54 protein-coding genes and 1 riboswitch (1 of these 55 running past the window's edge) are annotated in these 57671 nt (G+C 35.9%); of the genes, 37 read left to right on the forward strand and 17 right to left on the reverse strand.

Going from position 1 to position 57671, the window contains the following annotated elements; genetic code table 11:
• Positions 1-903: 903 nt before the first annotated feature.
• From H8B04_RS10915 to H8B04_RS17110, 12 genes are all read left to right on the forward strand, one after another.
• Entirely contained in the window at positions 904-1362 is a 459-nt protein-coding gene (locus H8B04_RS10915; RefSeq protein WP_190302356.1) for a DoxX family protein, read from the forward strand.
• 246 nt (positions 1363-1608) lie between these two features.
• Entirely contained in the window at positions 1609-2634 is a 1026-nt protein-coding gene (locus tag H8B04_RS10920) for a FecR family protein (RefSeq protein ID WP_190302357.1), read from the forward strand.
• A 166-nt stretch (positions 2635-2800) separates the two neighbouring features.
• Entirely contained in the window at positions 2801-6016 is a 3216-nt protein-coding gene (locus H8B04_RS10925) for a SusC/RagA family TonB-linked outer membrane protein (protein WP_223815378.1), read from the forward strand.
• A 12-nt stretch (positions 6017-6028) separates the two neighbouring features.
• A complete protein-coding gene (locus H8B04_RS10930) occupies positions 6029-7627 on the forward strand; it encodes a RagB/SusD family nutrient uptake outer membrane protein (RefSeq protein WP_190302359.1) in 1599 nt (532 codons plus the stop codon).
• 4 nt (positions 7628-7631) lie between these two features.
• Positions 7632-8489: an endonuclease/exonuclease/phosphatase family protein gene (locus tag H8B04_RS10935; protein WP_223815379.1), complete on the forward strand. Its 858-nt coding sequence runs from the start codon at positions 7632-7634 to the stop codon at positions 8487-8489.
• Between the two features lie 12 nt (positions 8490-8501).
• Complete coding sequence (locus H8B04_RS10940; RefSeq protein WP_190302360.1) at positions 8502-9305, forward strand: endonuclease/exonuclease/phosphatase family protein; 804 nt, start codon at positions 8502-8504, stop codon at positions 9303-9305.
• A 192-nt stretch (positions 9306-9497) separates the two neighbouring features.
• On the forward strand, positions 9498-10058 hold the full coding sequence (locus H8B04_RS10945) for an RNA polymerase sigma factor (protein WP_190302361.1): 561 nt from the start codon (positions 9498-9500) through the stop codon (positions 10056-10058).
• Between the two features lie 123 nt (positions 10059-10181).
• Positions 10182-12482 carry a mechanosensitive ion channel family protein gene (locus tag H8B04_RS10950; RefSeq protein ID WP_190302362.1) on the forward strand — a complete coding sequence of 767 codons (2301 nt, stop codon included), beginning with the start codon at positions 10182-10184 and terminating at the stop codon, positions 12480-12482.
• 51 nt (positions 12483-12533) lie between these two features.
• A complete protein-coding gene (locus H8B04_RS10955) occupies positions 12534-12824 on the forward strand; it encodes a hypothetical protein (protein ID WP_190302363.1) in 291 nt (96 codons plus the stop codon).
• Positions 12824-13195, forward strand: a complete 372-nt coding sequence (locus H8B04_RS10960) for a hypothetical protein (protein WP_190302364.1) — start codon at positions 12824-12826, stop codon at positions 13193-13195. Before H8B04_RS10955 ends, H8B04_RS10960 begins: the two co-directional genes overlap by 1 nt.
• Positions 13195-14337 (forward strand): glutathionylspermidine synthase family protein, encoded by a 1143-nt coding sequence (locus tag H8B04_RS10965; RefSeq protein ID WP_190302365.1) that lies wholly within the window; start codon positions 13195-13197, stop codon positions 14335-14337. The genes H8B04_RS10960 and H8B04_RS10965 overlap by 1 nt, the downstream gene beginning before the upstream one ends.
• 66 nt (positions 14338-14403) lie before the next feature.
• Positions 14404-14583, forward strand: a complete 180-nt coding sequence (locus H8B04_RS17110) for a hypothetical protein (protein WP_223815380.1) — start codon at positions 14404-14406, stop codon at positions 14581-14583.
• Here H8B04_RS17110 and H8B04_RS10970 read toward each other — a convergent pair.
• Genes H8B04_RS10970 through H8B04_RS10980 form a run of 3 tightly spaced genes read right to left on the reverse strand, consistent with a single transcriptional unit; the run spans position 14569 to position 16164 of the window.
• A complete protein-coding gene (locus tag H8B04_RS10970; RefSeq protein ID WP_190302366.1) occupies positions 14569-14763 on the reverse strand; it encodes a hypothetical protein in 195 nt (64 codons plus the stop codon). The genes H8B04_RS17110 and H8B04_RS10970 overlap by 15 nt on opposite strands.
• Before the next feature lie 6 nt (positions 14764-14769).
• Positions 14770-15948 (reverse strand): BaiN/RdsA family NAD(P)/FAD-dependent oxidoreductase, encoded by a 1179-nt coding sequence (locus H8B04_RS10975; protein ID WP_190302367.1) that lies wholly within the window; start codon positions 15946-15948, stop codon positions 14770-14772.
• 36 nt (positions 15949-15984) lie between these two features.
• Complete coding sequence (locus tag H8B04_RS10980; protein ID WP_190302368.1) at positions 15985-16164, reverse strand: hypothetical protein; 180 nt, start codon at positions 16162-16164, stop codon at positions 15985-15987.
• A 135-nt stretch (positions 16165-16299) separates the two neighbouring features.
• On the opposite strand from H8B04_RS10980, the gene H8B04_RS10985 reads away from it, so the two are divergent.
• Positions 16300-18207 carry an AAA domain-containing protein gene (locus tag H8B04_RS10985; protein WP_190302369.1) on the forward strand — a complete coding sequence of 636 codons (1908 nt, stop codon included), beginning with the start codon at positions 16300-16302 and terminating at the stop codon, positions 18205-18207.
• Between the two features lie 96 nt (positions 18208-18303).
• Here the strand turns inward: H8B04_RS10985 and H8B04_RS10990 are convergent, their stop codons facing one another.
• From H8B04_RS10990 to H8B04_RS11005, 4 genes are all read right to left on the reverse strand, one after another.
• Complete coding sequence (locus tag H8B04_RS10990) at positions 18304-18597, reverse strand: hypothetical protein (RefSeq protein ID WP_223815381.1); 294 nt, start codon at positions 18595-18597, stop codon at positions 18304-18306.
• A 173-nt stretch (positions 18598-18770) separates the two neighbouring features.
• The gene (locus H8B04_RS10995) at positions 18771-19385 is read right to left on the reverse strand and encodes a 5'-methylthioadenosine/S-adenosylhomocysteine nucleosidase family protein (RefSeq protein ID WP_190302371.1); all 615 of its coding nucleotides are present in this window, start codon (positions 19383-19385) and stop codon (positions 18771-18773) included.
• A complete protein-coding gene (locus tag H8B04_RS11000; RefSeq protein ID WP_190302372.1) occupies positions 19386-19892 on the reverse strand; it encodes an S-ribosylhomocysteine lyase in 507 nt (168 codons plus the stop codon).
• A gap of 154 nt (positions 19893-20046) precedes the next feature.
• Positions 20047-20346 carry an antibiotic biosynthesis monooxygenase family protein gene (locus H8B04_RS11005; RefSeq protein WP_190302373.1) on the reverse strand — a complete coding sequence of 100 codons (300 nt, stop codon included), beginning with the start codon at positions 20344-20346 and terminating at the stop codon, positions 20047-20049.
• A 135-nt stretch (positions 20347-20481) separates the two neighbouring features.
• On the opposite strand from H8B04_RS11005, the gene H8B04_RS11010 reads away from it, so the two are divergent.
• A complete protein-coding gene (locus H8B04_RS11010; RefSeq protein WP_190302374.1) occupies positions 20482-21285 on the forward strand; it encodes a hypothetical protein in 804 nt (267 codons plus the stop codon).
• A 35-nt stretch (positions 21286-21320) separates the two neighbouring features.
• Here H8B04_RS11010 and purL read toward each other — a convergent pair whose 3' ends face one another.
• The gene (gene purL / locus H8B04_RS11015) at positions 21321-24989 is read right to left on the reverse strand and encodes a phosphoribosylformylglycinamidine synthase (protein ID WP_190302375.1); all 3669 of its coding nucleotides are present in this window, start codon (positions 24987-24989) and stop codon (positions 21321-21323) included.
• Between the two features lie 186 nt (positions 24990-25175).
• Positions 25176-25272: riboswitch (TPP riboswitch) on the forward strand.
• Positions 25273-25333: 61 nt separating this feature from the next.
• On the opposite strand from purL, the gene thiS reads away from it, so the two are divergent.
• The 14 genes from thiS to H8B04_RS11085 all read left to right on the forward strand — a co-directional run bounded on the left by thiS (position 25334) and on the right by H8B04_RS11085 (position 39524).
• Entirely contained in the window at positions 25334-25540 is a 207-nt protein-coding gene (thiS, locus tag H8B04_RS11020; RefSeq protein ID WP_190302376.1) for a sulfur carrier protein ThiS, read from the forward strand.
• Positions 25541-25564: 24 nt separating this feature from the next.
• Positions 25565-27379, forward strand: a complete 1815-nt coding sequence (gene thiC, locus H8B04_RS11025) for a phosphomethylpyrimidine synthase ThiC (RefSeq protein WP_190302377.1) — start codon at positions 25565-25567, stop codon at positions 27377-27379.
• Entirely contained in the window at positions 27376-27948 is a 573-nt protein-coding gene (locus H8B04_RS11030; protein ID WP_190302378.1) for a thiamine phosphate synthase, read from the forward strand. Before thiC ends, H8B04_RS11030 begins: the two co-directional genes overlap by 4 nt.
• Positions 27936-28667 carry a bifunctional hydroxymethylpyrimidine kinase/phosphomethylpyrimidine kinase gene (locus tag H8B04_RS11035; protein WP_190302379.1) on the forward strand — a complete coding sequence of 244 codons (732 nt, stop codon included), beginning with the start codon at positions 27936-27938 and terminating at the stop codon, positions 28665-28667. The genes H8B04_RS11030 and H8B04_RS11035 overlap by 13 nt, the downstream gene beginning before the upstream one ends.
• Entirely contained in the window at positions 28660-29277 is a 618-nt protein-coding gene (locus tag H8B04_RS11040; protein WP_190302380.1) for a thiamine phosphate synthase, read from the forward strand. The genes H8B04_RS11035 and H8B04_RS11040 overlap by 8 nt, the downstream gene beginning before the upstream one ends.
• The gene (locus tag H8B04_RS11045; protein WP_190302381.1) at positions 29274-30047 is read left to right on the forward strand and encodes a thiazole synthase; all 774 of its coding nucleotides are present in this window, start codon (positions 29274-29276) and stop codon (positions 30045-30047) included. The genes H8B04_RS11040 and H8B04_RS11045 overlap by 4 nt, the downstream gene beginning before the upstream one ends.
• A 6-nt stretch (positions 30048-30053) precedes the next feature.
• The gene (thiH, locus tag H8B04_RS11050; RefSeq protein ID WP_190302382.1) at positions 30054-31163 is read left to right on the forward strand and encodes a 2-iminoacetate synthase ThiH; all 1110 of its coding nucleotides are present in this window, start codon (positions 30054-30056) and stop codon (positions 31161-31163) included.
• Positions 31160-31873, forward strand: coding sequence for a HesA/MoeB/ThiF family protein (locus tag H8B04_RS11055; protein ID WP_223815382.1), 714 nt, complete (start codon positions 31160-31162; stop codon positions 31871-31873). Before thiH ends, H8B04_RS11055 begins: the two co-directional genes overlap by 4 nt.
• Before the next feature lie 73 nt (positions 31874-31946).
• A complete protein-coding gene (locus H8B04_RS11060) occupies positions 31947-33446 on the forward strand; it encodes a sulfatase (protein WP_190302383.1) in 1500 nt (499 codons plus the stop codon).
• Between the two features lie 165 nt (positions 33447-33611).
• Positions 33612-36002, forward strand: coding sequence for a phenylalanine--tRNA ligase subunit beta (gene pheT / locus H8B04_RS11065; protein ID WP_190302384.1), 2391 nt, complete (start codon positions 33612-33614; stop codon positions 36000-36002).
• Positions 36003-36037: 35 nt separating this feature from the next.
• Entirely contained in the window at positions 36038-36346 is a 309-nt protein-coding gene (locus tag H8B04_RS11070; RefSeq protein ID WP_165290112.1) for a hypothetical protein, read from the forward strand.
• 50 nt (positions 36347-36396) lie between these two features.
• Positions 36397-36687: a cell division protein ZapA gene (locus H8B04_RS11075; RefSeq protein ID WP_165290113.1), complete on the forward strand. Its 291-nt coding sequence runs from the start codon at positions 36397-36399 to the stop codon at positions 36685-36687.
• A 251-nt stretch (positions 36688-36938) separates the two neighbouring features.
• Positions 36939-38498, forward strand: coding sequence for a ribonuclease Y (gene rny, locus H8B04_RS11080; protein ID WP_165290114.1), 1560 nt, complete (start codon positions 36939-36941; stop codon positions 38496-38498).
• Between the two features lie 75 nt (positions 38499-38573).
• A complete protein-coding gene (locus tag H8B04_RS11085) occupies positions 38574-39524 on the forward strand; it encodes a helix-turn-helix transcriptional regulator (RefSeq protein ID WP_190302385.1) in 951 nt (316 codons plus the stop codon).
• A gap of 188 nt (positions 39525-39712) precedes the next feature.
• Here H8B04_RS11085 and H8B04_RS11090 read toward each other — a convergent pair whose 3' ends face one another.
• The 3 genes from H8B04_RS11090 to H8B04_RS11100 all read right to left on the reverse strand — a co-directional run bounded on the left by H8B04_RS11090 (position 39713) and on the right by H8B04_RS11100 (position 42289).
• Positions 39713-40186 carry a DinB family protein gene (locus H8B04_RS11090; protein ID WP_165290116.1) on the reverse strand — a complete coding sequence of 158 codons (474 nt, stop codon included), beginning with the start codon at positions 40184-40186 and terminating at the stop codon, positions 39713-39715.
• Positions 40187-40311: 125 nt separating this feature from the next.
• Positions 40312-41364: an agmatine deiminase family protein gene (locus H8B04_RS11095; RefSeq protein WP_165290117.1), complete on the reverse strand. Its 1053-nt coding sequence runs from the start codon at positions 41362-41364 to the stop codon at positions 40312-40314.
• Positions 41365-41413: 49 nt separating this feature from the next.
• Positions 41414-42289 (reverse strand): carbon-nitrogen hydrolase, encoded by an 876-nt coding sequence (locus tag H8B04_RS11100; RefSeq protein ID WP_165290118.1) that lies wholly within the window; start codon positions 42287-42289, stop codon positions 41414-41416.
• 196 nt (positions 42290-42485) lie between these two features.
• Between H8B04_RS11100 and H8B04_RS11105 the strand changes: the two genes are divergently transcribed.
• From H8B04_RS11105 to H8B04_RS11115, 3 genes are all read left to right on the forward strand, one after another.
• Positions 42486-43025: a hypothetical protein gene (locus tag H8B04_RS11105; protein ID WP_190302386.1), complete on the forward strand. Its 540-nt coding sequence runs from the start codon at positions 42486-42488 to the stop codon at positions 43023-43025.
• Positions 43026-43188: 163 nt separating this feature from the next.
• Complete coding sequence (locus H8B04_RS11110) at positions 43189-45402, forward strand: NADP-dependent isocitrate dehydrogenase (RefSeq protein WP_190302387.1); 2214 nt, start codon at positions 43189-43191, stop codon at positions 45400-45402.
• A 260-nt stretch (positions 45403-45662) separates the two neighbouring features.
• On the forward strand, positions 45663-45854 hold the full coding sequence (locus H8B04_RS11115) for a cold-shock protein (RefSeq protein ID WP_159638923.1): 192 nt from the start codon (positions 45663-45665) through the stop codon (positions 45852-45854).
• Positions 45855-45996: 142 nt separating this feature from the next.
• On the opposite strand, the gene H8B04_RS11120 is transcribed toward H8B04_RS11115, so the two are convergent.
• Positions 45997-46422, reverse strand: coding sequence for a cold-shock protein (locus H8B04_RS11120; RefSeq protein ID WP_165290121.1), 426 nt, complete (start codon positions 46420-46422; stop codon positions 45997-45999).
• 164 nt (positions 46423-46586) lie between these two features.
• On the opposite strand from H8B04_RS11120, the gene H8B04_RS11125 reads away from it, so the two are divergent.
• Both H8B04_RS11125 and H8B04_RS11130 read left to right on the forward strand, forming a co-directional pair.
• A complete protein-coding gene (locus H8B04_RS11125) occupies positions 46587-47570 on the forward strand; it encodes a lipoate--protein ligase (protein ID WP_190302388.1) in 984 nt (327 codons plus the stop codon).
• Positions 47571-47743: 173 nt separating this feature from the next.
• Complete coding sequence (locus H8B04_RS11130; protein WP_223815388.1) at positions 47744-48964, forward strand: thioredoxin family protein; 1221 nt, start codon at positions 47744-47746, stop codon at positions 48962-48964.
• 53 nt (positions 48965-49017) lie between these two features.
• Here H8B04_RS11130 and H8B04_RS11135 read toward each other — a convergent pair whose 3' ends face one another.
• Together H8B04_RS11135 and H8B04_RS11140 are read right to left on the reverse strand one after the other, a co-directional pair.
• On the reverse strand, positions 49018-49650 hold the full coding sequence (locus H8B04_RS11135; RefSeq protein WP_190302390.1) for a nitroreductase family protein: 633 nt from the start codon (positions 49648-49650) through the stop codon (positions 49018-49020).
• 1 nt (position 49651) lies between these two features.
• Positions 49652-50242, reverse strand: a complete 591-nt coding sequence (locus tag H8B04_RS11140) for a TetR/AcrR family transcriptional regulator (RefSeq protein WP_190302391.1) — start codon at positions 50240-50242, stop codon at positions 49652-49654.
• Positions 50243-50422: 180 nt separating this feature from the next.
• Here H8B04_RS11140 and H8B04_RS11145 point away from each other — a divergent pair, with 180 nt between their 5' ends.
• Positions 50423-51208: a patatin-like phospholipase family protein gene (locus H8B04_RS11145; protein WP_190302392.1), complete on the forward strand. Its 786-nt coding sequence runs from the start codon at positions 50423-50425 to the stop codon at positions 51206-51208.
• 130 nt (positions 51209-51338) lie between these two features.
• Here H8B04_RS11145 and hisD read toward each other — a convergent pair whose 3' ends face one another.
• Both hisD and hisG read right to left on the reverse strand, forming a co-directional pair.
• A complete protein-coding gene (hisD, locus tag H8B04_RS11150) occupies positions 51339-52625 on the reverse strand; it encodes a histidinol dehydrogenase (protein WP_190302393.1) in 1287 nt (428 codons plus the stop codon).
• The gene (gene hisG / locus H8B04_RS11155; protein WP_165290128.1) at positions 52625-53476 is read right to left on the reverse strand and encodes an ATP phosphoribosyltransferase; all 852 of its coding nucleotides are present in this window, start codon (positions 53474-53476) and stop codon (positions 52625-52627) included. Before hisG ends, hisD begins: the two co-directional genes overlap by 1 nt.
• 329 nt (positions 53477-53805) lie before the next feature.
• On the opposite strand from hisG, the gene H8B04_RS11160 reads away from it, so the two are divergent.
• Positions 53806-55398, forward strand: a complete 1593-nt coding sequence (locus H8B04_RS11160; RefSeq protein ID WP_190302394.1) for a M60 family metallopeptidase — start codon at positions 53806-53808, stop codon at positions 55396-55398.
• Between the two features lie 20 nt (positions 55399-55418).
• Here H8B04_RS11160 and H8B04_RS11165 read toward each other — a convergent pair whose 3' ends face one another.
• Complete coding sequence (locus tag H8B04_RS11165) at positions 55419-55685, reverse strand: hypothetical protein (RefSeq protein WP_190302395.1); 267 nt, start codon at positions 55683-55685, stop codon at positions 55419-55421.
• Positions 55686-55977: 292 nt separating this feature from the next.
• On the opposite strand from H8B04_RS11165, the gene H8B04_RS11170 reads away from it, so the two are divergent.
• On the forward strand, positions 55978-57000 hold the full coding sequence (locus H8B04_RS11170; protein ID WP_190302396.1) for a ligase-associated DNA damage response exonuclease: 1023 nt from the start codon (positions 55978-55980) through the stop codon (positions 56998-57000).
• Positions 56997-57671, forward strand: partial view of an ATP-dependent DNA ligase gene (locus H8B04_RS11175; RefSeq protein ID WP_190302397.1) — the beginning only. 906 nt of this gene lie beyond the right edge of the window; the window shows 675 of its 1581 coding nt (coding positions 1-675); the start codon lies at positions 56997-56999; its stop codon lies off the right edge, out of view. Before H8B04_RS11170 ends, H8B04_RS11175 begins: the two co-directional genes overlap by 4 nt.

Consider the following 57671-nt stretch of genomic DNA (forward strand, 5'->3'; position numbering starts at 1 on the left):
CAGTTCTTATCGTGACTTATCAATCGTAAAAACAGGCTCCTAACGCCTAATGAACTGTCCAAGTTGCAATAAGAATGAGAGAAGGGGACTAACATTTCGAAGAGTGTTTATTGACTAATGACGGACTAAAATCTTGCTCCTTCTCTCTGCTGGATCTTTTTAAACTGAACAAAATTATATTCTATTTAATATTATCCAAATATATTCCTACAAACTTACGATGACGGTGTAATTTTCCAATAAAATCAAAATCCTTACAATCACTTAAATATCAACTTAGCAGAACCTTATTAAATCATCGTCATATTGAACGCAGTGAAATATCTATGAACTATTTGTAGCCTATCTAAAACCATAAAAGTAATTTATTCTCGCTCAAGCCGCGAGGGGCTTTTCATTTTTGTCTTGACACAAAAACGAAACAAAAAGGTCAAGGCTTGGATATTTTGGCTAAAATCCACTTGTTTACGCTAAACAGATTTGAGCCGTTTCACTTCTTAAATCTGTTTTTAACGCTTTAACTTCGTGGATTTCTTAACACCAAAACATCCTAGGCCGTTTCTTTTGGCAGTTGCTAAATAAAATTTTTCAATAACAACACAATCCTTACAACCACTTAAATATCGCCTTAGCGGATCGGCAATAGCAGGAAGAATGACACGTTGTGCCGATACGGTACAGCGATGAGTTTTGCATACTTTTGCGGTCAAAAGTATGATGCCCGTCTGACATAGAAGACAACAACAGGTACTACTTCCTTCACAAAGGACAACAGAATACCTTACTTCTGTTATAAGTCACAATGACAAATGAGAATAATTATTTAAATAAAAAAAAATATCACAACTTTTTCTTTATTAATACGTTATACTAATATTAACCATTATAGAAAGGAGATTTGTTATGAATCTTGCACAAAAAAGAATACCTATACCTTCTCGCACCACTTCGTCATCAAGAGCTCATTGGATAGATTATCTACGCATTGCACTTGGCGTCATTATATTGGCCAAAGGTATAAGCTTTATCAATGATCGAGATGCGGTTCAGCATCTGATCGAACAGACTAATTTTCAATTGTCCATCTGGGGAGCAGTACATTATGTTGTATTCACGCACTTAGTAGGAGGGCTGTTTATTATTTTGGGCTTTCAGACTAGACTGGCTTGTATTCTTTTATTTCCGGTATTAGTCGGGGCGGTCTTTTTCGTTAACATTACGAATGGCTTTGGATTTTTAAATTCAGAGTTTTGGTTGTCCATCTTCGTAATGTTGCTGTTGATTATTTTTATAATTCAAGGCTCAGGACGATTTTCATTGGATAATATGATGAATAAGCCAGGGTATCAACGGGAAATTTAAAAAAATAAAAAGAGGCCGTCTCAAAATAATTGAGGCGGCTTTTTTTATATTTAACCTTCTTTCCTCAAAGAACCTATGTTTTCATTCTTTTATTCCTTAAATAAGCGCGGTGAATTGCAGAATTCACCTCTTTTAGGACACATTTCCCCGATGATGTTTTAAAGAATTTAGAAAAAGAAAAAATATTTTAAAAAAAATGTCTATAAAACTGAAACTTCTGCTCTATATAGATAAGTAACCTGAATTATGAACTATCAAAAGAAGAACTTAAAAAAGGTTTTCCATATTACGGATGAACATGTGCTTTCTGATATAGAAAAGAAATCCTTATATGGTAATATTTTAAAGAAAGCAAAACGTAGACGAATGGTTAAGCTTATTTGGCAAACCAGTAGTATTGCGGCTCTTCTTGTTATGGGGTTACTATTGTTCAAGCCAGAAGATCAAATCAAGGAGATAGACATCAGAGAATTTGCGGAACATAGTCAAAGTATTATTCCAAAGACGGATGATTCGATAAAGATTGTAGCCAGTGCTTTAAAGAACAATGTAGACCTTGATAAGGATATTCAAATATATACCGTTACCACACCTGAATCATTGCACGAGAATAATAAGGAGAAATATTTAACAATTTATGTTCCTTATGGCAAACGTCTGGACTTTAATCTTCCAGATGGTTCTACGGTATGGCTCAACTCAGGTTCGTATCTGACCTATAATAATGATATGGAAAATGAGGATAGGGAAGTTTATCTAAATGGTGAAGGTTTCTTTAATGTGACGCATACTGGTCGTAAATTCATTGTGCATACCGCATCCAGTGCTATCGAAGTATTGGGAACTTCTTTTAATGCCTCTTCCTATGAGGATGAACATATGTTTTCTGTAGAATTAGTAACCGGTAAAGTACAATTAACCAGCAATAAACAAAAATATGCTTCTTTCAATATGAATGCTGGTGAAAGTGTGTTGATAAATACAAAAACACATAAAGTAGAAAAATCATTAGGACTAAATGAAGATGATATTTTATGGACTAAGAAACAGTTATCACTAAAAAATGTGGCTATGCGGGATGTCTTAAAGAAAATGGAACGGATCTATAACGTTCAGATATATGCAGATAAGGTCGTAACGGATATGAATATTAATTATTCGGGAAGGTTGAATGTAGGGGTGGATATAGTCACCTCATTAAGCAGTATCTATGAATTAAATAATTATAAAATAGTATTAAAAGAGAAGGAGGTATATATTACTAAAAAATAAAAACTCATTACTAACCAAAAATATGAAGAGGAGCTGGCACTCCCCTTCAAGAGTTTAAAATTAAATCACTTACATAATTTAAAATTGCATCTAAAATATGAAATTAAGATACATCAGACAAAGTTTTTTGTTTGAAGAGAACGTATTGTCTCGAATCAGGTATGTTATGCAGATTACAACAGTTTTAATTATTGGACTTTTTATGTCAATCTCCACGATGGGATACACTCAACGTGTGAGTATTAATTTGAAAAACGTTCCATTAAAAACTCTATTAGAAGAATTACAAAAGCAAACAGATGTTGCTTTATTATTCTCAGAGAATTTAGTTGCTAACAAGCGCGTGTCAGTCCATATCAAAGATATTCGATTGACGGATTTATTAAACAAGGAGCTTCCTAAACATTCATTGGGATACAAATCGTTTAATGGACAAATAACTATTATACCTCTGAATGAAAAACCTGCTGAACTGGAAGGAGTAAAAGTAGAGAAAGTCACTGAACAGGAAACCATTACGGTGAAGGGTAGAGTTTTTAATATGGCTGAACCTCCTCTTGCGTTAGAAGGTGTAAACATCTCTGTCAAAGGAGGTGGTACGGTAGGAGTGACAGGTAGTGGAGGATACTATACGGTGGTGGTACCTAAAGGTGCTTATCTGACCTTTACTACAGTAGGCTATCATGTAAAAGAAGTTTTGGTTTCAAAAAATGAAAACAACTTAACTGTATCCTTAGAGGATGATGTGGCAGATGTAGAGGAAGTCGTGGTCGTAGGTATGACCGAAATGCAGAAAAAGCATATCGCTAGTTCTGTAGCAAGTCTAAATGTGTCTTCCAATATTGAAGGTAAAGCCATTACTAGTTTGTCTCAATCTCTTCAAGGTGGGGTGACAGGTTTGAACGTACAGCAAGGTTCTGGTTTACCAGGAGGAGATGCAGCAACTATTAAAATTAGAGGTATCTCGACACTGAATAATGCTGACCCTTTAATATTAGTGGATGGCGTTCCGATGGATATGAACCATATCGATCCTGTCACTGTAGAAAGTGTAACTATATTAAAAGATGCAGCTGCAGCAGCTATTTATGGAGCACGTGCTGCTAATGGCGTTATCTTAATCACCACTAAAAGAGGTAAAGCAGGTCAGATCAATGTACTATATGATGGTTATTATGGTCAACAAAATCCAACTCAAATTCCGGATTTTGTAGATGCGCCAACTTATATGCAAATGTATAATTATGCTACAGTAGCCTCAGGTGGACAGCCTTTTTATACAGAAGAAGAAATTCAAAAAACAGCTTCAGGTGAAGATCCAATTAATTTCCCAAATACCAATTGGGTAGATGAATTGATTGATAAATATGCACCATTAACATCGCATTCATTAGCTATTAGCGGTGGTAATGATATTGCACGTTTTGCGGTAACGGGTAACTATATGTATCAGGCAGGGATGTTGCCATTGAATAAAATGGACCGTTTTAATATTCGTGCGAATACTACCGTGTCCCTTTCTAAGAAATTCTTAGTTAATCTGGATGTCTTAGGTATCAGAAGAAATACAATGTATCCAAATCGTTCATTGAGCAATGGAGGTATCCGTATGCTAGATGATTTGTATAGACTTCCACCTACCATCTTACCTAAATATCCTGCAGAAGAAGGATGGCCAACTATCTATGGTAGATATGCGGATATTGTCAACCCTGTAGCCTATGCAGAAGTGGGAGGTACATTAGGATATCAATACGACCAGGCAACTATCAATTTGCAACCTAAATGGAGTATTTCGGATAACTTGAATTTAAGAGGACAATTTAGTTACCGTTTAAATAGTGATGTGTACAAGCAAAAAAGAGATAACTTCTATTTCTTTGATTATTACACCAAGCAATTAGTGCAGACTTGGGCTGTACAAAGAGATGCCTATTCGGAGACAAGAGATACCTATCTATTCATGAGTACTATGTTGGATTACAATAAATCATTCAACCAACATAATGTATATGCTATGGGAGGATTCTCTATGGAGAAATTTAATAATGGGTATTGGAATATGTCTGCCTTAGCCTCCGCCTATGCTAAAGTGAATTATTCTTTTGATGACAGATACTTAGCCGAATTGTCCTTCCGTGCTGATGGTTCTTCGAAATTTGGTCCAGGTGAAAAATGGGGATATTTCCCTTCTATTGCATTAGGCTGGAATGTAAATAACGAGAAGTTCTTTAACGTAAATGCGATATCTAATTTCAAAATCAGAGCATCCTATGGATTGTTAGGTAATGAAAATATAGGTTTGTATAAATATCAAAACCTTATTAATACTTCGAATGGTACAGAGAGTGTATGGGGTAATCCAGATATTACATGGGAAAAGGTTCATATCCTTGATATCGGTCTTGACTTATCTATCTTGAATAATAAGTTGGGATTGACTTTTGACTATTATGATAAAAAGACAAAAGATGTGATTTTGCAACCTGCTGTTGCTCCATCTGGCTCCTTGGGTTCAGCACCTCTTAATTCAGGTGAAGTGTATAACAAAGGATATGAGTTATCCCTAAATTATAATCAAGACTTTGGAAAAGATTTTTCATTCTCCTTCCGTCCTGGATTTACTTACAATAAGAATAAAATCACGAGTTTATTTGGTGGACCTTATATCACTGGTATAGAAATCAATGAAACTGGCTATAGTATTAAGAGTTATTATGGTTATGTGTCAGATGGTATATTACAATATTCAGATTTTGAGGACAACAAAATCACTGCTAAAGTTCCTATTGTAGCAGGTCAAGGTCCTGGTGACATAAAATATGTTGACTTAAATGGTGATGGAATCATTGATGAGGATGATCAACAAGTAATTGGTGACCCAACACCTCGAATTAATTACTTTGCGAATTTCAGTTTCAACTATAAGAGATTGGATTTGGAATTTTTGTTGCAAGGCACGGGAAAGCATGACTACTCGGCTAACCTTGGTGGAAAGTCAAGCGGTTATTTATGGCATCCTTTAAATATGAGTGCGTCGGGTGGTGTACCTACAAATTATAGAGCGGCTAACTCATGGAGAGATAATAACCAAGACGCCATCTATCCACGTATATTGGCTAATCCCGCTACAAACATTATGAGAAGTGATTTTTGGCTTTTCAATGCACAATATATGCGTGTGAAATTCATACAACTTGGATATAGATTGAATAATAACTTCTTGAATAAATATGGAATTAAAAACTCAAGGATTTATTTAAATGCACAAAATCCATTATTGTTTACTGGTGTTAAACAAGCCGATCCAGAATCACAAGGGGGCTCATGGACTTATGGTATTATGAGAACATTCACAATGGGTGTTACAGCTAATTTTTAATGACAGGTTATTATGAAAACAAAATATAGATTTAAAACTATTCTAGGCGCTATATTCGCTTTTAGCATAATGCAGGTATCCTGTGATAATTTCTTAACCATTGATAGTCCGACAGGTGTATCGGATGAGCAATGGTGGAATACTGAAACTGACGCATATAATGCAATCGCTACTATTTATGCTGGTATTCCGGGTGGTTCTTCTGGTCGTAATATAATGTATTATAGTGGTTTGACTGATGAAGCCGTTCACAGAGGAGATTTTAAAGGAGCTTATGATGATTTTACGAGAGGATTAGCTACGAGTAGATGGGGGATTTCTCAATCTTTATGGACGGATGATTACATCTGTATCAGACGTGCTAATAGATTCTTAGAGAATGTGGATAAAGTATTTATGGATCCATCTCTAAAAGAACGTATGATATTAGAAGCACGTGCTTTACGAGCTTACTACCATATGGAGTTGATGATGGTTTTCGGAGATATTCCTTTGCTTACCAAATCGCTTACAGTGGAAGAAAATAAGCAGCCACGTACTCCTATAAATGAGGTGTATAATTTTTTAGTGGAAGAATTGAAAGTATGTGCGGAGTTATTACCAACTACATATACTAATGCAGATAGACATCGTGTCACGAGCGGTACCTGCTGGGCATTGCTTGCGCGTCTTGGCTTGTTTAAGAAAGATTATGAATTAGCGAAAATGGCCTCTAAAAAGCTGATTGATTCAAAAGTCTATAAACTTTGGAAAAACACAACTAATGTGGCTCTTAGCTATAGTGAATTATTTAGTTACACGGGAGAGTTGAATGACGAGCGTATTTTTTACAAAGAGAATGGCTGTAGTAATGCGTGGACTTCATTTGCCCCTTACGGTATAGGTGGTGAAACTTATCTTTCACCTACCAATACAGTAGTGGATAATTTTGAAACCAAACAAGGAAAAACTATTTACGAGTTAGGCGCTGATTCTGCAGCGATCTACAAGAAAAATCCTATCTACAGAAACAACAGAGATCCAAGGTTAAATGCATCAGTTTTTGTGCCTAATGAGAACTTCCAAAATAAGTATGTTTTAGATCCTTTTTACAATCCAGCAGATAAAATAGGTTTGACTAAATCTACAGCTACTGGATTTTGGATTAAGAAATATATAGATCCCAGAGATCAGCAATCAAAATCTGGTTCACTAGATTTTATGATCATTCGTTATGCAGAGATGCTTTTGACTTATGCAGAAGCTATGATCGAACTTAATGAGTGGAATAATTCTACTGTTTTGGATGCGATCAATGAAGTCAGAAACCGTGCAGCAATGCCTTCGGTCAATACTACGGTTTATAATTCCCAAGCAAAGATGAGAGAATTGATCAGACGTGAAAGACAAGCGGAGTTAGCATTTGAAGGTGGAAGATATTTTGATATCAGAAGATGGGGAATTGATGTTGAAGTAATGAATGGACAAGTATATGGAGCGACAAATCCAACTACGGGAGAAATTACACGTGTGCAGACGCGTAAATATAGCCGCGATAGAGAATATCTATGGCCAATCCCAGAAGTAGAGCTAATTCCAAATGAAAACATGGTTCAAAATCCAAATTATTAAAAGTATGAGAAAGTTATTTATAGTGTTTTTTGTTTTTTTGATTGGATTTGGTTTCAATTCATGTCAAAAAACATATGAGCCAGGGGATTGGAGCGAATTGCCGGAATACCCTACAGAGGATGATGATGAGTATACTGGTCCTACTAAGACCTTGAAGATCATGTCCATTAATATGAATTTAGCTTCTACACCGGCGAATTTTCCTAAAATGGTGGATATAGCGAAAGCCTACAATCCAGACTTATTGTTATTGAGACAGTGTGATAGCAAAACTACCAGAGCTAATTCAGTTGACAGACCACAAGTAATTGCAGATGAGTTGGGAATGGAGGTTTATATGAAAGGACGCAGTTACCAAAATGGTTTATTTGGTAATGCTTTATTATCGAAGTTTCCGATTAAAGAAACTTTTGGATTGGATCTCACTATAGGTACTGCAGGCGAGCAACGTATGTTTGCTATGATAAAGGTCGAAATAGAAGAAGGTTTAGAAATATATTTTGCTGGAACAGAATTGGAAACTATAGCCGCAGACCGCAGACCTCAGGTTATAGATATATTGCGTGTAACAGGTGAATTAACACTGCCTCTTATTTTTGCGGGTAATTTCAATGAACAACAGGCTTCGCCAGGTGATGCATTGAGTTATTTATCGGGTACATTCTCATTTGCATGTCCTGTTGCAGGTTGTGCTTTTAATGCACCAAAAGCTGGTCCTACAGGAACGTATGATTATATTACTTTTCAGGATCCCGGAAAACAATTGATAGTATCAAAGAATTTAGAGCCATTTAGAGTTCCAGAGACAGCGAATACCTTTTTTCCAACTACTGCGGAGATTAAGGTAAAACTTGCTCCATAAAACCATTAAGCTATGATAAAAACTATTTTAACTAATTTAAGTGTTATTGCCATAATATTTATTACGTGCTGTAGCAGTTCCAGTGATGAGGCAACGCCAATTAAAAGTAATAAGTTGACGTTATTGACGTATAATATTCACCATGGAGCTCCTTCTAGTCCTGATGTGATTAATTTAGCAAATATTGCGGCAGTGATTAAGAAGAGTGGTGCGGATGTAGTTGCTCTCCAAGAGGTCGATGTAAATACGGATAGATCGAATAAAGTTGATCAAGCCAAAGCATTAGCGGAATTATTGGACATGGAATATTACTTTTCCAAATCTATTGACTATAGAAATGGTGAATATGGAAATGTTATATTAAGTAAATATCCAATGAGTAATAAGCGTAGATTTGAACTACCTATGCCTGTCGCTGGTGAAAAAAGAAGTATAGCATTGGCTACGATTCAATTACCTAATGGTAAGACAATTGAATTTGGTGCTACGCATTTTGATCTTGCGGAAAGTAGAGTAGAGCAAGCTAAGTTTTTGAACAACTACAGCAAGGAGTTAAATAAACCTTTATTCATTGGTGGAGATTATAATGCTACACCTGACTCTCCAGAAATGTTAGAATTAAAAAAGGAATTTAATTTCTCCTGTAAAGGACCATGTCCTTTTACAATACCCGTGAATAGTCCAAATAAAGCAATAGATTTTATAGTTTTTAATGGTAAAGCACAGCAGGGTTTCACGTTACTCTCTGGGGTAGCTATGAGTGGTCAATACGCGTCCGATCACTTGCCAGTTATAGCGGTATTTCAGTACCAATAACAGATCTAATATTACAAGGAAAAAAGGGAGCAAAATATGCTCCCTTTTCTTGTGAATGAATAATTAAATATACTATCTTTGATTAGTAAACCTGTGGTAAGCATATATAATTTATCAATTTAATAACTACAATTTATCAGTTAGATAACCTTAGCAGCTTATTTTTGAATTAGTATATAATTAGGAAATAAAATGACCTGGATAAACTTTATACAAGGAGACGAAAAGGCTTTTGAATCAGTATATAATGAATATATTGATGATCTTTTTGCGTTTGGTGTAAGGTTCCATTCAGATAAAGAGATTGTCTTGGATTGTATTCATGATTTGTTCGTTAGTTTATACAATAATTCAAAAATTGCCAAACAGGTCGATGTAAAGTTTTATTTGTTTTCTTCGCTTAGGAGACGTCTTCTGAAAGTGAAGAAAGAGGCTTTAAAATTTACAGAAGAAGAGATTCCCGATAACTTATTTCATATTGCTAGTCCAGAGTTTGAATGGATGGAGCAGGAATCGGAAGAAATTAATGTCAATAGGCTAAAGAAATATGTTGAAAAGCTGCCTAAGCGTCAACGAGAAGTTTTATTCTTTCGATACTATATGAATTTTAGCTACGAAGAGATTTCTTCTATTATGAATGTCAGTGTCGAATCTTGTCGTACTTTATCTTATCGTGCTATAAAACAATTGAAAATTGACCTTACTTCTTTGGAAGTCACTACCTTATTGTTGTTATACTTCAAACCATTCTAGGTTTTCATAGCCTTCACATCACTTTCTTTATTCTCTGAAATCTCAACAATCTTCACTTCCAAGAAAAATAAGCTAAAGTTTATTCCGATATTAGATGCTTAAGATTACACTTTCAGAAGGTTTATGAACAACACATTTCAGACTTATATTTTCTTAAGTATATTATTTTTATTTAATATTAATACTGCTCTATCTCAAGACAGTACAGGACGATTAGTGGATCGTGTACATCCAGATTCTACACATCATGTGGTTTCGGATTCTATGCGAAGAGATTTGCGGGCTCTGGAATTAGGGTATTTGGATAATCTTCATATTCGCGATATAAATGTTGTTGTCAATGAATTGGTTGTAAAAAGTGAGGCACAGATTAAGAGAAAGAAGAATGCTTCGAAAGATTCTATCCTTCACATCAACCGCTTAATACACGATGACAATGTACAGCTCAACTCTATATTAAATTCTCTAAACAACTACAGAGGGAGTATATTGGCATCCAGATCTTCGGTACAAAGCCTTATTCAAAAATATCAGATCAACGAGCAGAAATTTCCGAGATTATCGGCAAGGTTGAATACTTCTTTGAATCAGTTAACTACTAAATTGGATTCTATACAATCGGCATCCGCGCAAGTAAATGCACTGATTGCTAGAAATGAAAACCAACAAAAAGATGTAGCATCCACACCGCAAGAAATTGTAGCAACGGATTCTGTTAAATCATCGAATTCGATTTGGAAATCCACTTCTCAAAATATATCGCGTGAGACGATTATAAATAACATTAAGAACAATTATCAGAATACCAATGCTTTTGGAAGATATTTTAAAGATATTCCATGGAGTTCACGTATTTTGCTGTTGCTTTTAACTATTGCATACGCGTATTGGTGCTTCCGTACACGATTTGATATAGATCGTAAATCTGGAAAGACCCTTTCCAAAATCTGGATTGCGAAGGTAGTATGTAAGGCTATTATTTTCTACTTTACGCTATTACCTTTAGTGAGTTTGTTCACTCCAACATTTGTTATACAAGCCGCACAGATTGTTATCATTATTTTCTATACAGCTTTATCGTTTAACAAGCTCAGTCTTACGCAAAGAAAAGTGTTGGGTGTGATCATCTTGTTTTACATTCTCGATGTATTTGTAAATATGATCGTAAGTGATGATATGTTTTTGCGTATTATCTGTATCGTGTTCAATCTTCTGGCATTGGGGATGGTTAGTTACAGCAAAAAACGTATTCGTGATAAAGACTCCGCGGGTTATATCAACAATTTTATTTATGTGATCTTCGCGATATTGAATGTTACCGCTATCATATTGAATATCATTGGTAAAGTAGATGCTTCCCGAAGCTTCAGTATAGCTTGTGCTGTAGGTTTAGTTCAATCTTTTACTTTGCAGTTTTTCATTGAAATGATTCGCGAAGATTTACAAAGACAATTCGACCGTGATAATCTGTATAGAGGATTTTGGTTACGATTTAACCAAGCTCGTACGATGAAGATTATTATCGAGGTGGTGCGTTTTATTTGTGTGATTCTCGCTGTGTTGGTACTGGCAAACAATCTTCAGTTTATAGATGAATTAGTACGTTTCAGTGAAAGTGTTTTGGAGAAAAAACGTCACATCGGGGATATAACCTTTACATTTAATCACCTTATCGTTGCGGTGATCTTGCTATTGGTTACAAATTGGCTTCAAAAGAATATTAGTTTGATTGTCTTAGGTGGCGAAAATGGACAATTAAGCCAGGTTTACAACCAAAAGATGACGCTTTTCCCATTGGTGCGCTTAGCGATTATTCTAGTCGGATTCTTCTTTGCGGTGTCTGCCTTGGGTATGAGTTTGGATAAATTGACCGTTGTAATTGGTGCACTGAGTGTGGGTATAGGTCTAGGTATGCAGAATATCATCAACAATTTTGTGTCAGGAATTATTTTGGTATTTGATAAACCATTCCGCGTCGGTGACCAGATTGAACTAGCCGATAAGAAAGGTCGTGTGAAGGAAATAGGAATTCGTGCTAGTGTGTTGCAAGCAGGCGATGGAGCGGATGTAATCATTCCAAATGGTGATTTGCTGTCAGGTAGAGTAGTCAATTGGACACTTTCTCACGAATACAGTAAGACGAGTTTTACTATTATGGTCGATAGACAAGCAAATTTGGATGAAGTGTATAAATGGGTTAAAGAAGCCGCTGAGACTAATCCTAATTATTTAGATAATTTGGGGGTTTCCATTAGTGTACAGGATGTGAGTGATGATATGGTATACCTTAGTGTGGTTGGCTGGGTAAATTCTGCTGCAAATACTGGAGGTTTCAAAAGTGATGTGTTCTTGCATCTTTACAAAAAATTTGAAGCCGAAAATTTGAAATTTTATAGCGTAGCACCAACTAAGATTATTCAATAATCGAACAAGGAATTGTTTAAGATGTTATATTTGTGATTGACTAAATTTTATATGAAATATACTTTTTTAATTATATCTGTTTTGGGCTTAGCATCTTGCGTTAATGAGCCTGAACAAGCTTTGGAACAGCTTGACAAAAAATCTGCTCGTGAAGTGACACTGAAAACAGTAACACAAGGCGATTCTGTGTTGCATATCACGACACAGCATATATGGTACAATGGTGAAGAGATTGCTTCAAAATCCGATACCATAAAAACAGGTATTGCACCACAAACCTGGGGTACGGTTGATACTGCTTCAACATTAAGCAAAGTTCCAATTTATGTAACTGTACAATAATGAGAAAGACAACTACAAGAAATATACAATTGGTATTGATTACGTCGGTATTGGCTTCATGTGCCCAGCCTGATCCTAATCAGTCTGTAGAAGGCAAGCAACGTGTATTTATGCGTGCGGATTCTACTGCACCATATACTGAAGTAACAAACAATTACCATCAAGGTGGACACGGTAGTAACATGGGTTCATCGTTATTATGGTTTATGGCGTTTCGACATATGGGCGGAATGATGGGCTATGCCAACAATAGCTTACACCCGCAGTCTGTAGCAGGTACTAATTCAGCAAAAGCTTCTGCCTTTAAAGCTCAGCGTGGTGGATTTGGGAAGAGTTCAGTTTCATCGCCTAGATCTTCTTTTGGTTCATAATGCAGATAAAGAAACTACGTATTGATCCAAATTGGCAATCTCGTTTAGAATCTATTGGGTATGGTTATCATACTTTTGAAGGTGAGCGGTATTGGGTAGATGATTATTATTACGAGATCCGTGCAAAAGAAGCAGACTTAATCTATAAAGCGACCACAGAACTGTGGGATATGTGTTTGCAGGCGGTGGAATATGTTATTCAAAATAAGTTGTACAGCAAATTTCATATTCCTGCTTATATGATCCATCATATTGAGCGGAGTTGGGAGAATGATGAACCTTCTATTTATGGAAGGTTTGATTTTGCTTTTGATGCAAATGATAATGAACTCAAAATGTTGGAATTCAATGCGGATACTCCGACTTCTTTGTTCGAAACAGGTATTGTGCAATGGTATTGGAAAAATCATTATTTTCCCGAATTAACCGATCAATTTAATAGCATTCACGAGCAGCTTATTGATAGTTGGAAGAATCTTAAACCTTATCTCAAAGGAGAAATCCTCCATTTTTCCTGCGCTAAAGAAACATTGGAAGATTTGACCAATGTGGAATATTTGCGTGATACGGCTATCCAAGCTGGTATCGAGACGAAATTAATTTATATTGATGATATTGGTTGGGATGGACGCGCTTTTGTGGATTTGGAAGGTGAAGAGATTAAGTCCATTTTCAAATTATATCCCTGGGAATGGATGGTAAATGAAGAATTTGGTGTTCATATAACTAATGACATCAATGAAGCGCAGTGGATAGAACCTTCCTGGAAAATGCTTTTGTCTAATAAGGCTATTCTACCTATATTGTGGGAACTATTTCCTAATCACCCATACTTGCTTTCTTCCTATTTTGAAAAACCTGCTCATTTAAAGCATTACGTACGTAAGCCCATTCTTTCGCGTGAAGGCGCAAATGTGGAAATGTATTACGAGAATGAAATGATTTACGATACAGCAGGAGAGTATGGCGAAGAAGGTTTTATCTATCAAGAATTAGCGACGCTACATCGTGAAGAAACCGGGTTTTCTATAATAGGAAGTTGGGTTATTGGACAAGAATCTTGTGGTATTTCTTTCCGCGAATCCGATATGCCTATTACGACGGATAAAAGTCGCTTTATCCCACATATTATTAGACATTAAATTTTTTTTGATATACATGCAACCATAATTGATGTTTTCTCGTCTTATAGATGAAAAACATCAATTATGAAATTGCTAAGATTATATTTTTTGGGATTTATATTGTCATTAGAAGCTTGCTTCCCTATACGGCAAGAAATGCAAAAGGAGTTAGTACTTCTTTTTGAAGATCAATTTGACTGTTTATTTGCTGAGCTAATAACGACAGATTTTGTGCAAGAAAACTTTTTATTACTTCAAGCCTAATTCTTGAAATAGCTTTTCGTATTCTTCGAATCGATGTTCGCGAATAGGGCGTACGAAAGGTTCAGTTCGAAAATACAGGAGCAAGGCGGGTTGAATTTGTTTATACTTGTCTACGTATTCATATTTAACCAATTCTCCGTTGGAAATACGTTGTTTTATTTTATTGTGATAAGGATACATAGGGATTTAAGACTTTGAATTAAGAATTTGCGCTGCACAATAATGTCCCATGCTAAAGCAAGCTTGTAATAGATAACCTCCAGTTGGGGCTTCCCAATCCAGCATTTCTCCAATGCAGTATATGTTAGGCGCTTTTTTAAGAGCCAATGTTTGTTTGATTTCCTCAAAACAAATTCCACCAGCAGTAGAGATCACTTCATCAATAGGTCTAAAACTTTCTACTTGTATCGGAAAAGATTTAATAGCATTTGCTAATAATCTTGGATTGGTATAAGTCACTTTATTCAATTTTTTGAGTAAGGATAATGCTGTTTTGTTGAGTTTTAGCTTCAGCTTAAGAATTTCTGATGTTTTATTGGAAGATTTTAAAAATGCCAAAATATCTTCTTCCGAAAAATTGGGCTTTAGATCGATGTAAATGGTTAGGGGAAAGGAGTGAGGACGTGTAAATCTATTCAAATAATAAATGGGACTGCCTTCTATACCGTATTGTGTAAATACGACTTCTCCTTTTTTACGAATATCACCAAATTTGACTTCGATATTTTTTAAAACCTGTCCTTCCAAGTCCTTGAAATCTTCTGTCGTATTATATCCAGAATTAGAAGGAGCCATTGGATTTATTTTAATTCCTTTTGCTGTTAGAAGCGATACCCATTTGGCATCAGAACCTGTTTTTTGCCAGGAGCCTCCACCTAAAGCAAGGATAAGTCGTGAAAATTCTATTTCTACAATTTCATTACCATGCTGTATTATCGCTTTATTATCAGAGAAGTCTACAAATTTATGGTCATAATGAATTTGAACACCTAAGCTTTTCAACTTATCCAACCAGGCTTGTAATACTTGGATAGGCTTGATAGATTTCATGGGAAATATTTTTCCAGAACTTCCTACATAAGTATCTATGCCTATACTTTTTAACCAATCTATAGTTTTTTGGTTATCAAATGATTCTACTATACCCTGAATTTCCTTTTTATCGTATTTTAAGATAAACTCCTTAATAGGTTCACTGTGTGTTAGGTTAAAACCTCCATGTCCCGCTACTAAGAACTTTCGTGCCGCGGCTTTATTCTGTTCATAAATATGTACGGTTTTTCCAGCTTCAGCCAATCGCTGTGCAGCCATCAATCCCGCTGGACCAGCACCAATAATCACAATAGGAGGTGTTTGCATGTACATGCAAAGATAGGGAAATAGCTTATTCTAACTAATATGTTAATCGTGATTATCTACTTTATTTGGGTTAGGAGGCAAAGTACTTTGATCGTTTTCCGGACGTTTTGCCGTGTTGCTCTCTACTTTAGTATTTTCCTCTGTATTCTTTTTGAAGTCCTCATTTTTATAAGGATCTTTCTTCGAATTGTTTTTGCTGATATCAGAATTGTTCTTTTCCATGGTTATAAGTTTTAGTGTTATCGAAGAACAATCTAAGATTGACTTAGTTCACTATTGTCCACTGCTTAGGGAATGGATCTTCCGATAAATGCAAGTAAAATCTTTTATTGCTAAAAAACTCCTTTTCTTTGTGCTATGAATTACTTTGATGAGCAGATAGCCTTGTTGGAAGATGAAAAGCAAATAGATTTTATTCAACATGAAAATTTACTGTTGCGTAGCTCCTTGCAAGAGCGCAGAACTCAAGGAGTAAGTTGGTTTCCAATATCCATCTCAGGAAGCGAAATAGGACGAGGGGATTACCTCACGATTACCATACAAAAAACTAACTTTTTGGAGGAAGGACACCAATTTCGTTTTGGAATGCCCGTTGCTCTTTTTTCCAATCATGATCCTGAAACCGATCGTCTCGAAGGGATAATTGCTTTTGTAAGTAGAGAAACTATGCGTATTTCTGTGCGTGTGGACGAATTACCAGATTGGACTAGACGAGGTAAGTTGGGAGTTGATTTACTGTTTGATGAACATTCCTATAAAGAAATGTTTGATGCTTTAAAAGAAGCAAAACAAAGACTTGCAGATCCTAAGGAAGTTAATCTTGTTCAGCAATTATTAGGAGAGAAAGATTATCCTTACGATTCTACTGAAGAAAATATATATCACAATGATCTTTTGAATAAAAGTCAGAATGATGCAGTGGGTGAAATGTTGAGTAACAAACCTTTAGTGCTCATGCATGGTCCGCCGGGAACAGGGAAAACTACCACATTGATAGCGGGTATTCAAGCATTATTAAAAGCACGGAAAAAACAAATTCTAGTGGTAGCACCCAGTAATACTGCCGTGGATTTGTTGACAGAAAGACTGCATGAAAAAGGAATTAACGTAATTCGTATGGGAAATCCTGTACGTGTTTCAGATCATTTACAAACTCTTACTTTAGATGCTAAAATAGATAGCCATTACGCCAACAAGGAACGTAAGAATTTAGAAAAGCAAGTCAGTGCTTATCTCGACATGGCACACAAATATAAGCGTAATTTTGGTAAAGCGGAGCGTGATCAACGTAAAGCACTTTTTGATGAGGCACGTAAGATTCGTAGAGAGATTGATAAGATTCAGGATTATATAGTAGAGGATGTATTGAACAATGTAGAAGTAATTACCGCTACATTAGTAGGATCGAATCATCCAAATATTAAACAAAGAAATTACGAAACAGTAATCATAGATGAAGCAGGACAATCATTGGAAGCCGCCTGTTGGATTCCCATTTTAAAAGCGGATAGGCTTATTATGGCAGGTGATCATTGTCAACTTCCTCCCACAGTAAAATCATCAACAAAGCCAAATGAAGGCCTCTATCTTACTCTATTCGAAAAATTGATTAAACGTTTTCCTATTGCGGTCTCTTTATTGAATGTGCAGTACAGAATGAACAGTCAAATAATGCTTTATCCTTCACAGGTATTATATGAAGGGAAATTAATAGCGGATTCCAAAGTGGCACATTGGGAGTTGATTAATGATAGTAAGCCTTTTATATTTATAGATACTGCTGGAGCTGGATTTGAAGAGCTTATTGAAGAAAATGCTATTTCAAATAAAGAAGAAGCCTTATTTTTAATAAAACATTTAAAAGAAAATCTTAATAATCTTTCTAAAGAATATGCAGAGGATAATTTTCCTAGAATTGGAATTATAGCTCCTTATCGCCAACAATCCCATATTTTGAAAGAGATGATTTACGCTGACGATTTTTTTAATCCCTTTCTTCCGTTTCTACAAATTCATACTATTGACAGTTTCCAAGGACAAGAGAAAGATATTATTTACATCAGTTTAACTCGTAGTAATTCTCTTCAAAAAATTGGATTCTTATCGGATATTCGTCGTATGAATGTGGCTATGACGCGTGCGAAGAAAAAACTAATCGTCATAGGGGATAGTGGGACAGTAGTTCAACATTCATTTTATAAAGGTATGTTGGATTATGTCATGGAGTTGAATAATTACCATAGCGTATGGGAGTGGATGGAGTAAGATATAAAGGGTAATACAACAAGAATATTGCTCTAAAGCGTATAACGCCTATTAATTTTGTTTTAAATTAATAGGCGTTTTTAATGTAATAGTAATTTAGCTTCCAGCAAAAGGACTTCCGAAAATACCAACTGCCAATTCTGCCCATATCAGAAATCCTATACCTAATACTATTGCTAAGAATATAATTTTTTGAAAGGTAGTTTTTGACTTGCTGATAGCGAAGTCAACTCCAAAACCAATTAATAATAACAGAAATGTTGCAATAATAAAGTCTAAAGCATTCCAATCTACTCCAGTAGAAAATTGCATGCCTATAACAGGTAGTAATAATATAAATCCAATCACCGAAAGGATAATAGCTCGTCTTTTGTTTAAAATCATAGTCATAATAATTGTTGTTTATAGTTAAATAAAAGTACTTTGAAATACAAAGTAAATAATACAATCTTAATTCAAAGAATTTTATGAAAATTTTAATAATTAAAATTTAGAAGGAGAGGAGTTGAATAATTGTCATTAGTGAGGCATAAAAAATGGCATCTTAATATAGATGCCATTTTTTATGCTTGTAATTCTTTTAGATAATTGGAGACGATATTGCCTAATTTTCCAGAAATCCGACCCAAAATATTTTCCCAATCTTTGACTGTACCATCACAATTGTCAGATACAATTTTAATCATGTAAAGCTGCAACTGATGTTGGTAACAAAAATCTGCCAAAGCATAAGCTTCCATATCGAAAGCTTCTGCATTTAAATCTTTTATATCTTGGTAAAACGCTGTGGTTGTATTAATAAAGCGGTCGGACGTTAGTAAGGCTTTGTTGTAGTCAAAATCATCTAATTCTACCGATTCAATTTTTCCATTCCCAACCAAGAACTTCGTGTTTTCTAAGAAAAATCCTTCCGTATAAGCATCTCCTTGCGCAAAATAGGTTGGATACAATACGTGCTCAATTGGATATTTGATAGAACCAACTGTACCGACATTGAGCAAGATTGGCTTAATTTCCAATGCTTGGATTTGCTGATACAATTTGGATAAAGCAATGACGGCATTCACTTTTCCTACACCAATTTCATAAACCGCTATGGAATCATCTGCTGTTTCAAAAGCAAGTTCATTTTTATTCGCAACTAAAATGACAGTTTTAATATTCTTATTAAGTGTCATTTACGCTTCTTGGATGTAAGGGTATTCGAACTCTAATTTGCCCGCATTAATTAAATCTAAATAGTTCTGACAAGCTTTTAATGTGTTTTCGAAGTCCATAAAAGTATAGTTTCCGCAGCTGATTGGATTTTGGAATGGCACTTCATAACCTTCTTCCAAAATAATTTCCAATACTTGTTTCATCAATGCTTGAATGTCTTGAGGAGTTCTGCTTGTACCTGCTAATACCACATAAAAGCCTGTGCAACATCCCATAGGACCTACATAAATAACCTCGTTGCCTAAAATCGTACGAATTTCTGTCGCAAAACAGTGCTCCAACGTGTGCATTACTTCTGGAGAAAGCATTCTTTCTGGAGAATTCGGACGAATCATACGAATATCGTATGTTGTATAGGCGTTTACCGCTGATTCATTTGTTTTTGAAGCCTTGGCATATATACCTTGTTTTAATATTGTATGGTCTACAATAAAACTATTTACTACAGCTTTTTCTTTTGTATACATCTTCTTTTGGATAATGTTATAATCAATGAGTAGGTTGATTTATAACGTATTTTACATTAAAAATTTTATTTGTCTCGCACAATAGGAAGACCTGTACAAAGATAACAAATTAATTTTTTACAGAATAACGGTGATTTATCTGTGGTATTGTTTCTTAACCCAGAATATTTGCTGTATCGTAATGCTCTACTGTAGGCATTGGGTCGTAGTAATCATGCAACAATTTTGCCCACTCTTGGAATAATTCAGATTCGAAAAAAGTTACCGTATGGTCTTCTAAATTTTCCCACTCTACGAATTGAATGTATTCATTACTTTTTTCTAGACTTTTGTGTATGGAATGTCTGATATAGCCTTTGCTCGCAGAGATATATTGCGCCGCGATTTTGTAATCACGTTCAAAGTTCTCTTGTTGTCCTTCTTTAACTGTTAGTTTTACAACTTCTAATACCATAATTTTTATTGATTTATGTGTTGAATTTTAAAGATAGCTATATTTGAAAAGAGTACAAATTATAAGTAAATTAATTGATAATGAGACGTGATTAGTTTATCTTAACAAGATTCTCCCATTTATAGTAAATAAATTATGATTACATACTATTTTGATAAATTTATTAATAGCGTTAGTGAAAATAATCATATATGTAACATATTAACTAATTCATTATCTCGTGATATAGAAAAATATAAACCTGAAGAATCAAGATTCTTCTCAGGAACTCTATATTTAGCTAATGATCCATTTAGTCCAGATAATAATTTAATTCCACTTAAATTAAAAACTACTGACAAAACTGATCTTTTAAATAATAAACCTAAATATTTATCGGATATTTTTGGGTTTTATTATTGTCGCAATTTTGAAGCATTTGAGCGTTATTGGAAAGATATTTTTTCTTATTGTTTATTTCAAAAATATAGTGGAGATTTCTTCTTACTTCAAAAGTTTTTAAAAGGTGGTAAAGAATTCAGGTCAAAAATTTCTTCAAATTTTAATTATGAGGAATTTAGATGTTATTTAGATTCTTCTAAAGAGAAATATTTGAATATGTTAATGGACATCGTATCTGACCAGCATCCACAAAGGAGTAAAGTAAAGAAGTTAAATAGTGATTTTATATCATTTTTTTCTTCATTTAGACATCATCTTGTGCATACCAGTGAATGCTCAATAATCCCTTCTAAATCATTGATTTATGTAAAGCAACTTTTGCAAAATGAATATAAGGGAGAAACGAATTTTAACATGATTATGTTTAACAAGGACGTTTTTAAAATGTCTTACCAAGCATTAATTGATCATTCTTATCAATTATATAAGTTGTGTTGTGAATTTTTAGAAATAGAGAATGAAATAATAAAAAATAAAAAATCCTCCTACACTTCTTAGCGCAGGAGGATTCCAAATATTACGATTTGTCCAACTTATTTCTTGTTTTCTAAACACCAGTTGCGAGCATTGACAAATGCTTCTAACCAAGGTGATACTTCGTCTTGACGTCCTGATGGGTAGTTCGCCCAGTTCCATTGGAAGATAGAACGCTCGATGTGCGGCATTGTTACCAAGTGACGACCTGTAGCATCACACATCATCGCTGTGTTGAAGTCCGAACCGTTTGGATTGTGCGGATAATGCTCGTAAGCGTATTTCGCTACAATGTTGTAACGGTCTTCGCTGTAAGGTAATTTGAATTTACCTTCACCGTGTGAAATCCAAACGCCTAAAGTAGAACCTGCTAAAGTACTCAACATAATAGACTTGTTGTCTTGTACTTTTACCGATACGAAGTTAGATTCGTGTTTACCAGAAGAATTGTGGTGCATTTTACCATGCACTTCGTGGTCAGGATTGATTAAATCCAATTCCATCCACAATTGACAACCGTTACAGATACCTACTGACATGGTATCTGGACGAGCAAAGAATTTTTCTAAAGCGATTTTTGCTTTTTCGTTGTATTTGAACGCTCCAGCCCAACCTTTAGCCGAACCTAATACGTCTGAGTTAGAGAAACCACCGACAGCACCTACGAATTGGATGTCTTCCAATGTCTCACGACCAGAAATTAAATCCGTCATGTGTACATCTTTCACATCAAATCCTGCTAAGTACATCGCATTCGCCATTTCACGCTCTGAGTTAGAACCTTTCTCACGAATGATAGCTGCCTTAGGGCGGGCACCATTGTAAGCAGGTTTCTTACCATCAAATTGTGCAGGGAAATTGAATGTTAGTGGTTGATTTTTATAATTGTTGTAACGTGCATCAGCTGTACCGTTTTTCGATTGTTTTTGGTCTAACAAATACGAAGTTTTGTACCAAGTATCGCGAGTCTCTATTACGTTGAATGTGAAGGTATCAGCATTGTTTTTGAAAGTTACTTCAGTACCTTCAATCGCGTGACCGATTTTCACGGCTTCGATACCAGCTGCTGCTAATGTTGCTTCGAAAGCTGCGTCATCTTTAGCTTGTAATACCACCGCAATATTCTCGTTGAATAAAGCTTTTACCGAATCTGCTTCACCTAAGCCCGATAAATCATAGTTAGCTGCTAAATTTACATCCGCAAAAGTGATCTCCAATAGGGTAGTGATTAGACCACCAGAACCTACATCGTGACCTGCTTCAACTTGACCCGCTTGGATTAAATCTTGGATAGCGTTGAATGCTTTTTTGAAATATGCAGCATCCGTGATAGTAGGAACTTCCTTACCAATCTTATTCAAGATTTGAGCGAATGAAGAACCTCCTAATTTGAAGCCATCTTTAGATAAATTGATGTAATAGATAGATCCTGCATTTTTAGATAACACTGGCTCTACAACTTTCGTAATATCTGTACAGTTACCTGCTGCTGAAATAATCAAAGTTCCTGGAGCGATTACATTTTCGCCATTCGGATACTTTTGTTTCATCGATAAAGAGTCTTTACCTGTCGGAATATTGATACCTAATTCGATTGCAAAATCCGAACAAGCTTTTACTGCTTGGTACAAGCGAGCATCTTCACCTTCATTGTTACAAGCCCACATCCAGTTTGCTGATAAAGAAACACCAGCTAAACCATTTTTGATAGGAGCGAAAACTAGATTTGATAAAGATTCTGCAATGGCCGTTCTTGAAGCAGCCGCAGGGTCAACGATAGCCGCTACTGGCGAGTGACCAACAGTCGTTGCAATACCTTCTTTACCTTTGAAGTCTAATGCCATTACACCCACATTATTCAATGGTAACTGTAAAGGACCAGCACATTGTTGTTTCGCTACACGACCACCTACACAACGGTCAACTTTGTTTGTTAACCAATCTTTACAAGCTACTGCTTCTAATTGTAATATGTTGTTTAAGTAAGTAGGAACATCAGCTACATTATATTCTACATCTGCGTAATTTCTCACGACAGTGTTATCTTTCATGTAAGTTTTTGGAGAAGAACCGAAGAAATCAGCCAAATCGTAATCCATTGGTTTTGCACCCGTAGTTTGCGATTGGAAAGTAAATCTATGGTCTCCCGTTACATCACCAACCGTGTACATTGGCGCACGTTCACGTTCCGCCACACGTTGTAATGTTTCGATATCTTTCTCAGCAATCACCAAGCCCATACGTTCTTGGGATTCGTTACCGATAATTTCTTTTGCAGAAAGGGTAGGGTCACCAACTGGTAATTTGTCTAAATCGATTAAACCACCTGTTTCTTCTACCAATTCAGACAAACAGTTTAAGTGCCCACCAGCACCGTGGTCGTGGATAGAAACAATTGGGTTATTGTCCGATTCGACTAAACCACGAATGGCATTCGCCGCACGTTTTTGCATCTCAGGGTTAGAACGTTGAATCGCATTCAACTCAATTCCCGAACCGAAAGCACCTGTATCTGCTGATGATACTGCTGCACCACCCATACCGATACGGTAGTTTTCACCACCTAGGATAACGATTTTATCACCTGTTTGAGGAGTATGTTTTTTAGCTTGCTCTAATTTACCATAACCCACACCACCGGCTTGCATGATTACTTTGTCGTAACCTAATTTGCGACCTTCTTCTTCGTGTTCGAAAGTCAATACAGAACCAGTGATTAAAGGCTGACCGAATTTATTACCGAAATCAGAAGCACCGTTTGACGCTTTGATTAAGATATCCATTGGCGTCTGGTATAACCATTCACGCTCTTGTACCGCTTTTTCCCAAGGTCTGTCTTGCAACAAACGCGAGTAAGCTGTCATATAAATCGCTGTACCAGCCAAAGGCAAAGCTCCTTGACCACCAGCCAGACGGTCACGAATCTCACCGCCAGAACCTGTAGCCGCGCCTGAGAATGGCTCAACCGTAGTAGGGAAGTTGTGTGTTTCCGCTTTTACGGATAATACCGATTCAAATTCTTTCTCTTCGTAGAAATCTGGTTTATCAGCTGATTTAGGTGCAAATTGCGTTACTTTAGGCCCTTTGATAAAGGCTACGTTATCTTTATATGCAGAAATAATCTCGTTAGGATTTGTTTCAGATGTTTTCTTGATTAATTTGAATAAAGAAGTCGGTTGTTCTTCACCATCAATGATAAAAGTACCATTGAAGATTTTGTGACGACAGTGTTCCGAGTTTGCTTGTGAGAAAGCAAATACTTCTGAATCCGTTAATTTACGACCTAATTTAGTTGCTAAATTATTTAAGTATTCTACCTCTTCAGGGTTTAAAGCTAAACCTTCAGATTTATTATAGGCATCAATATCATCGATTTCCAAAATAGGTTCTGGCTGAATATTGATGGTGTACATTTCTTGTGTCAAGGCAGCATATTTCTGCGAAATCATAGGATCGAAATCATTGAAATCTGCTGGAACAGGTTGAAATTCTTCAATACGAATCAAACCTTTAATACCCATATTCTGTGTGATTTCTACAGCATTTGTACTCCAAGGAGTAATCATCGCTGCACGAGGACCTACATAGTAACGGTTTAGGGTTTGATCGTCAAGTTTTTTGGCGTTGCCGAATAGCCAGTTGAGTTTTGTAATGTCTTCTTGTGATAAAGAGTTAACACTTTGAACAGCATAAAAGATGTTCGATGGGTTCTCAAAGAAATGGATCATTATTGTATGTTAGTTTTGAACGTTCTTCAAATTAAAATACAAAAATACGCATTATTTTAGAATCATTTGCATGAAAGTAGATTTGTTGGTAAATAGGTATTTATTCACATTTCATACTTCTTAACGAAATTAAAAAGTTAAAAATTAAAAATATTATTGAAAAGTTAATTAAAATCCCTAAGTTAGTGTCAACTTTAGGGGTGTCTACTTTAAGTAGGCTGAGATTTTACCCTCATAACCTGATCTAGATCATACTAGCGTAGGGAAAAGTAAGATGTCTTCGTGTATTTGCATTCCGCAATTTCGTAGCCATTCCTAAAGTTTTACTTAAACAGAATTTAGGAATGGAACTTACAATCAATCATCAAATTTATTATTTCGACCAAGAGCTTAGCTCATTAGAAGAATTGGTGTTGTTCAAGACCAAAGGACAAACCAAAGGTGTCGCTGTGGCCTTAAATCAGCGTGTGATTCCCAAATCACAATGGTCAGAAACCAAAATTCAAAATCAGGATAATATTCTTTTGCTGACTGCTACGCAGGGCGGTTAATTCACTTTATAAATACACAAAATTATGAGACAAGAACAAATTACAACAGCCCCCTTTCCGAATTCAAGGAAAGTGTTCATTTCTGGGAATATACATCCCATTAAAGTCGCCATGCGTGAGATTCAATTGAGCCCCACAAAAATGCGCAATGGTGTAGTAGAAATGAATCCTCCAGTGACCGTTTATGATACCTCTGGACCTTATACCGATGTCCATGTGGATATAGATGTACGAAATGGTTTGCCACGAATTCGCGAACAGTGGATTTTGGATAGAGGGGATGTGGATATTCTACCAGATTTCAGTTCTGAATATGGTAAGGAGCGGCTAGCTGATAAGAAATTAGATCATTTGCGATTTCAATATTTAGCAAATCCTAAAAGAGCCAAAATAGGAAAAAATGTAACTCAGTTATATTATGCCAAACAGGGAATTATAACTCCTGAAATGGAATATGTGGCAATTCGTGAAAATCAACACATTGAGCAGCTCGAGAATGCTACCAAAGGGATTGCTCATCAACATGCAGGTGAAAGTTTTGGAGCTAACACGCCAAAAGGAAAAATAACACCTGAATTTGTTCGTGCTGAAATTGCAGCAGGTCGAGCCATTATTCCCAATAACATAAATCATCCCGAAAGTGAACCGATGATTATAGGTCGTAATTTTTTGGTGAAAATAAATGCCAACATTGGTAATAGCGCAGTTACTTCCAGTATCGAAGAGGAAGTAGAAAAGGCGGTCTGGGCATGCCGTTGGGGTGCAGATACCATAATGGATCTGTCTACGGGTAAGAATATTCATGAGACACGTGAATGGATTATTCGTAACTCTCCGGTACCTATCGGAACAGTACCGATTTATCAAGCTTTAGAAAAAGTGAATGGCATTGCTGAAGATTTAACTTGGGAAATATTCCGTGATACATTGATAGAACAGGCCGAGCAAGGTGTTTCTTATTTTACGATTCATGCGGGCGTGCTTTTGAGATATATTCATTTGACAGCTAATCGTGTAACGGGTATTGTATCACGTGGAGGTTCAATTATGGCTAAATGGTGTTTGTTTCATCATAAGGAAAATTTTCTATATACACATTTCGAAGAAATCTGTGAAATTATGAAGCAATACGATGTCGCTTTTTCATTGGGAGATGGTCTTCGTCCGGGAGCTATTGCGGATGCAAATGATGCGGCACAATTTGCAGAATTAGAGACTTTGGGTGAATTGACCAAAATCGCACGGAAGCACGATGTGCAAGTGATGATCGAGGGTCCTGGGCATGTTCCCATGCATTTGATCAAAGAGAATATGGAGAAGCAATTACAAGAATGCGACGAAGCGCCATTTTATACATTGGGGCCCTTGACAACGGATATTGCACCAGGCTATGATCATATTACTTCAGCAATTGGCGCGGCAATGATTGGTTGGTACGGTTGCGCGATGTTGTGTTATGTGACACCAAAAGAGCACTTGGGGCTACCAAATAAAAAAGATGTAAAAGATGGTGTGATTACCTACAAATTGGCTGCGCATGCTGCAGATTTAGCAAAAGGCCATCCTGGAGCGCAGTATCGTGACAATGCATTGAGCAAAGCGCGTTTTGAATTCCGTTGGGAAGATCAATTCAATCTTTCGTTAGATCCAGATACAGCGCGTGAATTCCACGATGAAACGTTACCTGCAGATGCTGCCAAGGTTGCGCATTTCTGTTCGATGTGTGGTCCCAAATTCTGTTCGATGAAGATTACGCAAGAGATTCGCGATTCTGTGGAAGATGGAATGTTGGAAAAGTCAGAAGAGTTTATAGCAAACGGCAAGGAAATTTATTTATGATAGTAGTCATAAGTCCAGAACAACATTATCCAAAAGAAACATTGTGGGCAAATAGATTGCTGGAAGCTAGGTTAGAGTGTTTTCATATCCGAAAGCCTCATTGGGATGATGAGGCAGTAGCCAAATATGTATCGGAAATTGACCAAAGTTATCATACAAAAATCGTGCTGCACGATCGATTGGAAGTGTCCCTGACATATGGTTTAAAACGCTTACATATCACTGAAAAGAAAAGAAAAAATAAGGTGATGGAAATAAAAGAGGAAATGACTTATTCGACTTCGGTTCATAATATGGCTGATTTTAATGAATTAGAAATGATTTGGGATTATGCTTTTGTGAGTCCAATTTTTCCAAGTTTATCTAAGGTCGGTTATGGTCAAAATACTGCTGTATTCCATCAATTAAAATCTAGAAAAAACTTTCATACAAAATTGATTGGTTTGGGAGGAGTTGCTCCCGAAAATATATCGAATGTATACGAAACAGGTGTAGATGGAGTAGCTTTGTTAGGGTATATATGGCAGTCAAACAATCCTTTAAATGCTTTTATGTTATGCAAAAGTTAAGACCTTATGTACTATGTATTGGAGGTTTTGATCCTTCAGGCGGAGCAGGAGTTTTAGCTGATATTAAGACTCTAGAGCAAGTCAAAGTTATGGGGCTTTCGGTGTTGACGTGCAATACACTACAGACCGACAAGGAATTAGTGACCTTAGATTGGTTTCAAACTGATGATATAGTGCGGGCCATTCGTAAGCTAATGAAAACATATCCGATTGGCTATGTTAAAATTGGAGTAGTTCGAAATCCAGCAATGCTTGGTCAAATTGTGAAAGAGCTACTTTCTATTCGTTCAAGTTGCAAAATTATTTGGGATACGGTGTTTGGTAGTTCTTCTGGCTTTGACTTTTTTGAGTTTAAAAATATGGAGTTGCTACAAAATGTATTTTCCAAATTGTTTCTTATTACCCCCAATAGTATGGAGTACGATGTATTAAGGCAATATAATCTGTTGCATGATAGGCTTTCTGTGTTAAAAAAAGCGGGCCATAATCCCGAAAAAATAGGAGGTGATGTACTGTTCACTGCTGGAGAAGAAATAGAAATACATAATGAACAAGTAAAACTTCCACCCAAACATGGCTCTGGTTGTGTGCTGGCGACCGCTATAACAGCATATTTAGCATTGGGAAATGATTTGGAAACGGCCTGTAATCTAGGAAAGGACTACATATTGAAGTTATTGAAAAGTAATGACACATTATTAGGATATCACAATGAATAAGATTAGCAAATTGCAATATATCTCTCAAGGGAACACTTGGGAAGAGCAGGTAAATAATATTACAACGGCATTGAATCACGGCGTGAAATGGGTTCAATTGCGTTGGAAAGAAGCTCCAAAAGAACAGGTTTTTGATTTAGCGCGTTTAGTAAAAGTTTGGTGTATGTCCCATCAAGCTAAATTGATTATCAACGATCACGTGGATATTGCGAAATCTGTAAATGCGGATGGGGTACATTTGGGTTTAGCGGATATGAATATATCGGATGCGAAGCGGTTATTAGGTGAAGGCAAAATCTTTGGTGGAACGGCTAATTCCTTAGAAGATATTTATCTAAGAATACAGGAAGGTTGTGATTATATTGGTTTAGGACCTTTTAGGTTTACAGCTACTAAGGTAAACTTGAGTCCAATTTTAGGATTGGAAGGTTATAAAAATATCTTAAATCATCTCAAAACTTTGAATTCATTTCCGCCAATAATAGCTATTGGAGGTATTCAATTGGAAGATATTAAATCCTTACAAGATGCAGGAGTATATGGTGTGGCTTTGTCAAAATATATCACGGAAACACCTCAGGAAGTAATTAAAATCCAAGAATTATTATGAACAACAAACTTAAAATAGCAGATAAAATATTTGATTCCCGACTTTTTCTTGGAACGGGGAAATTCGGAGACTTAATACAAATGCAACAAGCTATAACGGTTTCTGGTTCAGAATTAGTTACTGTTGCATTGCGAAGGGTAGATGTTAAGCAATCAAAACAGCAAAATATCATTCATTATTTGCAAGAAACAAAGGTGAACTTATTGCCGAATACTTCGGGAGCACGTACCGCGGAAGAGGCTGTGATGTTAGCCGAAATGGGACGTGAGGCAATGGAAACAAACTGGGTGAAACTCGAAATTCATCCCGATCCACGTTATTTGATGCCTGATCCAATAGAAACTTTATTAGCTGCAGAAAAGCTAGTTAAAAGTGGTTTTGTTGTATTGCCCTATATTCATGCTGATCCTGTGTTGTGCAAACGGCTTGAAGAAGTTGGGACTGCAGCAGTGATGCCTTTAGCTGCGCCTATTGGAAGTAATAAAGGTTTGCGTACTATAGATTTTTTGGAAATTATCATCGAGCAATGTCATGTTCCTGTAATTGTGGACGCAGGTCTTGGCGCACCATCCGATGCGGCTAAGGCTATGGAATTAGGAGCTGATGCGGTTCTTGTGAATACCGCTATTGCAGTAGCAAATAATCCTATTGAAATGGCATTAGCATTCAAAGAGGCTGTGATTGCGGGGAGAAGAGCTTTTGAAAGTGGTGTTCCGCAGATTCGTCATTATGCAGAGCCATCCAGTCCTTTAGATACTTTTTTATTTTAAAATATTATGGAAACATTTCTGTCTTATTTTCAAAAGTATAATTGGGATGATATAAAGTTTAAGATTAATAATATCAGTCCTGATGAAGTGAAAAGAACCTTAGATAAACGCAAAAAATCCTTGGAGGATTTTTTGTTTCTGCTTTCTCCTGCAGCGGCAGTTTTTCTCCCTGAAATGGCAAACCATTCACAGTTATTAACACGGCAGCGTTTTGGAAAAACTATACAATTATTTGCGCCTTTGTACTTGAGTAATGAATGTCAAAATATTTGTACCTATTGCGGTTTTAGTTTGGATAATAAAATTAAGCGCAAGACTTTGTCTAATATGGAATTGCTGCTGGAAGCTGCAGAACTAAAAAGTCGAGGGATAGATCATGTATTATTGGTGAGTGGAGAAGCTAATCATAAGGTAGGTGTTGAGTATTTTTTAAATGCTGTTCGTTTGCTAAAACCCTTATTTTCGAATATTTCGTTGGAAGTGCAACCTTTGGATGAAAATGAATACCAATTATTAAATGAAGCTGGGGTGCATGCGATTTTGGTTTATCAAGAAACCTATCATCAGGAAGTCTATAAACAATATCATCCCAAAGGTAAAAAATCTAATTTTGAATATCGCCTAGAAACACCTGATCGGATTGGTCGAAGCAAGATGCATAAAATAGGCTTAGGTGTGCTGTTGGGTTTGGAAGATTGGCGCGTGGACAGCTTCTTCAATGCTTTGCATTTGGATTATCTGCAAAAGAAATATTGGCAAACCCGTTATACTGTTTCTTTTCCACGCTTACGTCCTGCCGAAGGCGTTATTCAACCTAATTACGAGATTACGGATAAGGAATTATTGCAATTGATTTGTGCTTATCGAATTTGGAACCCTGATTTAGAATTGTCAATTTCTACGCGTGAAAGCGAAGTCTTTCGCAATTATATTATTCGATTTGGTGTGACAAGTATGAGTGCTGCTTCAAAAACAAATCCGGGAGGATACGTGGTCGATTCGCAATCATTAGAACAATTTGAGATTTCGGATGAACGCTCTGTGGCCGATATGATTACAGTAATTCAAAATGTAGGTTATGAAGCTGTATTAAAAGATTGGGAAAGTATATTATGATAAATTCCACTGATCAATTTGCAAGATATAGTCGCCAAGTTTTTATTGAAGAAGTTGGAATCCAAGGGCAACGTGCGATTATGAATGCTAGAGTTTTGGTAATAGGGGTAGGAGGTTTAGGAAGTATCGTCTTACCCTATTTAGCGGCTGCCGGAGTGGGGAATTTAACGGTTGTTGATTTTGATAAAGTAGAATGGCATAACCTGAACCGGCAAATTATTCATCAAGAATCATCTGTTGGAAAACCGAAAGTAGATAGTGCTTCGTATTTTCTTCAAAAGTTGAATTCTTTTATTAAGATTGAAACTATAGAAGAGCGACTGGATATATTAAATGTAGAAAAAATCATCCAGTCCTATGATATTATTGTGGACTGTTCGGACAATTTTGAAACACGCTATCTTGTTAATGATACATGTGTAGCTTTATGTAAAACTTTAGTCTATGGAAGTATTTTTGCTTTCGAAGGTCAAGTCGCAGTTTTTAATTATCAAGGCAGCAAGCATCTGCGAGATATTTTTCCTGAACCGCCTGATCCAGATATGGTTCCAAATTGCGATAAAAATGGTGTTTTAGGCCCCTTACCTGGGGTAATTGGCAGTATGATGGCTATGTTAACCTTGCAAATTATAGTAGGGATGAATATACCTGTCAATGAAATAATGTTGTTTGATTTGCGAAAATGGAATTATACCAAACTTTTATTTTGATTATCTGTCACAGGATGCAACAGGATACTTTTGTTTAAAAAAGATTTTAATATTGGTTATTAAAAGTTTAATTATGAGACCTATAGCATTTATTAGCTTCTTTATATTTATATTCTTGCAAATACCGCCTATTTTTGGTCAACAGAAAAAGGCCAGCAAGAGTCAAAGTAAACCTATGAATGTGCTGTTCATTGCAACTGATGATATGCGTGCGGATTTGCAGGTGTATGGGCATGAATTAGCGAAAACTCCGAATTTGGATAAGTTTGCAAAAGAGGGCGTAATGTTCGAACGTGCTTATTGTCAATATCCTTTGTGTGGCCCATCACGAGCGTCTTTACTAACGGGACGTAGACCTACGACTTCTGGATTGTATGGAAATAGAGAGTGGTACGGCGCATCTTTTCCAGATTGGAAAAGTATTCCCATGTATTTTAAAGAACAAGGTTATATCACTTGGCGTACTGGCAAAATATTTCATGGTGGAATTGACGATACGGATGCGTGGATGGAAGGAGGTGAAAAAAGAGATCATAATGCACCCATTAATACGGATGCGCCTTCGGCTGTTCCGGTAACACAATATTATGCTAATATTTGGAAATCAGTTCCTAAAATTACAGAAGGAGCTGATCCAGAAGTCAGATCTGATCGATGGGAAGCAGTAGAAGGTGAAGTTGCTTATAATTTAGGTGATACCAAAGTAGGTGATAAAGCAATAGAGTACATACGCCGTAGTAAAACAGAGAAGAAACCATTTTTCTTAGCTGTAGGCTTTTCAAAACCGCATACGCCATTTGTTGCACCAAAAGAGTTTTTTGATTTATATAACAAAGAAGATATTAAATTACCAGTAAATTTTTCATCGCTTCCTGTTGTTCCAATTGGTTTCCCACAAGGGGCGACGCGTTTGCGTAATGCAGATTTCTTTGTCAACAGAACAGCCTCAGCAGATGAAGCAAAAGATTATATAAAAGCATATTTAGCTTGTATAAGTTATGTGGATTGGAATGTTGGACGTGTTTTGGATGAATTAGATAAACAGGGGTTAAGAGAAAATACCATTATTGTTTTTTGGAGTGATCACGGCTATCAATTAGGGGAAAGAGGTAAATGGTCTAAAGCGGGTTCATTGTGGGAGCAAGGCACAAGAGTTCCTTTTATAATTCTCGATCCGAGAGCAAAAGGAAATGGTACTTCATCTTCCCGTACAGTTGAATTGATAGATATTTATTCCACTTTGGTCGAGGCTTGTGGACTTCCAATGCCAACAGGTTTAGATGGCGTAAGTTTAATTCCTTTGCTCCAAAACCCTAAGGCACCTTGGGATAGATCAGCTTACACGGTTTGGAATGAACACAACAAAGGTATTACTGGAGTTGTAGTACGGACAGAACGCTGGCGTTATGCGGAATTTTTTGGGAATGGTGCAGGCGCATTTTTAACTGACGCGGTGAACGACCCACATGAATTAATCAATCTAGTTGAAAATCCGCAATATAAAGAGGTTGTTGACCAACTTTCAAAGTTAGCCCGTGACCATGTAAAAGGAAAAACAGAGCTCACAAATTAGTTAAATTGTATAAATGTTAGTAAAGACAAATTCGCCTTGATTTGTCTTTTTTATTTTTAATAAGATAATGCTGAATATTTTTCATTTTAATACAGTTAACGCTAACATATTTTGTTGTATTCTGCTATTCAAAAGCCTATCTTTGTAACTCAAAAATTTTAAAAGATGAATATTTCTTACAATTGGCTTAAGAATTACTTAAATATAGATAAAACTCCAGATGAGCTTTCGTTGATATTGACTGATATCGGTTTAGAAGTTGAAGCAGTGGAGAAAGTAGAATCTATACCAGGCGGTCTTGAAGGCTTGGTAGTAGGGGAAGTGTTGAGTGCAGAGCAACATCCAAATGCAGATAAACTTCGTGTGACTAAGGTTAATGTCGGAACAGATACTCCTTTGGATATTGTATGTGGTGCGCCAAACTGCCGCGCTGGATTGAAAGTAATTGTAGCAACTGTAGGAACTGTATGTAATCCAACTGCTGGTGAACCTTTTAAAATCACAAAATCTAAAATCCGTGGTGAAGTATCTGAAGGTATGCTATGTGGCGAAGACGAAATTGGCTTGGGAACTTCTCATGCTGGAATCGTGGAATTACCTGCAGATGCGCTAGTAGGTACTTTAGTAAAAGATTTCTACGAAATTAAAGACGATTACCGTTTCGAAATCGGTTTGACACCAAACCGTGCGGATGCGGCTTCACATTTAGGTGTAGCTCGCGATTTGGCAGCATATTTCCGTACAAACTATACTTTGCCAAATGTGGAGGCTTTCACAGAAGGTACCGCTCAGGGTACAACTGTGGTAGTTGAAAGTGAAGATGCTCCAAGATATTCTGGTGTGAATATTTCAGGTGTGAAAGTTGCGGAATCTCCAGAGTGGTTAAAAGAAAAATTAAGTGCAATTGGTATTCGTTCTATCAACAATATCGTTGATATTACCAACTATATCTTACACGATTTAGGTCAACCTTTGCATGCATTTGATGCAGCTAAGATATCTGGAAACAAAATTGTTGTGCGCAAGGCGACCGAAGGTGAAGCATTCAAAACGTTGGATGGTGTAGAGCGCAAGTTGTCTGCTGAAGATTTAGTTATTGCTGACTCTGAAAAACCAATGTGTATTGCTGGTGTTTTCGGAGGAGAGTATTCAGGTGTGACAGAATCAACTACGGATATATTCTTAGAATCAGCATATTTCAATCCTGTTTCAGTTCGTAAGACATCAAAACGTCATGCGTTGAAAACAGATTCTTCATTCCGTTTCGAAAGAGGTACTGATCCTAATATTACGGTATTTGCGCTTAAGCGTGCAGCTTTATTGATACAAGAAATCGCTGGAGGACAAATATCATCTACGGTTACTGATATTTATCCAAATCCAGTTGAGCCATTCAAATTTGAAGTTAGCTACCGCAATGTACAACGTTTGATTGGTAAAGATATTCCTGCAGAACAGATCAAAGAAATAATTTTAGCTTTAGGTATTGCGGTAACGGCTGAAAATGATGGCGTTCTTTCGGTAGAAGTTCCTGCGTACAAAGTTGATGTAACACGTGAGGTGGATGTGATCGAAGAGGTATTGCGTATTTATGGTTACAACAATATTGAGTTGAAATCTCAAATTTTAGCTTCTTTAAATACACAAGAAAAACCAGACAAAGAAGCTGTATTAAATCAAGTAGCTGATTTGTTGATTGCGAATGGATTTATAGAGATTTTATCGAATTCATTGACAAAAGGAATTTATGCGGATGACGAGGCAACGGCAGTTAAGTTATTCAATCCTTTGAGTTCGGATTTGGATACTATGCGTCAAAATATGGTGTATTCTGCTTTGACTGCAATAGAATACAACCAAAAGCGTAAACAATCCGATCTTAAAATCTTCGAATATGGTAAAACTTACCATTTGAAAGAAGAAGGATATGAAGAGAAACAACGTTTTGCGTTGGCTATAGCTGGAAAAAAAGAAGCAGAACAATGGAATACCGCTTCCAAAAATGTAAATTTCTATAATTTGAAATCAGCGGTGGATACGATTGTGAAGCGTCTTAAAATTGACAGTTTGCAAATTGTAGAAACCACTAATGCAAACTTAGCTTATGGCTTGGATTATATGAAAGGCCAAAAAGTATTAGTTTCTTTAGGTGCTGTGCATGCAGATGCTTTGAAAAATGCGGATGTGGATGGACAAGTTTATTTTGCGGATTTTGATTGGGATTTGGTGTTGAAAGCAATTCGTAAAAATTCAATCAAATACAAGGAGGTGTCTAAATTCCCTGCTGTTCGTAGAGATTTAGCCTTGTTAGTTGATGAAGCAATTACATTCGAAAAGTTAAAAACTGTGGCATTAAAAACAGATAGAAAATTATTGAAGGATGTAAATATTTTTGATGTTTATAAAGGTGATAAATTGCCAGCAGGCAAAAAGTCTTATGCTCTGAGTTTTACGATTCAGGACGAAGAAAAAACGCTAAATGATAAACAAATTGATAGCATTATTCAAAAATTAATTATTAACTTTGAGAAAGAGACTAACGCAGTAGTGCGCTAGTTGCTCGTTACAATAATTTTAATTGCGTAAAAAGTATGGCATCATTATCGTCACAAATGAATATTATCGTTGAGAAAACGAAAAATTTAATTCAATTGTGTGAAGCTTTACAAGAGGAGAATGATCTGCTAAAGTTAGAATTACAATCTGTTCAGGTAGCATTTGAAACCAGTACAGAAAAAGTAAAACAACTTGAAGAACAGACAAAAGCGATGGCAGTAGCCCGTGCTCTTGATGAAGCGGATATCGATAAAGAGGCAATAAATGAAAAAATACTTGACACAAAACAAAAAATTAACGATTTTGTGCGGGAAATAGACAGATGTATAAACTTATTGAAGTAGATAAGTGATAGTAGGAAAATAAGTTTATTACGTTATTAAGCTCGATAACCATGGGAGAGATTTCCATAAAAATAAATATCGCAGATCGCGTGTATCCACTAAGGGTTACAGCAGAAGAGGAAGAAGTGATTAGACATGCTGCGAAATTGATAAATGAAAAAATAAAGGAATTGCAAGAAAATTATGCAGTTCGTGATAAACAAGATTTATTATCTATGTGTGTATTACAGTACGCAACAGGGATGATAAAGGCTGAAAGACAGGTGCAGCAACAGGATGTGGGATTGGAACAGTCTATTCACGAATTAGATAATTTATTGACGGATTTCTTTACTAAATAATATCGTTCTTTTAGAGCTATATAACGACGAATTTGCCGCAATTAAATTCGGGTTGTCACTATTTTAAACTTAACGCTTCAATATCACGAGCAATATTAAGATATAGGCCATTTTGCTTTACGCCATCTAGGTCATAATCAAACGCTCAAATCATGTGTAATCGAAGTTTAATAATACTTGGGACCTGTTAATTTAATTGCGGTTTTTTTTTGCCGAAAAACATTAAAACTAATAATATATAAATTAATAATATGGAGTTAATTACCACAATTTCAATTATAATATCACTTTTAATTGGTATTGTTATTGGCCGATATCTGTTGCAGATGTTGTTCAAGAAGCAAGAACAAGAAGCCAAGGAAAAAGCTGAGAATATCATAAAAGAGGCTGAAAAGCAAGCTGAACACGTAAAAAAACAAAGACAATTAGAAGCTAAAGAGAAATTTTTACAATTAAAGGCTGAACACGAAAAAGAAGTAAGTCAACGTAACAATACGATCAGCCAAAAAGAAAATTCTATAAGACAAAAAGAGCAATCTTTAAATCAAAAATTAGAAAATCTAAATCGCGAAAAACAAGAATTAGATAAGAAAAGTACGAAACTTGATCAATTAATCGAGGTTAATGAGAAGAAAAGCGAAGAAGTTGAACAACTAAAAAATCAACATATTAGTCAATTAGAGACTATCGCTGGTCTTACTGCTGAAGAAGCGAAAGAGCAATTAGTTACTTCTCTACGTGAAGAAGCTCGTTCGCAAGCCATGATTCAAATCAAAGATATTGTCGATGAAGCTAAATTAACGGCTTCTAAAGAGGCTAAAAAAGTAGTCATCCAAACTATCCAACGTACAGCTACTGAGTCAGCTATTGAAAATACAGTGTCTATTTTCAATATTGAAAATGATGAAATCAAAGGTCGTATTATCGGTCGTGAGGGGCGTAATATTCGTGCTTTGGAGGCTGCCACAGGGATTGAGATTATCGTAGACGATACACCAGAAGCTATTATCTTATCTGGTTTCGATCCAGTACGTCGTGAGATTGCACGCTTGTCATTACACCGTTTGGTGACGGATGGTCGTATTCACCCCGCACGTATCGAAGAAGTAGTTGCGAAAACTAGAACACAGATAGAAGACGAAATCGTCGAAATCGGTGAACGTACAGCTATCGACTTAGGTATTCACGGATTACACCCTGAATTGATTCGTATGGTAGGCCGTATGCGTTACCGTTCTTCATACGGTCAAAACTTATTACAGCACTCACGTGAGGTAGCTAACTTTGCAGCTACGATGGCAGCGGAATTAGGCTTAAATGTAAAACACGCTAAACGCGCGGGTCTTTTGCACGATATAGGTAAAGTACCAGATGACAACCCAGAATTGCCACACGCAATTTTAGGTATGCAGTTAGCAGAAAAATATAAAGAACACCCAGATGTATGTAATGCTATCGGTGCTCACCACGACGAGATTGAAATGACTTCTATGATTTCTCCAGTGGTACAAGCATGTGATGCGATTTCAGGAGCTCGACCTGGTGCACGTCGTGAGGTGGTAGAAAGCTACATTAAACGTCTGAAAGAATTAGAAGAATTAGCATTATCTTACCCTGGTGTTGAAAAAACTTTCGCTATCCAAGCTGGACGTGAATTACGTGTCGTGGTCGAATCTGAGAAAGTAACAGATGCACAAGCTGAAATTTTGGCTGCTGACATTTCTAACCGTATCCAAACAGAGATGACTTATCCTGGTCAAATTAAAGTTACCGTGATTCGCGAGACGCGTTCGGTGTCTTACGCAAAATAGATTTTTATTGAAATTTATATAAGCAAAGCCCTAACTTTATAGTTGGGGCTTTTACTTTTTATAGACTTAACCAAGATGGACATTACCAAAAGATTCGATAGGCTTCTCGGTATTTATTTTTATTTGCAATCTAAACCATTGGTCAAAGCACAGGATTTAGCGGATAAATATGAAGTGAGTTTACGTACGATTTACCGTGATATCAAATCCTTGGAGCAGGCTGGTATTCCGATAAGTGGAGAGGCAGGTTATGGTTATTCTTTGATGAATACGTACAAAATTCAGCCGATGAATTTTACCGAACAAGAAGCACTGAGTTTTGGAGTAGCAGAGAAACTCATGCAGCATTATCTGGATAAAGAGATGGGAACGCATTTTTCGAATGCACTAGTGAAGATGAAAAGTGTTTTGCGTTTTAGTGATAAAGAAAATGTTGCGGACCTAGAATCAAAAGTCCTTATCAACAAGCAAAAGAATTTTCTGAATGAAAATGTGCCTGCAGCTTTGGCTATGCTGTTTGAAAGTATGGTAAAGAAAAAACAGATTCATCTTACCTATAAATCTGTGGAGAGCAATTTGCAAGAGAGGAACATTGAAGTGGTAGGTGTTTATCAAGAAGGACAATTTTGGTATTTTTTGGCTTATTGCCATTTGCGGAAAGAAGTTCGTCAGTTTAGACTTGACCGTATCGAACATATTCGACTTACGGATTTACGGTATACACAGTCGTTGAAGCCATTACATGAATATTTAGAAGAACAGAAAAAGGCTGAAGTTATAATTTCTGTCAGAATATTAGTTAAAAAGTCAATCGCGAGATATCTACATTGGGAAAGGCAGTATTATGGATTTGTAAGAGAAGTAGAAAAAGGGGATAGTGTAGAAATGCATTTTCAGACAAGTAATCTAGAACACTTTGCGCGTTGGTTTCTGATGTTTTCGGATGAATCCATAATTCTTGAACCCGAAGAGCTGAAACTAAAAGTAAAAAGCGTGTTAGAAGGTGCTTTGAAAAACCTTAAATAATTGATAATAGAAACTGAGAATTGAATTAGATATCTCTTTTCGGTCGATATGACGTTATTAAATTATCGTCATTCCGACGGAAGGAGGAATCTATAAATTAAGAAAAGTCTTTGGGTATAATAAAAAGTCAGATTGCTTCGACACACTTTGTCGAAGCAATCTATTGTCTTAACGTAATTTCTACAGAACTAATACCTATCCCAAAAGAAAGGTGGCTCAATCCCTAAAGCTCTTAAATACACAAAACCTTGAGCCCTATGATGAATTTCATTGTCAATGAAATACATGAGATTGTGTACGATCGGAAATTTATATTCTCCAAATAAATTGAAATCATCATGGAATCTTTCTTCTGGAATTTGGTTGTATAAATCAATCAGAACTGGCGTATCTTTATCCCATTGTGCAAGTAGTTCTGCTTTAGTATGAAGAGGTAAATCATGATTGTACTTCTCTATTTTGTCGTGGACAATGCCATCTAAGCCAGGTACGGCTAGTGAAAGCATTTCTTTAATCAAATCAGCGAAGGTACGCATGCCTCCAATCGAAAATTTGAATAATTCTTCTTCAGGAAACTTTTCGATAGTTTTCCGAGTTAAATTACGATGTCCTAACCAATGTTCTAATAAATCTGCTTTTGAAATAATTACTGTCTTTTCCATTTTTTAAGGTTTTAATGATACATCAAAAGTAGGTATGGCTTGTGACAACAGTTTGTCAGTAGTATGAATGAAAATAAAAAAGGAGCAAATCAATTTGCTCCTTTCCAATATTTTGAGATTGCCGATTAAATTTTAGGCTCTTGCTGACTTAAACAGTGGAAACTTCCCAATCCCCATATTATATCTACAGAATTGATTCCGATAACCTTGCGGTCTGGGAAACAAGATTGGATAATTTCTAAAGCTTTTTCATCATTCTTATCATTAAAGATTGGAACAACGACTACTTTGTTTGCAATGTAAAAGTTAGCATAAGAAGCGGGTAAGCGTGTGTCATCATAAATTACTGCACCAGGCATTGGTAATTCTACAATATTCAACTTACGTCCATCTAATAAAGTCATTTGTTTCAAGGCTTCTAAATTCTCTTGCAACAAATGATAATTTTCGTCTTCAGGATTTTCTTCTACTACTGTAATGACTGTATCTTCATTTACGAAACGTGTAATATCATCGATGTGACCATCTGTATCATCTCCAACGATTCCATCACCCAACCATAAAACTTGCTCTTGACCGTAATATTCTTTCAAATATTGTTCGATTTCTTCTTTCGTCAAGTGAGGGTTACGGTTTTCATTCAACAAACAAGCGGTTGTAGTCAAGATTGTACCAGCACCATTGAATTCTACCGAACCACCTTCCATTACAATAGGAGGAGTGAACAAAGGTAAATCAAAGTGTTTAGCAATCTTAGTGGGAACTACATCATCCAAATCGTATGGAGGATATTTATCACCCCATGCATTGTAACCCCAGTCTACGATACCTTTTTTGTTTTCCGTTTTATTTACGACGAAAGCAGGACCATGGTCTCTACACCAAGCGTCGTTTGTTTCGTGGAAATAGAATTCTACGTTCTCTAGATTTGCTTCAACAGCTTGTAAATAACCTAAAGCAAAATCCTTCATAGCCTCATCTGCCACATTTATGCGTACTTTTTGGTCAGCTGCTACGGCTTTAATAAATTCCGAATATGGCTTATATATTGTTTCAATCTTTCCTGGCCAAGAAGCTTCTTTGTGCGGCCAACTTAACCACATTGCTTCTTGCTCTGCCCATTCAGCTGGGAAAGAATAGCCTAATTGTTTAGGTGTATTTTCTAAATTCAAACTCATGTAAAATATCGCTTTACTTCTTAAAATCTAGTATATTAAAGAAGTAATATTAGTCTTCGTCAATAAATCTTTTAGTAATAGGCGCGTAAGTCTCTATACGACGGTCACGCAAGAAAGGCCAGTGTTTGCGAAAATAATCTGATTGTTTCAAATCTAATTCCACTACTTTAACTTCTTCTTGGTCGTGAGATGCTAAATACAACAATTTACCTTGTGCATTTGCGACAAAGCTACCACCCCAAAATTTCATGGCGCCATCTTGTTCGAAACCAACACGGTTAACGGATACTACAGGAACACCATTTGCAACAGCGTGTGAGCGTTGGATCGTCTGCCAAGCATTGTATTGATCTTGGTTTGTTTCTTCATCTTGGTCTGTCGCCCAACCAATCGCAGTAGGGTAGAACATGATTTCCGCACCCATCAACGCCGTGATACGAGATGCTTCTGGATACCATTGATCCCAACAAATCAATACACCGATTTTACCGAATTTTGTTTTGAATACTTTGTAACCTAAATCACCAGGCGTGAAATAGAATTTTTCGTAAAATGCAGGATCATCAGGGATGTGCATTTTGCGGTATTTACCTAAGTAAGCACCGTCAGCATCTAAAACTGCTGTTGTATTGTGGTAAAGACCTTCCGTGCGTTTTTCGAATAAAGAAGCGATAATGACAACGCCTAATTCTTTAGCCACAGCGGATAATGCATCCGTTGATGGTCCTGGGATAGACTCTGCAAGGTCAAAGTTGTCATAATCTTCGACATCACAAAAATATAATGAAGTGAAAAGTTCTTGTAAACATACAATCTGAGCGCCGCCAGCAGCAGCTTCTCTCACTTTTTCAATAGCTTTATTAAGGTTTTCTTGTTTGTCTTTGGTACAAGACATCTGAACTAATCCAACTTTTACTTTGCTCATCTTATTAAATAGTGTTATTTCAAAGACAAAGATAAGATTATTTAAAACAACCTATAACATCTATCGCTGTATAAAGAAGTATTCTGAATTGATGACAGAATATTTACATGAATTAAAAAAATAATAAAGTTTTTAAAATTATATTGTAGCGAAACAAAATTTACTTTCGTTTTATTTTTAAATTAACCAATACTATATGAAATGTAAAATACTTGCTCTTGCCTTAGGTATCTCACTATTAAATATTATGTGTTGTGGAAGCAATCTAAATGCTATGACTTTTGAATATTTACCCACAGGAAAGATATCATTTATAAATCAAATAGATAAGTACAGTATAGTTAAAGATACCCTAAAAGGACCTTTTGATGTTTACTTTGATTTTGACACTAAACAAGTGTACACTTTTAATTTTTCAATTATTCCTATGGCAATGGCGTGTACTATGCATAGTCCTTTCTATACCAATACTATGAATAGAGAAAAATTAGCAGTTAGTATTGATAATGATTTTGTATATAAAGACGATACAATTCTAGCAAATTCAAATATAATGAACCTATATTCATCGTCATATAAGTACCTTTTCTATAATGGGGGACAAGGAGTTCGTTTTGACGAAAAATTCCTATACTATGCCAAATTTAACAAAGGCTGGACGACTTTTATCATCGCGGGAGAATTAGAGGATGGCCAACCATTTAAGTTTGAAAAGAAAGTGTATTTAGATTTATAATCCAACCTTGCCAAGCTTTTTCTCAATTCCGTCATAATTAAACCTATTGCCAATATTTAATTTTGATTTTCTTATCTTTAGGCGGATTTTGATAACGGAAAGAAGCCGTTGTTGATTTTTTAATAAAACAATAGAAACATTAATATATTTTCAATAGAAAACTATGTCATCTAAAATCATTTACACTAAAACAGATGAAGCGCCATTATTGGCAACTTACTCTTTTTTACCTATTGTACAAGCGTTCGCAAAAACTGCGGATATCGATGTAGAATTAAGAGACATTTCATTGGCTGGTCGTATCCTGGCTAATTTCAACGAATATTTAACAGCAGAACAACAAACTGCTGATGCATTGGCAGAGTTAGGGCAATTGGCTACTACTCCTGATGCTAACATCATCAAATTACCAAACATTTCAGCTTCTATTCCTCAATTAAAAGGAGCAATCGCTGAATTGCAAAAAGCAGGTTACAATGTGCCTAACTACCCTGATGCACCTGCTACTCCAGAAGAAGAAAAAATCAAAGCTACATATGCTAAAGTTTTAGGTTCTGCTGTAAACCCAGTATTACGTGAAGGTAATTCGGATCGTCGTGCCCCTAAAGCGGTTAAAAATTATGCAAAAGCTAATCCTCACCGTATGGGTGCTTGGGCTGCAGACAGCAAAACTAAAGTAGCGTCAATGACTGACGGTGATTTTTACGCTACTGAAAAATCAGTAACAGTCGAAGAAGCTGGTCAATTCAAAATTGAATTCGTAGCTGCTGACGGTTCTGTAAAAGAATTAAAAAGTCTTTCTCCTTTGAAAGCTGGCGAAGTAATTGATTCATCGGTATTGAATGTAGCTAAATTGAAAGAGTTTGTTGCTGCTACAATCGTTGAAGCCAAAGAAGCTGGTGTATTATTATCAGCGCACTTGAAAGCAACGATGATGAAGGTTTCTGACCCTATTATTTTCGGAGCTATCGTAGAAGTGTACTTCAAAGATGTATTCGCTAAATATGGTGAATTGTTCGCTTCATTAGGTATCAACAAAAACAATGGTTTAGGTGAAGTTTACGCTAAAATTGCGGGTACTCCACAAGAGGCTGAAGTGAAAGCTGCTATCGATGCTGCTATTGCTAATGGTCCTGATTTAGCGATGGTTAATTCGGACAAAGGTATTACAAACTTACACGTTCCTTCGGATGTAATCGTAGATGCTTCTATGCCAGCTATGATTCGTATCGGCGGTAAAATGTGGGATAAAGCAGGAGCAGAGCGCGATACAATTGCTATCATTCCTGACCGTTCTTACGCAGGTGTATATGAAGCTGTAATCGAAGACTGTAAAGAAAATGGTGCTTTAGATCCTACAACTATGGGTTCAGTTCCAAACGTAGGTTTGATGGCTCAAAAAGCAGAAGAATACGGTTCACATGACAAAACTTTCCAAGCATCTGCTCAAGGAACTATCCGTGTAGTGGATGCTAACGGAAATGTGTTGATGGAGCAAGCTGTGGAAGCTGGTGACATCTTCCGTATGTGTCAAACTAAAGATGCGCCTATCCAAGACTGGGTTAAATTAGCTGTAAATCGTGCTCGTTTATCAGCTACACCAGCGGTATTCTGGTTAGACGAAAACCGTGCTCATGATAGAGAGATCATCAAAAAAGTAGAGAAATACTTAGGTGACTTCGATACAAATGGTTTAGATATTTTCGTAATGTCTCCAATCGAAGCTACTAAATTCTCTTTAGATCGTATCCGTGAAGGTTTAGATACGATTTCTGTAACAGGTAACGTATTACGTGACTACTTAACTGACTTATTCCCAATCTTGGAAGTAGGTACTTCAGCGAAAATGTTATCTATTGTTCCTTTAATGAACGGTGGTGGTTTATTTGAGACAGGTGCTGGTGGTTCTGCTCCTAAACACGTAGAACAATTCTTAGAAGAAGGTTACTTACGGTGGGATTCATTAGGTGAGTTCTTAGCATTACAAGCTTCTTTCGAACACTTAGCACAAACGCAAAACAACGCAAAAGCGCAAGTTTTGGCTGATGCTTTGGATGAAGCAAATGCTTTATTCTTAGCTAATGACAAATCTCCAGCACGTAAAGTAGGTCAAATTGACAACCGTGGTTCTCACTTCTACTTGACTTTATACTGGGCTCAAGAATTGGCTAAACAAACGAAAGATGCTGAATTAGCAGCTCAATTTGCTACATTAGCTGAGACATTATCAGCTAACGAAGCTAAAATCAATGAAGAATTAATCGCTGCGCAAGGTACAGCTCAAAATATCGGTGGTTACTACTTCCCGAATGATGAGTTAGCTACTCAAGCTTTACGTCCTTCAGCAACATTAAATAATGCTATTGCTGCTTTGTAAGTAGTTCATTTTTAGAAATACTAAAGCCTTCTTCGATTCTGAAGAAGGCTTTTTTTGTTTATATTAGTAGTATGTTATAATAAACTAATATCGAAAGGGAGTGAAATATGTTTCTGACAAATTTCTTGGTAGTTATTACAATGGCTTAATTAAAAATTCATAGTAGCCCGATTAAATACACTATTTGTAAGATAAAAAAAATAAATAGTTGATTATCCATTTATTATACCTACCTTGTGGACATAATAAATAAATACAATATGAATAACGGAACTGTAAAGTTTTTTAATGAAACTAAAGGATTTGGTTTTATTACACCTGATGGTGGTGGCGAAGATGTTTTTGTACACGTATCAGGATTAGTTGACCAAGTTCAACAAGGCGATCAAGTTACTTATGACTTAGAAAAAGGTCGTAAAGGTATCAATGCCACTAATGTAAGAGTAAACTAATTTTAATTATACTTATCTTGCAAAAGGCGAATCTTTCTAAGATTCGCCTTTATTGTTTTATATGTTTTGCATAATCTACTTAAATAAAAACATCCCTTATCATTTTATTGATAAGGGATGTGTACATTAAGAAAATTATATTTTATAATACAATTACTTCTGTTACTTGAAGTCCTTGTTTGCTTGATTGCGACTTGAATTTTACTTTTTGGTCTTGGTGTAAGACAAAACCTAAGATTTTGAAGTTAAAATAAACGTTTTCTCTCGTTTCGTTGTCACGGATAAAACCGTATTGACCAGCTTCGTTGTAAAAAGAAACTTTACCGAATGAGTAAACATCTTCAACTTCTGGACGGATTAAATCCTCTTCTTTGAATTCGTATTTTTTTACAGGAGGTTTGTCGGAGATATTTCCGTTCTCGTCTACATATGCGAACATTTCCTCTAATGATTTACCTTTATCGTTAGAATCTTCACGTTGCGCTTTTTTTTCTTCTTTTTCTTTACGTTTTTGCAGTTTTTTCTTGGCGATTTCTTTTTTTCTAAATGTTTGTTGGCTTTGACCCATGTATTATTATTTAATGATTATTGATGTTGAGAAAAGTCAAACGTGTCGTCAAGAAATTCTGAAGTGAGAATGGAGGCGAGTTGTGCGGCTTTTTACAAAGATACTAAATATAATTGAAAGAAGCGAACTTAAATCTTATTGTTACCTTTGTACAAAAGACACTTATGATTATCATTGACCCACTTTCGCATAATGCTTTTTTCAATATTGCTTCGGAAGAATATCTATTGAACCGTTTTCCAGAGGAAGATATATTACTTTTCTACATTAATGCCCCATCTATTATAATAGGTAAATTTCAAAATACTTTAGCAGAAATTAATTTGGATTATGTTAATGAGAATAACATCAAAGTTGTTCGTCGTTTGTCGGGAGGAGGTGCCGTATATCATGATTTAGGAAATTTGAATTTTTCGTTTCATACCAAAGCCAGTGATAAGGATTTCAGTGATTTCGAAACATTCACTAAACCTGTAGTTCAACTGCTCAATAAATTAGGTGTTCCTGCTAAGTTGGAAGGCAGAAATGATTTATTGGTCGATGGCAAAAAGTTTAGTGGCAATGCTAAGACCATTAAATCTAAAAAGATGATCCAACATGGTACGATTTTGATTAATTCAGAAATGTCCGTTTTGGCTGATGCGCTAAAAGTGAATCCATTAAAGTTTGTGGATAAAGCCGTAAAATCAAATCGTGCACGTGTCACAAATTTAATAGATTATCTTCCTAAAGGAACCACTACCGAATCCTTTAAACAACTTTTTATTGAGGAAATCAAAGCTTCAAACGCGGATGTGAGTGAATATTCTTTTGATGAACAAGATATAGCTGCGATAGAAAAATTAGCAATGGAGAAATATAGTACTTGGGAGTGGAACTTTGGATTTTCACCGGATTACAATTTCAAAAAGGCTAACAAAATTCCTGCAGGATTTATCGAGGTGCATTTGGATGTGCATAAAGGACATATAGAGCAAGCTAAAATATTTGGCGATTTTTTTGCCTCAAATCCAATTGAAGAATTGGAAAGTAAATTAATAGGCATAAAGCATGAACAAGACAGTCTAAAGGAATTATTTAATTCTATTGATATTAAAGCTTATTTTGGGAAAGTTACCCTTGAGGAGGTTTTGGATATATTTAAATAAGTTTCTTTTATAAAACTAGGAGTTATTGGTATAATTATATTCGAACTTTATATTTAAAGTCAAATCGTGATTTAAGTTAAACAAGTTTAATTTCTTTACTTAATCGAAAATAAAAGTTATTTTAGAATTACTAATTAACTTATAAATCATTGATCATGAGAAAGCTATTCATCATGCTGTTTTTAATACCCCTATTGACAACGGCGCAGGAAAAAGGAATTCAGTTTGAACACAATACAAATTGGGAAAAACTTAAAGAAAAGGCTAAAGCAGAAAATAAACACATATTTGTCGACTGTTTCACGACGTGGTGTGGTCCCTGCAAATGGATGGCAGATAATGTATTTGTCCAAGAAGAGGTAGGAGAATTTTTCAATGATAACTTTGTGAATCTCAAGTTGCAATTTGATGAAACTAAAGAGGATTCTGAAGATGTAAAATCTTGGTATGATGAGGCTAAACGATTTGCCAAGGATTATGAAGTAAGAGCTTATCCGACTTTTTTAGTATTCGATCCTAATGGTGAATTGGTCGATAAAGTGGTGGGAGGTAGCCAAGCGGATAAATTTATCGCTCGTTTTAAAGATGCTTTGATTCCCGAAAAGCAATTTATAACTGCTAAAAAGAAATACGAGGCAGATCCACAAAATTTAGAATTAGCACAGCAAATTTTTACCAAAGCATCAGATATATATGATATCCCATTGGCAACTAAGGCATTCAATATAATTTTAGATAAATCATCTAAAGAAGAATTTCTAAAAAAGGAAAATCTTGGAGGAATTGTTGTACTAGCACAGGAGGACATAGATGGGAAAGCTTTTGATTTAATCTATAATAATCAAGATTCCTTTAAGGATTTTTTTAAAAATCAATTTGGCGCTGATGTAAATGATTTTTTGGCTCATATGATTTCTCAAAAGGTACTACGTCCAAAAATATCGAGCGGCGAATCTATCGATTATGATGAAATTGAAAAACAATTAAGCACAAAATATGATAAAGTAAATTTTTCAAAATCTTTTGCTTCGATGAAATTTTCTAGTTACTTGAAAAAAAAGGATTGGAAAACTTTCGTAACTGAATATGATAAAAAAGTAAAAAGCGATCCAAATATTACTGCAGAAGAGCTTAATGAATATGCTTGGAAAATGTTTGAAGAATGTGACGATAAAGATGCTTTGAAAGTAGCCTTGACCTGGAGTAAAATAGCTGTAGAGCGTAATGAAGTAGAATATATTATTGACACTTATGCTAATTTGCTATATAAATTAGGAGATGCTAAAAATGCAATACTCTGGCAAGAAAAAGCAGTTTCAATAACGTCTGAAGATAGAAGAGAAGAGCTTCAAACTAGTCTGGACAAAATGAAAAAAGGCGAAAAAACTTGGTAATAAAATAAAAAGCTCCAGTGAATCTCACTGGAGCTATAAATAGAAAATTATAATTAGTTGTAATTAATTACAAAATCTTCTTTGCTGAAGCGAACTTTTTTCATGTTCAAGTTCCAGTCGTTAGCTTCGTCGCGGTAACCTAAAGCCAAAATAGTTACGGATTTTAACCCTAATTTTTCAAGACCCAACAATTCGTCCAATTGCTCATTGATAAAGCCTTCCATTGGTGTGGCATCTACTTTTAATTCAGCAGCAGCAGCGATAGCTAAGCCGAACCCGATGTAAGCTTGTCTTGCAGTATGATTGAAGTGTTCTTCTTTTGTTTGTTGTGCGAATTTGCTCCACAACATATTTTTGTAGTCATTAGAATATCCTTCTGGCAGATTTCTTTCGCGTTCGCTAAATGAGAAAACTTCATTTAAATACTCTTCTGTATAACTTTCATGTGCTGCGAAAACTAACAAGTGGGACGCATCCACTATTTGAGATTGACCAAAAGCTATAGGTTGAATTTTAGCTTTCAATTCCTCATCTGTGATTTGAATTACTTTAAAAGGCTGTAAACCTGATGAAGTAGGAGCAAGACGAGTTGCTTCGATAATATAATCCACTTTCTCTTGTGCAACTTTTTCACCTGTCATTTTCTTAGTTGCGTATCTCCATTGTAAATCTTGTAATAAGCTCATTTTAATTTTGTTTTTGTAATGTGTATATAAATCCTTCGACAGCATCAAGTACTGTTGGAGGAGGCAATTCTGCTATTTCTTTGTTTGATAATAAATCTATGGCAACAAAACCGTGAAGCATGGACCAAAATGTCTTTAGCTTAAGGTGTCTATCAACGTGTTGGTTACTGTATTGTGTCAGTACATCATCAATTGCTTGCAACATTAAAGAAGAACTATTTTTCATTTCCTCTGAACTATTGATAGTTTCGCATGCTGGTATTCCCAATCCAAACATGATACGATAGTATTGCGTATTTTGCGAAGCGAATTTCCAATAAGCCAAAGCAATTTTTCGAAGTTTTTCGATGGTATCGAATTCTTCTACCTTTAATTCTTCAGCCAATTTGCTAAATCCTTCTTTCGAAAAGTATTCTACAATGGCTTCCTTATTTTCGAAATGTTTGTAAATTACAGGCACACTATAGCTGATTGCATCTGCTATTTTGCGAATAGATAGCGATTGCCAACCTTCCTCTTGGATGATTTTCCAAGATTGATCGATGATCATTTGCCTTAATTCCTGTATTTCTTTTTCTCTTCTTGTAAGCATGCTATTATTGTTGAATAAGCAACTTGTTAACAGTGTTAACAAAAGTAACACTGTTATTTTATTTAACAAAATGGATATTGAAAAATCGACTTTTGACTGACAATCGGAAATAATAACGCCGTCTGTCGTTATTACGAGAAATATAATTTATTTTAGGTCTTTGACTGAATTGTAAATTATATGCAGAAAAAGGTTTCGTTAGTTCTAGGTAGTGGAGGAGCAAGAGGAATTACTCAATTAGGTGTTATTAAATGGCTTATAGAACATGGATTTGAAGTAAATGAAGTTGTGGGCTGTTCGATTGGTTCTTTGGTTGGAGCTGCATTTGCAGAAGGGCGTCATGTGGAATTGGGCGAGTGGATGTCACGTCTTACCAAAAGGGAAGTTTTTAGATTAATGGATTTTTCTGATCCCAGATATGGATTTTTGAAAGGCCAGCGTGTACTTTCGACCATGCAAGAAGTGTTTCAAGATTTGCCCATAGAAAATATGCAAATGCGTTATGCAGCAGTGGCCACAGATTTGACGAATGAAGAAGATGTAGTATTTCGAACTGGAAGTGTATATAATGCAATCCGTGCTTCGATAGCTATACCAGGTGTTTTTAAGTCTGTAATTACTACGGATGGAAGATTTTTGGTCGATGGTGGCGTACTAAATCCTTTACCAATCAATTATGTACAGTACCGTGAGAATATCATTATAGCAGTCAACTTAGATGGAAATAGGGATTTGTTAGCGCCAATTGCTTACGACAAATTGAATTCCATTAGCTTATTGCAAGAATCTTATTTAGCGATGCGGCGAAAATTAACTCAATTGAGTATTGAATTGTATAAACCAAATTATGTCATCAATGTACCGCATAATATTTCTGGAATTTGGGATTTTGACCGCTCAAAATTTTTAATAGAAAGGGGATACGAATATGCTGAAACTACGCTTGGGCATTTGGTAAAAAAGTAAGGGATTAAAACATTTTGTCTTAATCCCTTTATTCTTTTTAGGTGATAACCTCTAACTATTAGAGATTTATCTTTAAGTTTCTAATATAGAAACGCAGAGTATATTCCGAATATTGTGTAAAAAATAAAAATTATTTTTTTCTAATCGAAACTGCATTTCTATGCGCTTGAAGGCCTTCTAATTCGGCTAATATTTCTACCGTAGAACCAATTTGTTTAATACCTTCTTCATTAATCGATTGGAAAGTAATCTTTTTGACAAAAGAATCTACCGAAACGCCAGAATACGAACGAGCATAACCTGAGGTAGGCAGTGTGTGGTTTGTTCCAGAAGCATAATCTCCAGCACTTTCAGGTGTAAGATGACCTAAGAATACAGAACCTGCATTTAGAATCAAAGAAGTTACGGTTTGCCAATAATCCGTTTCAATAATCAAATGTTCTGGGGCATAAATGTTGGAGAATCGCATGGCTTCTCTCAAGTCTGAGGTAATAACCGCGTAAGAATTTTCAATAGCTTTAGCAGCGATTTCTTTGCGGGGTAGTACAGCAAGTTGCGATTCTAATTCTGCGTTTACTTTCGTGACAATTTCCGCAGAGGTCGCCACTAATACAGCTTGACTATCTGAGCCATGTTCCGCTTGAGCTAATAAATCTGCAGCCACATAAGCAGGGTTTGCTGTATGATCTGCTATTACTAACACTTCAGATGGTCCAGCAGGGATATCAATACTTACATTTGTAAGACTTTGTATCGTGCTTTTTGCTTTGGTAACGAACTGATTTCCTGGACCAAAAATTTTATCCACTTTTGGAATACTTGATGTACCAAAAGCCATTGCAGCTACAGCTTGTGCTCCACCAACTAAGTAGATACGTTCAATTTTTAATAACAATAAACAATAAGCCACAAAGCCATTGATTTTACCATTTTTTTGTGGAGGCGAACAGACTACAATTTCTTTACATCCTGCAATTCGAGCAGGAACTCCCAACATCAAAAGGGTAGAAGGTAATACAGCAGAACCTCCCGGAATGTATAATCCGACTTTTTCGATAGGACGTACCTCACGCCAACATTTTACGCCAGGCATAGTTTCTACTACGCGTTCGCGTTTCAATTGTGTGCTGTGAAATTTATGAATATTTTGGAAAGCAATCTCCAAAGCACGTTGTTGATCACGGCTAATAGTTGCTGCTAACTCTTCAATTTCTTCTTTCTCCAAATACAATTTTTCCAATTGTACCTGATCAAATTTAGCCGCATAATTTATTAAAGCTGCGTCGCCATTCTGACGAACATCTTCGATAATATCGTTAACAGTAGATTGAATAGATTGATTGGGATCGGAGTTTCGCAATACCAATTTATCAATATCTGCTGTAGAAAGATCGGCGTATGTATATGTTTTTAGCATTATAAAATAATCTTTTCGATAGGCATTACGACAATACCTTGCGCGCCTGCAGATTTCAATACGTTTATTTTACCCCAAAAATCATCTTCGGAAATGACGGTGTGTACAGCAACCCAGCCTTCTTCAGCTAAAGGCACTACTGTAGGGCTTTTTACACCGTGCAAAATTTCAGTGATAATAGGCAGATTTGCTTTTTCTACGTTCAATACGACGTATTTTGTTTCCTTCGCACGTAATACGGATTGAATACGTTGCAAAAGTTCAGCTAAAATTTCGTTTTCTTCTAATCCTTCACGTCCGATAAGAATAGCTTCTGATTTACGCACATCTGCAAAAGGTTTTAAACCATTGCTTTTTAATGTTCCGCCTGTAGAAACAATATCACAAATTGCATCACTCAAACCTAATCCTGGAGCTATTTCTACCGATCCCGAAATTGTTTGGATATCCGCATTGATTTTATATTCATCCAAGAATGATTTTAAAATCACAGGGTAAGAAGTTGCAATTGATTTACCATTTAAATCTTGTAAGTCTTGAATAGTAGAATCCTTAGCGATAGCTAATTTCAAGGTACATTTACCAAACCCTAAGCGTTGTAAATAGTTTACTTTAGCTTGTGTTTCATCAATTACATTTTCACCTACAATACCCAAATCGGCGATACCTTGCTCCACGTATCCTGGAATATCGTCATCACGTAAGAAAAGAATTTCAAGATTGAAGTTTGAAGCAGATGTTATAAGAGAGCTTTTGTAATTTTCGAAGTCAAGACCACAGTTTTTAAGTAACTGTACTGATTTTTCATTTAATCTACCCGATTTTTGGATAGCTATTTTTAGATTTTTCAAAACTAATTGTTTTTGGTGCTTAAATATTATTAATAAAACTGACTATTGGGAAAAAGATGCTTCACGTAGAAACATATAACATTACATATCGCCACAATGGCGATGATGCGAATGAATATGGTATGTGAAGAATTTTGTCATTTATCAAATAATATGGCGACAAATTTAACCCATTAATATAGTTTTTGCAAACCTTTTTGATTTTTATTAAAAATTAATCAACCGATTGATTGCTATTGGAATGAGAGAATTTGGAATTGTGCCAAATTCGTTACTTTTTAGTTGCTAGTAATAAGCATATTTTAGAAGTGAATTATAACACTAATAAGATGAAAAAATGCTTTATTGTACCCTTTCTAATTACTTTTTTATTTCAAACAAATACTTTTGCGCAGACTGCTGAAGATTATGCTCGAGTGAATAAAGATCTGGTTGTATTCGATGATGCCGTAGGATTGAAATTAAAAAAGGAAGTCAACAAAAAGGCTTTAAATGCCATTAGTACGTCTGCAATCAAAGAAGTTGCAACTGCCATATTGGATAAAAAATACCAGCCAACTTATAAGTATGCTACGTATAAAGCCATTTTAAATCCTAGGACTTTGGGACGGGTTTTGAGTATAGGTGATGGTTACAGTAAATATGAAAATGTAACGGGAGTTTATTTAGACAAAGGTGAACATATTCTTTTGGTAGATGGAATTGCTGAAGGTAAAGAGGTTAAATTATATGTTCCAAATTGGTTACGCAAAGCGCCCAATCCTGAAAACCCCACAGAAGATCCAAATGGTTGGGGATTGCATAAACAGGAATTTACATTAAAGAATGGTGTCAACATCATTAATTTGGAAAAATACGGAAGCCTTGCTTATATTTCTTACTTTTCAAATGCTCCAGAGGAAGAAAAGCCCATTTCTGTCCATTTCTTGACGGGTAAAGAAAATGGATATTTTGATATCAGCAAGCATACAGATTCCGACTGGAATAAGTTAATTGATAAAGCAGTTTATCCGATATTGGATGCTAAGGGAAAACATATTCAGACTGCATATCCAATAGAAGCGTTAAAAAAATATGCGTATGGAAGAGGTGTAGAGTTGATTTCTAATTATGATTCTTTGGTGTATAGACAACACAGATTGATGGGGCTGGTCAAATACAATAAAGTTCCACAAAATAAAATCTTATCTCGTGTAAATTATAATTACTATATGTTTAGAGATGGAGATGGCGTGGCTTACATGGGAGATAAAGTTGGGTACGCAATGGGCATGGTTGTGAATCCAGACGTGGTCATTAAAGGCGATCCATGCTGGGGATTCAGTCATGAGGTAGGACACGTGCATCAAACAAGACCCATGTTTAATTGGGGTGGTTTAGGCGAGGTGAGCAATAACCTTTTTTCCTTGTATGTAACACGTTCATTCGGAAATAAGACGCGTATTTCCGAACAAAATAACTATGATAAAGCACGTAAAGATATTATTGAGAAAGGAATCTCATATCTAGCCGATCCTGATGTTTTCAATCGATTGGTTCCATTCTGGCAGTTGCAGTTGTATTTTGAAGGCGTAGGTAGCAACCCAGATTTTTATCCTGATTTATTTGAAGCATTTAGAAAACAAGAAGCAGCAAATTCTACCGCAAGAACTGGAGATTGGGCGACAGATAGACGTAGAGGTGAAAGAAATCCTGCGGTACATCAATTAAATTTTGTAAAAACAGCCTGTGAAGTTGCTCAAGTAGATTTATCTGATTTTTTTGCGAAATATGGATTTTTCTTTGTGGGAAAATTAGAGTATGATGATTATGGGAAATACACCTACACCATGACACAAGAAATGGTTGATAAGTGTCTATCAGAGATAAAGGCATTAAATCTGCCAAAACCAAAATTGGATATTACTACCTTGAGAGATTAAATATTAATACAAACCCAGTTCTAAAGGACTGGGTTTTCACTTTTATTTTTCTCTATATAATTAGGATTTTCTTGTATGCCATATAATTTATAAGGAATCAAATAGATGAAAGGTACTATAGATCCAGCTATCCCATAGTATGCGTCCATAACATCCATCGTATTTATAAAAGGCAAAAAGAGCTCATATATAAGGTTTGCTGCTATAAGCAAGGCAGCGGAGACATATGTACGTGTAAGTGTTCTATTTTCAAGTACATTGGTATAGCCTGCTACTAAAACGAGCATTGCTGATATAGAAAAGTTTGAGATATGCTGATAATAATCGGGGAATAAATAATACAAAGATTCGAACCTAAGTTCTTCTATTTTTCGTCCTGCAAATAATAACAAAACTACTGCTACAAAAATAAAATAAAGGATTGTACTCCAATTTTTGGGATATATTTAAGTTGGTTTAAGTTGTTCAATGTGATTTTCATTTAAAATGGTTTATAATAGCAATAAAATATTTATTTTATTGCTATTATAAACCATTTTAAATGAAAACAATTGTTAGACTTTAGCGGTTTTCATTGATATGCGTTTACTTCAATTTCGACCGGAGGGCATTTACTGTGTACCGGGTAAATTTTTTATTGATCCTTGGCGACCAGTAGATATGGCGTTGATCACCCATGGTCATGCTGATCATGCACGTTGGGGGATGAAAAGGTATTTGTGTCATCATTTCACAGTTCCTATTCTTCGCAGTCGCATAGGCGAAGATATACAAGTTCAAGGAATTGGTTATAATGAACCAATAGCTATTAATGGAGTGAAAGTTTCCTTTCATCCAGCTGGTCATATTATTGGTTCAGCGCAAATAAGATTGGAATATAAAGGAAAAGTTGCTGTTATATCTGGCGATTATAAGTTGCAGAATGATGGTTTGTCGACACCTTTTGAACCAATTAAATGTCATGAATTCGTTAGCGAAAGTACCTTTGGATTACCTATTTATCAATGGAATCCCGTAGAAAAGCAGAATGAGGAATTAGCCAATTGGGTAATACAAAATCAAGCTTACCAAAAAACCTCAGTCTTTGTAGGCTATTCTCTCGGCAAAGCACAACGCATTATGAAAGCGGTGGAAGGTATAGCTCCGATATATGTACATTATTCCATTCATAAATTGAATCAAGCTTACGAAAGTGTAGGAATTGAACTCCCAAAATACGAAGTCTTGGACTTTAGAGAAGATGTAAAACATGTCAATCAAGGTATAGTTATCGTTCCACCTGCTTTAGTGGATTCTAATGTAATACGTGAAATTCCAAATATGGCTTATGCTATTTGTTCGGGGTGGATGACAGTTCGTGGAGCGCGAAGATGGAGAAGTGCCGATGCGGGGTTTGCGATTAGTGATCATGCTGATTGGAATGATTTACTTCAAGCTATAAAAATGACAGAAGCCGAAAAAGTATATGTGACGCATGGGCAAACGGCGGTCTTTTCAAAATATTTGAATGAAATTGGTATAGAATCGGAAGAAGTCAAAACAGAATTTGGTGATGAAGAAGAAGAGGTTGAAGTGGCGAAGGAAGTAGGAGGGTCTGTATGAGAGCTTTCGCAACATTAATACATGCTTTAGACAGCACCAATAAAACCACGCAAAAGATGGAGGCTATCCATCGTTTTTTCGAACAGGCGGAAGATAAGGATAAGCTATGGTTTTTGGCATTATTTAGCGGCAGAAGACCAAAACGAGCGGTGTCCACAACATTACTTCGGGAATGGGTTAAAGAAATTACGAATATTCCAGATTGGTTATTCCAAGAAGCCTATGCTTCCGTAGGTGATCTGGGAGAAACTATTTCCTTGTTACTACCTCAACCAACAGGGTATTTGGATTTTTCACTAGCGGAATGGATGGATAAAATAAATGCAATTTCAACTTATTCAGAGGAAGATAAAAAGAAGTTTATTCTAGACGTGTGGGATAATCTACCTCACCAAGAACGTTTTATTTTTAATAAATTATTGGGTGGAAGTTTTCGTTTAGGGATTTCCACCAAAGGTTTGATTAACGCGATTTCATCGTATTATAATTTGGAAGCAAGTGCGGTGTCGCATAGTATCATGGGCGAATGGACCGTAGAAAATTCCAAATTCGAACCTTTAATACATGGAGAATATATCGATAGTAATCTTTCCAAACCATACCCGTTTTGTTTGGCTTATCCCATTGAAGATGTCGATGCTACATTAGAAAATCTTGAAGATTGGCAAATA

The organism is Sphingobacterium litopenaei (assembly GCF_014692495.1).
Lineage (GTDB): Bacteria > Bacteroidota > Bacteroidia > Sphingobacteriales > Sphingobacteriaceae > Sphingobacterium > Sphingobacterium litopenaei.

Bases quoted from the DNA above. Each gene is read 5' to 3' on its own strand.
- H8B04_RS10915 (WP_190302356.1), top strand. From the start codon at position 904: ATGAATCTTGCACAAAAAAGAATACCTATACCTTCTCGCACCACTTCG.
- H8B04_RS10920 (WP_190302357.1), top strand. From the start codon at position 1,609: ATGAACTATCAAAAGAAGAACTTAAAAAAGGTTTTCCATATTACGGAT.
- H8B04_RS10925 (WP_223815378.1), top strand. From the start codon at position 2,801: ATGCAGATTACAACAGTTTTAATTATTGGACTTTTTATGTCAATCTCC.
- H8B04_RS10930 (WP_190302359.1), top strand. From the start codon at position 6,029: ATGAAAACAAAATATAGATTTAAAACTATTCTAGGCGCTATATTCGCT.
- H8B04_RS10935 (WP_223815379.1), top strand. From the start codon at position 7,632: ATGAGAAAGTTATTTATAGTGTTTTTTGTTTTTTTGATTGGATTTGGT.
- H8B04_RS10940 (WP_190302360.1), top strand. From the start codon at position 8,502: ATGATAAAAACTATTTTAACTAATTTAAGTGTTATTGCCATAATATTT.
- H8B04_RS10945 (WP_190302361.1), top strand. From the start codon at position 9,498: ATGACCTGGATAAACTTTATACAAGGAGACGAAAAGGCTTTTGAATCA.
- H8B04_RS10950 (WP_190302362.1), top strand. From the start codon at position 10,182: ATGAACAACACATTTCAGACTTATATTTTCTTAAGTATATTATTTTTA.
- H8B04_RS10955 (WP_190302363.1), top strand. From the start codon at position 12,534: ATGAAATATACTTTTTTAATTATATCTGTTTTGGGCTTAGCATCTTGC.
- H8B04_RS10960 (WP_190302364.1), top strand. From the start codon at position 12,824: ATGAGAAAGACAACTACAAGAAATATACAATTGGTATTGATTACGTCG.
- H8B04_RS10965 (WP_190302365.1), top strand. From the start codon at position 13,195: ATGCAGATAAAGAAACTACGTATTGATCCAAATTGGCAATCTCGTTTA.
- H8B04_RS17110 (WP_223815380.1), top strand. From the start codon at position 14,404: ATGAAATTGCTAAGATTATATTTTTTGGGATTTATATTGTCATTAGAA.
- H8B04_RS10970 (WP_190302366.1), bottom strand. From the start codon at position 14,763: ATGTATCCTTATCACAATAAAATAAAACAACGTATTTCCAACGGAGAA.
- H8B04_RS10975 (WP_190302367.1), bottom strand. From the start codon at position 15,948: ATGTACATGCAAACACCTCCTATTGTGATTATTGGTGCTGGTCCAGCG.
- H8B04_RS10980 (WP_190302368.1), bottom strand. From the start codon at position 16,164: ATGGAAAAGAACAATTCTGATATCAGCAAAAACAATTCGAAGAAAGAT.
- H8B04_RS10985 (WP_190302369.1), top strand. From the start codon at position 16,300: ATGAATTACTTTGATGAGCAGATAGCCTTGTTGGAAGATGAAAAGCAA.
- H8B04_RS10990 (WP_223815381.1), bottom strand. From the start codon at position 18,597: ATGACTATGATTTTAAACAAAAGACGAGCTATTATCCTTTCGGTGATT.
- H8B04_RS10995 (WP_190302371.1), bottom strand. From the start codon at position 19,385: ATGACACTTAATAAGAATATTAAAACTGTCATTTTAGTTGCGAATAAA.
- H8B04_RS11000 (WP_190302372.1), bottom strand. From the start codon at position 19,892: ATGTATACAAAAGAAAAAGCTGTAGTAAATAGTTTTATTGTAGACCAT.
- H8B04_RS11005 (WP_190302373.1), bottom strand. From the start codon at position 20,346: ATGGTATTAGAAGTTGTAAAACTAACAGTTAAAGAAGGACAACAAGAG.
- H8B04_RS11010 (WP_190302374.1), top strand. From the start codon at position 20,482: ATGATTACATACTATTTTGATAAATTTATTAATAGCGTTAGTGAAAAT.
- purL (WP_190302375.1), bottom strand. From the start codon at position 24,989: ATGATCCATTTCTTTGAGAACCCATCGAACATCTTTTATGCTGTTCAA.
- thiS (WP_190302376.1), top strand. From the start codon at position 25,334: ATGGAACTTACAATCAATCATCAAATTTATTATTTCGACCAAGAGCTT.
- thiC (WP_190302377.1), top strand. From the start codon at position 25,565: ATGAGACAAGAACAAATTACAACAGCCCCCTTTCCGAATTCAAGGAAA.
- H8B04_RS11030 (WP_190302378.1), top strand. From the start codon at position 27,376: ATGATAGTAGTCATAAGTCCAGAACAACATTATCCAAAAGAAACATTG.
- H8B04_RS11035 (WP_190302379.1), top strand. From the start codon at position 27,936: ATGCAAAAGTTAAGACCTTATGTACTATGTATTGGAGGTTTTGATCCT.
- H8B04_RS11040 (WP_190302380.1), top strand. From the start codon at position 28,660: ATGAATAAGATTAGCAAATTGCAATATATCTCTCAAGGGAACACTTGG.
- H8B04_RS11045 (WP_190302381.1), top strand. From the start codon at position 29,274: ATGAACAACAAACTTAAAATAGCAGATAAAATATTTGATTCCCGACTT.
- thiH (WP_190302382.1), top strand. From the start codon at position 30,054: ATGGAAACATTTCTGTCTTATTTTCAAAAGTATAATTGGGATGATATA.
- H8B04_RS11055 (WP_223815382.1), top strand. From the start codon at position 31,160: ATGATAAATTCCACTGATCAATTTGCAAGATATAGTCGCCAAGTTTTT.
- H8B04_RS11060 (WP_190302383.1), top strand. From the start codon at position 31,947: ATGAGACCTATAGCATTTATTAGCTTCTTTATATTTATATTCTTGCAA.
- pheT (WP_190302384.1), top strand. From the start codon at position 33,612: ATGAATATTTCTTACAATTGGCTTAAGAATTACTTAAATATAGATAAA.
- H8B04_RS11070 (WP_165290112.1), top strand. From the start codon at position 36,038: ATGGCATCATTATCGTCACAAATGAATATTATCGTTGAGAAAACGAAA.
- H8B04_RS11075 (WP_165290113.1), top strand. From the start codon at position 36,397: ATGGGAGAGATTTCCATAAAAATAAATATCGCAGATCGCGTGTATCCA.
- rny (WP_165290114.1), top strand. From the start codon at position 36,939: ATGGAGTTAATTACCACAATTTCAATTATAATATCACTTTTAATTGGT.
- H8B04_RS11085 (WP_190302385.1), top strand. From the start codon at position 38,574: ATGGACATTACCAAAAGATTCGATAGGCTTCTCGGTATTTATTTTTAT.
- H8B04_RS11090 (WP_165290116.1), bottom strand. From the start codon at position 40,186: ATGGAAAAGACAGTAATTATTTCAAAAGCAGATTTATTAGAACATTGG.
- H8B04_RS11095 (WP_165290117.1), bottom strand. From the start codon at position 41,364: ATGAGTTTGAATTTAGAAAATACACCTAAACAATTAGGCTATTCTTTC.
- H8B04_RS11100 (WP_165290118.1), bottom strand. From the start codon at position 42,289: ATGAGCAAAGTAAAAGTTGGATTAGTTCAGATGTCTTGTACCAAAGAC.
- H8B04_RS11105 (WP_190302386.1), top strand. From the start codon at position 42,486: ATGAAATGTAAAATACTTGCTCTTGCCTTAGGTATCTCACTATTAAAT.
- H8B04_RS11110 (WP_190302387.1), top strand. From the start codon at position 43,189: ATGTCATCTAAAATCATTTACACTAAAACAGATGAAGCGCCATTATTG.
- H8B04_RS11115 (WP_159638923.1), top strand. From the start codon at position 45,663: ATGAATAACGGAACTGTAAAGTTTTTTAATGAAACTAAAGGATTTGGT.
- H8B04_RS11120 (WP_165290121.1), bottom strand. From the start codon at position 46,422: ATGGGTCAAAGCCAACAAACATTTAGAAAAAAAGAAATCGCCAAGAAA.
- H8B04_RS11125 (WP_190302388.1), top strand. From the start codon at position 46,587: ATGATTATCATTGACCCACTTTCGCATAATGCTTTTTTCAATATTGCT.
- H8B04_RS11130 (WP_223815388.1), top strand. From the start codon at position 47,744: ATGCTGTTTTTAATACCCCTATTGACAACGGCGCAGGAAAAAGGAATT.
- H8B04_RS11135 (WP_190302390.1), bottom strand. From the start codon at position 49,650: ATGAGCTTATTACAAGATTTACAATGGAGATACGCAACTAAGAAAATG.
- H8B04_RS11140 (WP_190302391.1), bottom strand. From the start codon at position 50,242: ATGCTTACAAGAAGAGAAAAAGAAATACAGGAATTAAGGCAAATGATC.
- H8B04_RS11145 (WP_190302392.1), top strand. From the start codon at position 50,423: ATGCAGAAAAAGGTTTCGTTAGTTCTAGGTAGTGGAGGAGCAAGAGGA.
- hisD (WP_190302393.1), bottom strand. From the start codon at position 52,625: ATGCTAAAAACATATACATACGCCGATCTTTCTACAGCAGATATTGAT.
- H8B04_RS11160 (WP_190302394.1), top strand. From the start codon at position 53,806: ATGAAAAAATGCTTTATTGTACCCTTTCTAATTACTTTTTTATTTCAA.
- H8B04_RS11165 (WP_190302395.1), bottom strand. From the start codon at position 55,685: ATGCTCGTTTTAGTAGCAGGCTATACCAATGTACTTGAAAATAGAACA.
- H8B04_RS11170 (WP_190302396.1), top strand. From the start codon at position 55,978: ATGCGTTTACTTCAATTTCGACCGGAGGGCATTTACTGTGTACCGGGT.